This is a genomic window from Corynebacterium sp. UMB8791 (assembly GCF_054166365.1).
The window spans coordinates 1-57,518 of the sequence record NZ_JBSZCG010000136.1; the positions used below are offsets into that span (position 1 = coordinate 1).

A 57,518-nucleotide genomic window follows, 5' to 3' on the forward strand; every position below is an offset into this window, starting at 1 on the left:
ATGACCCCTGCAAAGATCATGGTTGTCTACGGTACACGCCCGGAGGCCATCAAGCTTGCACCGGTCATCAAGGAACTGCGCGCCCGTGATGAGTTTGAAACGCTGGTCGTCTCCACTGGGCAGCACCGCGAAATGCTCGCCCAAGTGACTGAGCTATTCGGCTTTCAGCCAGACATTGATCTCGGTCTCATGCACAGAAAGCAACCACTGAACCGAATTATGTCGCGAGCACTCAAGCGTCTCGATAAGGTTTTGAAAGAGTTCAAACCTGATGCACTTATCGTTCAGGGAGACACCTCAACCGCAGCATCTGCCGCCATCGCTGGTTTTACCCGCGAAGCCAAGATTGTTCATATCGAAGCAGGTCTCCGCTCATTCGACTTGAGCTCTCCGTTCCCGGAGGAGGCGAATCGCAAAATCATTTCCGCGATCGCATCGCTGCATCTCACCCCGACCAACCGCGCAAAAAACAATCTCATCGCCGAGGGTATTTCGGAAGATGCAATTGTTGTCACCGGGAACACCGTTATTGACGCTTTACTTGAGACTGCAGCGAAAGAAAGCCACTTTTCTAATGCTTCCGTTGAAAACGCACTTCAGAGCTTCGACCGCCGAGTCATCTTTACTTCCCACAGGCGAGAGAATCTTGACTCCCTCGCAAAAATCGGAGTTGCCCTCGGGACCCTCGCAGAGCGGTACAGCGACACAGCGTTCTTTGTACCCATGCATTTGAATCCTCGTATTCGGGAACGCCTCCTACCGGGTGTTGAGCACTTCCCAAATGTGGTGGCCACCGGCCCACTCCCCTACGACGAATTCATCCACCTAATGAAACAGTCTGACCTCATCATCACCGATTCTGGCGGAGTGCAGGAAGAGGCACCCGCGCTGGGACTACCAGCACTGCTAATCCGGGACACAACAGAGCGCCCAGAGGCCATTGAAGCCGGCGTTGTGAAGATGATTGGCCCGGACCCGAATACCATCATCTCGGAAGCCGCGGAACTTCTCGACAACCCGGATGCCCACGCTGCGATGAGAAACGCAGTGAATCCCTACGGTGACGGCCACGCTGCTGAGCGCACCGTGAAGGCTCTCGGTGGCCTTTTCAATCTTGGAATCGATACTCAGGCACCAGCGCTTCATCCAAGGTTCTAGCCCGTTGTAGGGTCGGCAGTCGAACGCGCTAGACTGTCAACGGCATTACCCCACAATTCCGCTGAGGAGCACCATGACCGCTAATCGACGCCACCAATTCGACATTGCCGTGATTGGCCTCGGCTATATCGGGCTCCCGACTGCAGCGTTCTTCGCGTCCACGGGACTGCAAGTCTTCGGGTACGACATCAACGCGGACCGAGTAGCGACAATCGCTAGAGGCGAGGTTCCCTTTGTGGAACCCGGTTTCGACGAATTGCTCAAGAACGTAGTCGAGGCTCGATCTTTGTCCGTGGGAACGGAACTTGAGCCTGCGGATGTCTACATTATTTCGGTCCCTACTCCGCTCTCCTCAGACAAATCTGTCGACCCTTCCTACGTTTTCGAGGCAGCAAAGTCGATTGCTCCCCGGCTCCACGGTGAAGAGCTCATCATCCTTGAGTCGACGAGCCCTCCCGGGCTAACCGAAAAGGTGGCAGATCTTGTAGTTTCTGAGCGTGCAGATCTTACGTTGACGCCAGATCAGGCGAACAGCATCTATGTTGCGCATGCGCCAGAACGGGTACTCCCGGGCAAAATCATGGAAGAAATGACGACCAACGCTCGAATTGTGGGCGGTATCAACGAAACATCTTCAGAGCAGGCAAAAAAACTCTACGAGCGGTTCTGCCAAAACGACGTACTTACCACCGATGCGCGCACTGCAGAGATGGCGAAACTCACGGAGAACGCTTTCCGCGATGTCAACATTGCATTCGCAAATGAGCTTTCGTTGATCTGCGATGAACTGGATATCGATGTCTGGGAGCTTGTCTCTCTAGCGAATCGACATCCCCGTGTTAATATCCTGCAACCAGGCCCGGGGGTAGGCGGCCACTGCATCGCAGTTGACCCATGGTTTATCGTGCATTCTACACCACATCAAGCCAAGCTGATCAAAACAAGTAGGCTAGTCAACGATTCCAAACCTGAATTTGTGCTTTCCAAAATTGACGACGCACTAGCTGAATTCGAATATGGATCCAAGCACCCTCGTATTGGTATACTTGGAATTACGTTCAAGCCAGATATTGATGATGTCCGTGAGTCTCCAGCACTTCGCATCACTGAACGAATTGCTCTCGAGCACCCACAAATACGAGTTGACGTTGTAGAGCCGAACCTGAGCCGTTTACCTAAACCGTTGAGTGATTTGGATAATATTCGCCTAAGCGACCTCGAGCCCACCGTGGAACAGTCAGACATTATCGTAGTGCTGGTCGACCACTATCAATTCCGCCTTAGCGCGAAAGATATTACTCAGCATCCCTGTCTAATCGACAGTCGCGGATTAACTGCTGATCGCCGATAGGCGGATAATGAAAATTGGCCTATCCGAAATAAGCCGGTTCCTGGCACGCCTGCTGGTTGCACACGCATGCAGATTAAACTATATTCACATCACAATCGGGTAAGGGATCATATATTGGACCGCATCTTTTACCAGCACAACAAATCTTCAAATGCTAGAAGTTTCCCCAGTTTTGCGCACCACCACCTATTGGCCCATGTCGAGTTTCCGATGAACTCCTTTACGTTTTGGCAAAGTAAGTAGACGCCTCGTTTCGGACTAGCTAGGTATCAACTCCCTGCTCGGGAACTGGTTTCCGGAGCATAAACACATGCAGGCCGAGGCACACCATATTCCCAGGATCAGGAACGCACGTAAGTAGCCACCGATAGAGCGAATAAGCTGTCGATCAACACGGTCAATTGGATCATCCGCCTGATCTCTTCACTCCCTATTTCTTTAGCCGACAGCTGCTAATCGCCGAAACCAACTTGCTCAAGATTAGGAACTGTCTATAGGTACCTCCGCACCCGAGAAATCAGATACGCTAAATCATCGGCAATTTGCTCGAAAGCCTCTGGCCCCTCTCCCCAGATCCAAGGAACTTGCGCTAACTGATATCGGTTTCCCCCCATAGACATATGACCGCGTTCGGTAAAACCGTGATCGACATTGCTAATGACCCAGCATTCGACACGTGGACATTTTCACAATAGGTGCTCTACGCACTAGATAAGGAAGTCGCGGCCAGGCGTGAACGACGCATCAACAAACTTTTGAAAGCATCCCGATCGCCAAACCTTGATGCTTGCCTTGAAAACGTGGTGTGCACACCTGCCCGCAACATCAACCCGGAGCAAATCAGCCGACTCGCTCATGGTCAATGGTGCCATTTGGGACAAAACATTGTCATCCTGGGTTCTACCGCACGGACATGCTTGCAGCACAACTTGCAGTCTTACAGCCCGATGACAGCCAACAACGCAATATCGCCAAAGCGATCAGCCAGGCGAAGTTTCGCTACCCCAACGCCAGTCTGGATGAAATTACCAGGGCGGAAGAGCGAGGCATCAACCTGCGGCAGTTGAAGAGAATCGCGGCAACGAACTGGCGGGAAAACCCGACCAACATTCATATCCTCGCCCCGACTGGGACCGGCAAAACATATATTGCCTGTGCTCTTGGTGTTGCGGCTTGCCAGGCTGGGTACTCGGTGGCCTACTACCGACTAGATCAGCTTGTCGACATGTTGGCGGTCTTCTCGCCGACTGACGAAACCTATCTGACTATGATGCGCAAACTGATCAACATCGATGTCTTGATCATCGATGATTTTATGACCATGAGCATCAATCAGCGTGGGCAAGAAGACCTTGCCAAGATCATATTCGACCGTGAGGGCCGACTGCCAACAATTATTTCGTCGCAGTCAGCGGCTGCCTACTGGGTTGCCGAGCTTCCGGACAGAGTTGGGGCGGATTCGTTGGTCAGCCGACTCAACAACGGTTACCGAATCCGGATCGGAGACTTTGATATGCGCAAGGCTACCGCCCCGGTAGACCCCGACGCGTAAGCGCACAACACTTAGTCTGGGTTGGGCATCGCATGCTTGATGCTTGACCCGGACCAGTACCAACTACCCGGAATAGGCCAGTACCGCGTTCCTGGAATGCGTTCCTGGAACACCGGTACCAACAAACCGCATCCGACACTCGCCGCGCGCGAACATACCGGCTCGACGATTGTGACCTCCCAGTTCACCCCGAAAGACTGGTATGCGTCGATTCCTGACGCGGTCATTGCAGAGTCGATTCTCAACCGGCTTGTCGTTGGTGCTGAGATCATCACACTGGAAGGGGACCGAATATGCGCTTAGAAGCCAACGAGTAACCCTCCAACGTCTCCGTGACACCTGGGTGATCCCTGCGCTACCGGGTATTCACTCAGGTGCTACCGGATACTCACCGGATACTCACGACGCCGCTACCATTTCAGCATTCTAAAAACGTGAACTAGGAGGTGACAATCGTTGAACTCCGGTGTTCACGCTCACCAAGAATATTGAGCCTGGTGTGCTGTGGCAGCACCAATCGGCGTTGTTAAGAAGTCATCAAAAACGAGTACATCTGCCAGGTGTAAGTCTTGAAGAAACTCCAACCGCGCGGTGCCATCATGGCGTAGCACCACCAGCTGGTTGGCGAGGGTGTCTGTGCGGAAGAAACGGGCAGAGTAGTCGTTTCTACACGCAGCGGTAAGCAGTGCTTAGGCCAGGTAGATTCTTCTGACGAATGATGTGTCGAGAATGACGATGCTTTGTGCTTTTGCCACCATCGGCAGCGAGCGAGTCTCACGATTTGCTCTTTGGTAAGGTTGCGGGCGAGTGAAGCTCCTTGAGCACATGCGCATTAGACACAGCATGCATCAGGTTAGACTCTGGGCAAAAACCTCGTCTTGACAATTAAAGATCAAGCAATACCTTATCAATGAGAGCTGACTTAAACGCGTCTTGCCCAAAACGCTCAGCAACCTCCCTGGCCCTGACAGACAGATTCTTCCTCAATTCGGGCGAGCCAAGAATGGAGATGATTGCCTTTGCCAGACCTTCGACGTCATGCTTAGGAACTAGGATTCCATCTATCCCATCACGAATTACATCACGAGGGCCGTAGTTTACGTCATATGCTACAACAGGGACTCCCATCACCATAGACTCAGTCAAAACGAGCGGCTGGCCTTCATACTGGCTGGATAGAACTGTCAAACAAGAATTTCGGTAAATGGACTCAGTGTCAGATGAGAATCCTCGTAATTCGACAGCATGTCCAATACCTAATTCATCGATCAGTTTTTGGAGTGAATCTTCCTCTGGCCCGTAACCATACAAATCGTAAGTGGCCCCAGGAAACTCTTTCAGCACCAAAGAGAATGCACGAATTGCATCACCAAGGTTTTTCGCATTGTGATATCGCGCGACGGATGAAATCTTGTAGCTAAAGAAGTCTTCCGGTTGCTGCTTCTCCTTGGAAACTGGTTTTTGGGGATGCGAGATAGTCACTACGTCTTCTTCATCCAAGCCCAACGTACTCCGCAAATCCTGAGTCTGACTCGGAGTCAAGCAAATTATCTTAGAGAACAAATGTAGATTGTCTTTGAGTGGCTTCAGCGAGGGGTGGAAACTCGATCGATCTTCGCTGGGATAGACTAGGTGGGTACTGTGCAAGCAAAAAATACGACGCTCAGCTGGAACTTTCGACAACGGCTCCACAAGCTCTCGCTTGTCGACAAAGAGAATTACTCCAGGAACTTGTCGAAGTCTAACCTTGAGCCATTCCCCTACAAGCTCTTCAATGCTGCTGACTTCAACGCCCTCCACACCATCGAAGAGAAAGAAAGACGATGGCTTCCCTGTCGATTCATTAACCTTCACCGAATAGCATGGTTTTCCATGTGCACCGGTATAGACACTGTATGAGATCTTGTTGTTGACCTCAGACATGTAATGTGTTACAGCAAGCTGCCCGGAAGCTGAATAAACATCCTTCCTGGTACGATTCCATGGAGTTTTAAAGTGATCTACAAAATCAAGCCGACCAGCGGAATCACGTTTCTCATACCTAGCGTAAACCCCTTCACAAAAAACTCGGCGACCTTCGGGATTTGATGAATCCGCAATGGCAACCTCATTGGGGCGTATATCGGGAGTATGCGTAGGCGAAAAGCCTTCACCCTCCATTAAATTTAAAAAATGAATCCTATGCGAGCTGTTCAGCCGATCCCGCCAGTAGTTAACACAACCTTCAAAATCGCGGTGAAACCCATAAGTTACAACTATCACTTTTGCACACACTTCTGCGAGAGCTTCTGCTCTCTTCAAAACGGAAAACGTCATTCCTCCGTTTACGGTATTGATGTTATGCAAAACCATCACCGGCGTTTTATCCATTATCACTTCTGAATTCAACTTAGGCTCCCTCTGCAATTTCAGTACGTGTTAATGAGATTAATGGTTCGAATTGCCACTTCAAAGCAAAACTCACTCTAAAAATTATATCTACAGTTTATGTAACAAGATTTCACGTTCTTTCGGATAACGATTTCCCGGGCGAAACAATGTGTCAACATCGCGGTGGCCCTTCAGTTAAACTCTCGACACTTGATGATGCTATTCCACTTAGTCAGCCAATTACACGCCTGTTCTCTTATATACGTGGTTGAAGTCACTCACAAACGCATTACTTACGATCCCGATTTGGTGGTGGCAGCTGTGGCTACTTGACCGCACCTTATCAGTTTCCTTTCTTACGATGCGCCCTTTCACCGCCTCACTGATCTCAATCTGTACCGAACTACCTGGGCAAGAAAGGCAGCCACTCACGAGCCAAAGGCTAATTCATCTGCTGAGTTCTAACCTGGCTGACTACGATTGGAGACAACGTTTTCTCGGGCTAACTGCCCCTCGACCTGCGAACATCAATTATTAACCGAAGTGTTTTTATTAATATCGTGCCAATTATCTTTGACAACTCTACTTTGGTAAGTCAAGCCGATCCATTAATGACGCATGGCTGAGAAACAAGTTTCAAACAATCTTGCCTAATCTGTAATCGCTCTTAAATTTTCTCCCAATGCCATGTCACAGTACGCTTTTGCGTCAAAGACACCAGATGCAGCGGTTCGATCACCCAAAAACTCCCGCATCGCATTGGCGACAGAACTCTGATCAGTTTCGGTTAGCTTTCCGTACCCTAAACCAACGACCTCAATGCACCCCGGCAGGGTGGTCGTGATGACTGGCATGCCAAGTGCCATGGCTTCCAGAAGGGTAACTGGCTGCCCTTCATGCTTTGACGGCAGTATGAAACAATCTGCATGACGGATTGCTGGATAGGGGTTACTAAGCTGCCCCGTCAATAAGACTTGATTTTCCAGGCCAAGTCGATTGATCTCTTGCTTGAGCTGTTCTTCCAGAATTCCTGAGCCTACAATCACTAAACCTACTCGGTTGCCCTCACCTACCAGCTCAGCAAACGCTTTAATCAGTGTTTCTTGATTCTTTTCTGTAGAGAGCCGTCCGACGGAAATGAACGTCGTTTCAAACCGGTCCATGAACTCAATAACCGGTGTCACGTCCTCAACTCGATCCGCCAGTTCAATAATCGAATCAACATTAATTAAATTACGAGCAAACGTCTGCACTACAGGTGTTTCTTCAATGTACGATGAGAGCGAGCGTTCATTGTGCTCAGCAAGTGCAGCACTTACAGCGATCAACCGAGTGAACATTGGGTACAATGCAAAGGTTCTGTTTAACGAAGGGTCCTTCCGGATCATTTCTTCATACATTTGGTTGTGTTGATAACAAACCGTAGGAACACCAAGCTCTCCCCAAGATGCCAGGAGCGAAAGCCAGAAATCTGCGTAGCCGTCATACTCTACGACATAGTCCGGCAGAAAATCGCTGAAGAGTCTGCGGCGCTCGAGATGAAAAGCGCTGAAATACGCTTCCTTAAACGACTGATTTGGAAACGCTTCGATCTTCTTGAAAGTTGCAACGTCTCGCATCATTGCTATAGACCTCGGCAACAGCACGGTCCGACAAATGATACGCACATTATCGGGAAGCTTCTTGAACTGCTCCAATCTTTCAGGATTCGCCCGCAACGTCCGTGGCTCAACAATAAAGTTGATGACAAACTCATCTGAAGGAATTTTTTCAAGTAAGGCAATACCGGCACTAGCAATGCCGTTCGGAATGAGGCTGGCATGCCAGACAATACTCTTAGTCTTCTTTCTCGCCTGGACCTCTTTATAATCAATGACTTTATCGTCCCCTAAATCCACTCCAGCAAAGAAGCTGGAGTTGACCCTTGCAGACGCATGGCCGTCTTCAAAAGGACAAAACCGGCTCAAGTGGTCTGGATTTGGAGCAAACTTTCCGTCAAGGGCCTTTAGAACCGCTGCGGGAAGATCTTCTCTCTCGTATACTTTCGCACCGGGGACTTCCTTTGAATCTAAGTACACACCACGCTGGCTTTTGTACTCGTCCAAATCATGCTGATACAAAACCACAGGCTTCTTTTGTGGCAAGAAATCGAATAGAATCGACGAGTAGTCCGTAACGAGCACGTCGATCGCAGCTAAGAGTTCGTTTGTGTCTATCTCAGCGGGTACGACGGTTACAGGTATATTTACATTTTCTAACAGTTTTTCGCTTAACCTATGGGCCCGAAAAACGATTTTTGCAGCCCCTGCACTATCTAGCGCTTTAAGGTCCGCTACTAACTCCTCAACATCTAGCTCTCTTTCGGAGACCCCTCCCCTCCACGTCGGAGCAAACAACACGATCTTCTCTTGATCGCTCTTAACGCCGAGTTTCGCACGCAACGCGCATCGCTCGGCTTGACTCATGTTGAGTGAAGTGTCAAGTCGAGGAGAACCAGCTAGGACAACCTTTCCAGCATAGATATCGTCGATTCCGTGGTCATCTATTAACGCCCACCTAGTTAGCTCATTTGGAGCCAACAGATGAGTCGATTGAATGAAGTTCCTCTGGATATTTTCATACTCCAGTACGCCCTGCCGCATTGACTTCCCCAAAGTCTTGTACGGCGTTCCGTGCCAGGTGTTGAGATAAAGCTGCCCGACCCTACGTACAAAATAAGGTGCGAATGTGACATTGTTTACCAAGTATTTGGCAGTTGCCAAAGCGTAAAGGTAATCATCTGAATGTAGTGGGACCAACACCACATCAGGGTTATCTTTCACATCTTGGGGTACAGCGGCGAGGTCATTAATCGCCCAAACGTGCGTGAATTCCCCGACAGCATATTTCGACACAAATTCCCGGAACTGCGCAAGCGGATGACATCCGACTGAGGAGCCATGATTCGATTCCCAGAGAATAAGTTGCGGGTTGATTTCACACTGCTCTAAGCACTCAACATAGTAGGTGTTCCGCTTGTTGCCAACGCTCTTTCTATAGCTTTCTGGTCGCATACCATCTTTGTGCGAGAAAAGCTCTCCAAGCCGCAAAATGTTCGAAGCGATTTCAAAAGATCCACGCTGCATGGCAATTTCTGCCAGCCTCAATCGAATACTCGTCTGCCCCAGCGGAATCAATCGGTAGTTATTCTCGATGCTCGCATTGCTATAGCCCTCAAATGCGGTCCGGTAACGCACAAGTTCCTGTAGAGAGCGATGGGATCCACTTCGGAACAAAGTCGTTATCGCGCGTTCGAAGCCCCATTTTTCTTTCTTTTCCTCCGGTTGGAGTTTAAAGTAACTCGCAAATGCTTCAGCCGCTAACTGATATTTCCGCTCACGCCAGAATACATAGCCCAAACGGTAAGAATACCAGTTACCTAGCTGATTGGGGTTCTTATCTAGAGCGTCAGCATAAGCCAGTGCAGCCAGTCCGTACTCGCCGCTTCGCTCTGCGTTTAGCCCCACCTTATAGCTCATTCGCGGTTCATCGCGCTTGAGAAACGCAAGCTCCGAATAGAGCCGTTTGGCTTCCGCATATGCGTGCAAGCGCTCCTCTATTTCCGCTTTTTCAGCTATAACAGCGCCGGAGTTATTCGAATCAAGGAGCCCGCTTGAGAGAATTTCAAGCGCCGCAAAATCCCCTTCTGACTTTCTGACTTCCTTAATCGCGGTCTTAAACTGTTTCCCTTTAGGAAGGGACGACTGATACTCACGGTAATAAGCTTTTGCATCATCCACATTTCCAAGACGACGGTTCGACTCGGCTAAGAGGTATTTAAACCTCGTGCTCGCTATTTCTTGTGGTTCAAGACGCTGCAACGAGTCAATAACTAAATTATAATCTCTAAGATTCCAAGCTACGTCAGCAATCAGCTTGTGCCACGAGTAGTCAAGGGGCTGCTTGTCGCGCTGTGCGATCAAAACTTCAAGCCGATGCCACGCAGGATCACCCCTATGGATCATAGAAAAGAGTTCTGGAGTTAACCCTCCAGTAGCAGCCACCTTCTCTCTGAGACGCTGCGAAATTGACTCCTGCAGCTCTGCCTCACGATGCTTCTTGGCTACTCCAATCCCAACGACCAGTTCTTCGACTAAACGGTAGTCTGCAACGAAGCCTGCGCAGATTGATTCCTTGTCTTGGCTGAGATCCAACTTGTTCACCAAAACAAGCAATCGCTCTAGGACGGCAACAGAACGCTGCTCTTCAGGAATTGCACTATAGAGTTTATAGGCGGATGCCCATTTCTTATTAGCCCATTCGCGCGCAGCGGCATACTGCACGAGTTTTACACCACGATGACTTGTGGTTTTTCCAGCTATAGTTTTCCCAGCAGTCTCAAAAATGCGAGCAGAGTAGTCGAATTTAGCCACGGTTCATCGTCTCCTTATAAATTCTTGTTGAGCTCTTGTTTAATCTGAGTAGTGGAAATATCTGGAGTGCGTGGCAGATAAATCACTTCACATTTACCCTCTAATTCTGAATCAAACTTTCCGACCCAGTCGTCGCCCATCACAAAAACATCAATTTTAAGGTTCTCGACGTCGCGTGCTTTTTGCCCCCATTCCTCCTCTGGCACAACGAGGTCGACGTAACGGATCGCCTCTAACATCCTGCGCCGTCTCTCATACGAAAAATAGGATTTCTTCCCTTTCAGTGCATTAAACTCGTCAGTGGATAAGGCAACTACGAGATAATCACCCAACGCTTTTGCTCGGTGTAAAAGTTCGATGTGCCCATAATGCAGGAGATCAAATGTTCCGTACGTTATAACGCGACGCATACAAGTCCTCAATCAGTGTCATGCTTGCAAACCGAAAACTAACGCAATCAGATTACCACGCCCCCTGTTAAAAGGTTTACAGGCTGAGCCTCCAATGCACGCTTCATTAAACTCTCTAACGTTGCACGTCAATGGACAAAAATACGTATCTATACACGTAGGCTTGGGTAGTAGACTGCTAAGGCAATCGAAGACCAGCGCATCGCGATCTTTTATAGCCCTATTAGTTACGGCGCAATCACAATTAAGGAACTGTTTGTATGACCTCTCATTTTCCCCGAACAATTCAACGTGGAGCCACGATGGTTCGCCAACTCAAGCACGGAAACATCAACTACGTACTAGCAAGAATTAGCAGTGAAGGTCACCAGTTAGTCGATCAAATACTTCCGATGAAGCGCAGTAGGTTCCAGAGAATCACGCATTTTCTATGGCCAGATTCATCTCGCTTCGATCCGCTTAGCTCAATTATTTTCAAAGCAAATCCTTATATCCGTCCAACACGGCAAATTACGGGCGCCGTGATCCTCGATGATTTTTCGATGTTCTGCTGGCGAAATGAATTTCAGGTAGTTAGTCCTTCTCCAAACGATTGGATACAAGTATTTGAAGGTACCCGTATCGATTTCTTATTTGTAGAATCTGCTCACGCCGGCAATGGGGGCCTGTGGCGAAGCCGACTAAACAGGACTGACTCAGTGGACCCAGCACTCCGTGAATTGTTGGACTGGTGCAAAGAACATAACATTCCCACAGTCTTTTGGAACAAAGAAGACCCAGCCCATTTTGATGACTTCATCACTACAGCCTCAGGCTTCGATTACATCTTCACCACCGATTCGGACATGGTTGAACGATACCGCGAAATCGCACCGGACACTGTTGTTGGGGTCATGCCGTTTGCGGCTCAACCTGCAATTCATAACCCCGCTCGTAACCAACCAAATATGCCAGGTATACGAGATCAACGGTGGCAACGTGGGGACATCGCGTTTGCGGGCACTTATTTCAACCACAAGTATCCGGAGCGCCGCCAACAGCTGGACCTCCTCCTCGAGGCAGCCGCTGCCTCAGCGTCGAAGAACGGGTTCAATTTCTGTATTTTCTCTCGACTAGGAAATACCGACAAGCGGTACCAATTCCCGAAACAAATGCGCCGATACATCGTTGGGAGTCTACCGCCAGAACGAATGCTTTCTGCGAACAAGGAACATAAGGTATTCCTCAACGTGAACTCAGTGGTGACTAGCCCTTCGATGTGCGCACGCCGCCTATTTGAGCTTCCAGCGAGCGGGGCAGCAGTAGTCACCACCCCAAGTCCAGCGACAAAAAATTTTTTCTCCCTTGATGCTTTAGCAGAAGTGGAATCTGTGGAAGAGGCTACTGCGACTCTCACTACACTGATTAATTCTCCCGAATATCGCGAGAAAATGGTACACCGCGCTCAACGAACCATTTGGAATGAGCACTGCTACAGTCACCGAGCAAGGCAGCTTTTCACTGCTATTGGGCTTGAACCCCTTTCTCAGTCTTCCGGTCTCGTATCAGTCATTTGTTCATCTAACCGACCAGACAAGGTCCCTCACTTATTGGGCCAGTTCGCAAGGCAGTCGATCGAAGAGTGTGAGCTCATTCTCGTAACGCATGGCTACGAGGTGAAGCAAAAGCGTTTACACGAGCTTTGCCTCGACCTTGACATCGATCCTGCCACAGTAAAACTACTGGCCGCCCCTCAAAATTGGTCACTCGGTACTTGCTTAAATACGGCAGTTTCTCAATCGAGTGGCAACTTCATAGCGAAGTTCGACGACGACGATTATTATCTGCCTCACTACCTCGAGGACATGCGCAATGCCGTTATGTACAGCGGTGCTGATCTAGTTGGGAAACAAGCTGCATACGCCTACGTAGAAAGTTCCAACGCACTTGTTTTACGTAAGCCTGACCAAGAACACCTGTGGACTAATTTTGTCGCAGGGCCAACTCTATTCGGTCCACGTTCGACTTTTGAGCAACACCAATTCGAGGATAGAACCACGGGCGAAGACACTGCTTTCCTCAAGTCGATTTTAGCTGCAAGGGGCCACATTTATTCCACCGACCGATTTAATTTCATCCAGGTGCGTGGCACAAACCACACCTGGAAACTCTCCGACGCAGAGTTCATCGCCCAAGGTGAAGTTCGATCATTTGGATTGAATGAAGCGCATGTAGAAGCCTAGGATTTCAATTTCTGAATAATCCAGGCTTCTATCTGTGCAAGGTTCTCAAGAACAGATTTTTGAACTTTCTCTTGCCGATCTAATTCATTAGCACTGAGCGATGTCGTTTCCCCCAACACCGTTGTAATTTCTGATTCAAGCGCTTCGGTGGTGAGCGCAACTGGTCGTCCAGAGTCATTAGGCCAGTCGCTATAGAACCCTCGCTCTTGAGTCTTATATATTTCCAAGTCGGGCGCGTACACAATCGATGGCTTGCCAGTGAGCGCGTAGTCAAAGAAAATCGAGGAGTAGTCAGAAATCAACAAATCTGCAATGGCGAGAAGCTCCTCTACGCATGGATAGGAGCTAACGTTTTTTACGTTCTTGCCCTTCCTGTGCACTGCTCTCATATGATGGCCACGAACAAGCACTACCGCATCATTTTCTCTCGCGATCTTCTCCGCGGGGAAAATTAGTTCGTCAGCTGAATAACGCCATGTAGGCGCCCACAGAATCACGCGCTTTCCCGTAGGGATCCCTAGATTTGCTTTGACGCTTGCTACATCCTGCATCGCCTGCTCTAGAGCAAGGTTTCTTGGGTACTCTCCTTCCAGTACTGGACCGGTGTAATGTGCAGAACCTGCAATTCGTTGAGCGGCTTCACCGGACTGTGCAAGTAACAAGTCCCAGTCACTTGCCTGGCGTGCCATCAACCGCCGATATGAAAGACCAACAAAGTTCGGGTGTGCATCAAAGAGCAATCGTTTAATTGGCCAACCATGCCATGTTTGCAACCAGTATTGGCCCGGTCGCTTCCGAAACCACAGCGGGAAATTGTCGTTTCCGACAATGACTTTTGCTCGAGTAAGTTTGTCGTACCAAGCGTCACTGCCAGTGATCACAGGAATGGCGCCATCAGGGACCTCTGTGTTTTCATCGCGGACAGATACCCAGAGCGGGACGCCAATACTTCGCTCTAAAAGATATTGGCAAACCGCACCAGGGTTATCAGCTGCGTTCTTGCCGCTAAATGACTCGAAGAAAACTCCATCGATTAGTTCCTTTTCTTGAGCCGGAATGCCGTGGTACGTCTCCCATCGAGTGGCTTTCGATACCTGGTCTGCAGGCAGAATATATACAGCAGTGGTCCCATTCTCTCGTGGCTCAATACGAACTGACCTCACAGATCCTGCAACATAAACATTGCTAACTAGTTCTCCAGGTTCGACTGATGCCCGAGAAATGCGATTCGAGCTGAAGATGGACCACCGTAGAAAATACGAGGCGGCTTGGGTAAGGGGAAGATCAAAACATGCTCGAAAAACACCATTCTTCCATGTGACTTCTGCTTTTAACGTATGTTGTGAGGACCGCAACCATATCGTGGGGCGCACGGTTTCGGAGCTGCAGCGCCCTGTAAGAACCATTCGGCTGCCTTCGATTTTTGCAGAATCCAACACTACCCGTACTGCTTTTTGATCTATATAGGCAACGCCCTTGATGTCTGGACGAACCTTCACAGCTGCAGAGGAATAGAGCGACTGCTCGCCTACAACGCCGTACTCTACACGTGTGCCGTTTGACTCTAGCGGAATTCTCTTTGGCTGTCCTAGCAGTGCTCGGTACCCAGTCGGCTGCAATGTGTAATGCAATTCCGAGGTATCCGTTTCACCGTCAACACGCCGACTATTAGTAGTCCAATTCTTCAGCACGGGAGCTGTCAAGGCGACTTCACGCAGTTGCAGAACGAACCGTTCGCCGCCTGTGTCTCGCTCAGACGAGACTGTCCAGCGTTCACCACAGCTGAGAGGCCCTGGTTGATTCGTCGCTGGCTCCCCACTGTATTTAACGAATCCAGTAGAAGTGAGTCCATTCCAGCGTGCTTCGACAGCGAAGGATACGCGCTTCCTCTTATTGAGGTCGACGGATAATACGAACGAGTCTTCATTCCTGTCGAACCATGGATCCTGTACCGCAGCATTATTTCGCGAGTCCCAGAATTTCCTCGCCCGAAGTAGTACCCGGGGTGCTTCACTTTCATTCTCCACAGCGAAGAATGAAAGCTCGACGTCATCGCTGTTCACTCCTGCCATGAATGCTCTGACTTGAAGCTCCACGCTGTTCGCATCGTTCCACCGAACTTCTTGGATCATGGCGTGGACCGGTAGGTCAACCGCCTGTGCTCGCTCATAATCTTCGGGAATTCCTGCAACAGTTGAGCGGCAACTAACTTTCAACACACCGCTAGGCGCGAACGCATAGGAGTGCTTTAATTCCAGGCGGAACCCAATTTCTTCGTCAATATCGTGATCGTTACCGTGCGCAAGCACCCAAAACAACAGTCTCTGTTCAAGTGGTATGCGCTGCATAACCTCAGGAAGTTTGCGAGTCCATCCCGCGATATCCCTCGCGAGTGCTCGCATGGTTTCGCGGTACGGATCCCCGTGTGGTCTATGAGGCAAGTGAACTGCAAACAGGTTCAAATCTCGCGCGATAAACCGTTCAAGCATGCATTCCAAGAGCTCACACGGTACACCGTTCTCTTTTGCTTCCTTCCACATCATCCGTGTGATGGCCGCTCGATCTCGAACGTCTCGCAGCGAAGCCTTCACGGTCGAACGCGAAGTACCAACCGAGGCCAACCGCCACGAATACACATCCCGCTTCAAAACATCAAATGACCCTGCGGCACAGATCGCCCGCAGCACTGGAGGTTGGTCCTCATAATTCACGCCCTCGGGAATTGGACCAACGTGTGCATTCCAAAAATCAGTGCGGAATATCTTGTTCCACAGCACGGGTTCTTCGAACGCCTGAGGAAACGTTTTCGCAGTCATTCTTGCTAGATTTTCTCGGTGCGTCGCCTCAACTATCTGTGGGCGCGATACCGAACTCCCCTTATGGCGAACGTACCCCCCAAAGACAAAATCGCTTCCCGTTGCCTTCAGTGAATCCAGCATTGACAAGTACGCACCCGGAAGCACGATGTCATCCGCATCGGCGAAAGTGAGGAATTCTCCCTGTGCCTGCCGTATCGCTAGATTGCGAGCTGCACCAGGTCCTCGCCCTTCACCGTCGATGATTTTGATGCGTTTGTCTAACAACGCAAGCGAATTCAATATAGCTCTGGAAGCATCGGTTGATGCATCATCGACCACTAGAATTTCGAGCTCATCGATGCCTTGTGATTGAACAGAGTGCACCAAGGTTGCTATCCAACGGGCAGCGTTATGACACGGGATAACAACGCTAAGAATCGGAGCAGTTGATGATTTCGCGTGCACCCAAGCACTCGCGTGGCGGGCCTGTTTCAGCCACGCACGAACATCATGCGCATACGAAATCGCTGTCCGGATGTTTCCCAATCCCACTCGTGTTCTCCGCTACTTGAAAACAATATTGGGGCTAGAATATCCCAACCGGACTTGCTCGATAACTTCATCCGCCGCAGCGAAGTCATTCGCCCCTTTCAACTCGACCCATTCTTGGTATTTTGTCGAAACTTCCTCCACGTCATCATCAGCGATGATCTTGCCTTCGTGGATCCACACCCCCCGGTCACACATCGTCTCCAGCTGCTTCGGTGAATGCGACACAAGCAAGACCGTACCGGCGCTATCGATCAGTGACTGCATCTTCGCCTCTGCACGTTGAGCGAATGCTGCGTCACCGGTAGAAAGCGTCTCATCAACGATAAGGATCTCGGGGTTCGTTGCTAACCCAATGGAGAACCCCAAACGCGCACCCTGTCCCGAAGAATATGTGTTCATCGGACGGTCGATCGCATCCCCGATGTCAGCAAGTTCAACAATCCCGGGGAAAGCAGCTTCAGTTTCTTGGGGCGTCATCCCCATGGCAAGACAACCAATCCTGATGTTCTTAGCGCCAGATAGTCGTGGTTGCAACGCAGCGCGTACGCCCATGAGCGTCGGTTGGGATTTCACGCGCGCTTCACCGCTCGATGGTCGCTCAGCCCCTGCAATAATCCTCATCATGGTCGACTTCCCAGAACCATTTTGGCCGAAGAAACCAACTGACTGGCCTTCATACAGCACAAGGTTGATGTCATCGAGCGCACGAACTGTGTCCCAGCCGAAACGCTTTTCCTCAGACTTCACTGGGTAGTCCATAGTGATGTTCCGAAGCACGATCGAAGGAACCATCCCGCTGTCATTGCTATTTGACTGTGACATAACGCTCTTCCGCCCTCCAGAAGAAAAGGAATCCGACCGCAAAGGTAGCAAAAGACCAAATGATGATCGGTCCCCAGAGGTCCATTGTTGGTACTTGACCGTACATGACGCAGTTACGGGCTGCCATAAGGAACTGGTACCCCGGGTTGTTTTCCATAACCTCTTTCAGCACCGGTTGGTGGACAAAGCGTTCCACGGAGAAGAACACGCCCGAACTGTAGAACCAAAAACGCTGCCCCAAGCGGAAAATGATCTCTGCGTCTGGGTAAAAGGCTGTGACACGCGCGACGATGAACATGATGCCTGTACCAAAAATATGGGCCAGGAAGAAAAGCGGAACGAGAAAGATAATCGTCCAATGCAGCGGCTCATTGAGCTGCGTTAGCAACGTGAAAACCGTTGCAACCCCGACAGGTAGCATCGTTGAATAGAACAACCGCAAGCTCTGCGATAGCACCAGCGCTGCACGCGGGAACATGAACGATTTAATCAGATTCTGCTGCTTCTTCACCAAGTCATTACCGTCAGTGATGTACTTCTGAAAAATCTGAAATATGGTAACCCCTAGCACCACGTATCCGGGGAAGTTCTGAATACCGTTACTCGTACGGATAATGAAGCCGAAAATGACGGCGTACATCATCGCGTCAATCAACGGTGAAATGACAAGCCAGACTTTGCCCATCCAGACGTCGCGTGGCGTGCGAAAGGCTTTTGCGGTCGCATCTGCGTGTAGGAAGTAGCGTCGCTGCCAGATCTCAGCAATGTACTGCCCGATAGGTGGCCGCGCCGAGAGTTTTTTCAACGACGCCGTATCCACAACAACCGTGTTGGAAGGCTGGTGACTTTCTTCGTCACTGTTCGTATCAAGACTCATCAACAATCCTTCCACTGGCGGTGCAAAAATCTCCGTCATTCAAAGCCTAACTGTTACAGCTTAGTAAGCACGCTGTTGCAATGCTATTTTGTTCGCTACTTGTATAGCGTGGAGTATTGTTGCGCCACGGCCGACCAGGCTCTGGTACGCGCCCAGGATGTACGTCTCTCATCGTGTGCACATCTTTCCGCGAAGCGAATTCCCTCTGCCAGCGACAAAGCATTCTCCGGCTCGACGTACGTTTCTAGACCACCTGTCACTTCGCGCAGCGCTGGCAGGTCAGAAGCAACTACAGGGATGTCGAGTGCCTGCGCCATAACCGACTTAATAGGGGTCACGTTCCTGCACACGACGGTGTCTTTGCGCGGTACTACAAAGATGTCGAGCGCCCCGTACCATTTGTGGATACCGCTCGGAGGCTGTCGGCCAACGAAGCACACACGCTGTTCAATACCGAGCGCAAGAGCCTGTTCTTTCAGTCCCTCCAGCGCTACCCCATCACCTACTATGACGCCAGCGAAAGACTCATCGAGTTTGGTGAGCGCTTCCAGGAAATACTCCAGGCCTTCGTAGTCGACAACCGCGGTGATGGCGCCCACAAGCGTCTTGTCCTCGGGAAGATGAAGCTCCCGGCGTAGTTCAAGCTTCGAATCAAGCTGCTGGAACGCGTCATCGGGCACACCATTCGGCGCGACGACAATCTTTTCGGCACTAATTCCGCGCTCAATCAAAGACCATTTTGTAATTTCGCTCAGCACAACCACTGCAGCGGCCTGGCGAGCAGCCTCTAGTTCCTGGCGGTGAGCCCCTTGGTAGTACTCAGATTCTTTCGCAGTCTCGCGCTTGTTCGATGGCTGCTTAGAAAGCCACGTCTGCTCAGGCACACCACGCATTTCGTACACCCACGGGATGCCAAGCCGTTTTGCGGCGCGACTGACAATCAATGCGTTCTCAAAGCCCGACGTAGTGTGCAGCGCTTCGGCACCAAACCTGGCTGCATACCGTACTAGCTGTTGTACGGCCTGGTCTTGTTGCTTCGCAAATGAGCCCGATGGCCACAACGGCAGGATCCGAAAATAATCAATGCCCTCAACACATTCATGTTCGTCTGCAGCCAGCTTCCCAACAATGTTGGGGTAGCCATACCTTGTTACAGCCGCTACCTGGATTCCCACGGACTGCATGCTCTGCAACACAGCGTGGCTGCGCAGCGAATACCCCGCACTTGTGTGAGGCAACGAATTTGTCAGGTAGTGAAAAACACGTTCCGCTCCGTGCAGCGGCAGAGACGGCTCAATGCCCTGGTGCAGTTTCGCTCGCTCAAACTCATAGCGTTGGCGGGTGAGCCGGTGACGTCGACTGCCCACGAGCAGATCGATGGCTTCCGAATAATTACCAGATTCGAAGGCGTGCCGAGCAACCTTCGCTGTATCCTGTTGATCACCGACTTGGTTTGAACGCACACGACGCTGCAACACAGGGCCGACGACCCGAGCGTGTTTAAGACGCTGCGCTACATTGCGCGCAAACGCATCAGCGTCAGTTCTGCACTGCTGTGCAATAAACCCCACAGTAAATACCGCTTGGCGTAGATACACGCCTTTGAGCAACGACTTCACGGTACTGCCTTAGTTCGAGAGGGCGTCGAGGAACTTCTGTAACGCAGCTGGACTAGCGACGTCGCGCTCGTGAACTACCCACTGCGCCGCATTACTCGGAACTTCCAGTTGTTCTCGGTTGTGGGCCAGCCGGACCCAAAGCTGCGCCAGCGCCTGTGGGTCTTCGGCAGGCACTGTATGACCCGCGTGCAGCTGTTCAATCAAGCGCGCAGTTTCGCCCTCCACTGCCCCACTGATATGAATCCCAGCCTCCATGAGCTCGTACGTTTTCGAAGGCACTGCGCGCTGCAGTGGCGCCCAATCAGCAAGATGAACCAAAGCAGTGTCGGCCCAGGAGTAATACTGCTCAAGCGCATCTGCGGAAGTCCTGGGCAGGATTTGGATATCGGCGTCGAGTTCCCGTGCTTGATTTTGCAAAGCTTCCTTGGTGACGCCAGCACCGATGAGCTTCAAGTGCACATCAACGCCTTGTTGGTGAGCCAGCTCTGCCGCCGCGATCGCATTCCCGAGCTTCTGCGCCCGCCCCAACGTACCGGCGTACAACACGTTGAGATACGGGCGTTCACTCTCCACATGGTGTACGGGAGCTGCCTGATCTCTAGAGTATGCACTTTCAACTGGGAACACATTACGCAAAGTGCAAACGTTCACCCGAGCGCTTGAATTTCGGTGAGAAAGTTTTACCTGAAGCTGTTCCCCCAAGTCATCAGCGGTGACAATCACACCAGCAGCGTTTCGCAACGACTTCTTCAACAAGTGAGAAACGATGGCAATGACAACCTGCTTTGGCCCCTTGCCAAAGATTCGTTCCCGCCACGAAGATTCACCCAGTCCAGAGTTCCAGTCATTCGAGTACTTCAACAAGTCCGGCCAGGCATCCCGCAAATCAATCACGTACAGCACCCCAAGCAACTTCGCAGCAAGCGGAGTAATAAAAGCAGTAGGCAGCGCCGGAACCGTGCCGATGACGAGATCAGGCGTCGCCTCCTCCGCCTTATAGCGCTGTTTGGCGACTTTCAGCAGCGTCGAGAGCGCAACAAATCCTTGGTTCAAAGCCTTCGCTGTCAGCCCGGAGCCACCAGTTAGATACTGTGTCCGAAAGATCCGCTCCCCCGATGGACCCCACTCGACTTTGTTCACCCCCCGAATGCGGCGCCGAGTGCGCACTCTTGCATCCTTGGCGCGTTCCGCCCAATCATTCACGCGATTGTAATGCGGCGGTGGCGCGATGACACTGACGGAATGCCCCTGCTCGTGCAGCATCTCAGTGAGCCACGTCCACCTCCGCTGTGGGACCCCATTTTCTGGCGCCCAATAATGCGATAGCACCAAAATACGAGCCAACTTCATTCCCTTCTCACAGAGTGCACCAACAGTCATCGCAATATCGGCGTGTGCCTTGGCATCCAGGATAACGGTTAGCTTTCTTAAAACCTTAATTGTGGCAGTACTGAAGCAAGATCGTAATCCTCTGTACTATGGCACCCATGATTCAATTCGTTGTCGGAGCAGCCGCCGGGTACGTGTTCGGCACGAAAGCCGGGCGCAAGCGCTATCACCAGATTGTCAACGCCACACAGAAGGCAGTGAACTCGCCGGTGGCCAAACAGGTGGTGACCTCCACCCGTAAGGCCATTGCGAACAAGATCGATCCGGAACCCCGCATGCGTGAGATCAAAGACTTACGCGGCAAGCGGGGGCACCAGGACCAAATCCTGGAGCCGGACGAGGACTAGCGTTTACTTGAGTTAAAGTTACTATTCGTGGCTTGCCAACGAGGCCACGATGCCGTCGAGGATGTCTTTCTCACTGATCACAATCGAGTCAAGACCAGTGAAATCCTCGGCGGCTTTCATTATTTCCTCGACGACGGCAGCGCCGGCGGGGATGACGTCGGCACGCCCGGGGTGGATCACCGGGTGATCTTTGCGCTCCTGCACGCTCAGCGCCTGGATCTCCGCGATGGTGGCTCGCAGGTCGTCGAAGGTGAGGCGTGAGAGGTGGATGCGGGTTGGGTCGTACTCGGGAAGGCGCTGGGTGAGGGCGGAGAGGGTCGTAAAGGTGCCGGCGCAGCCGACCACAGTGCGGGCCTTCGCCATGTTGACCAACGCTGCCGCGTGCTGGACCTGCTCGCGCGCGTAGTCGCGGGCTGCGCGCAGCTCCTCGGGAGCTGGCGGGTCCGAACGCAAGAAACGCTCGGTAAGGCGCACACACCCCATTTGGGTGGAGATGCGGCCCTCGATGGTGTCGCCGCTGCCTACTACGAACTCGGTCGAGCCACCGCCTAAGTCGATGACGCAGAACGGGCCAGCGTCGGTGGGAAGGTCCATCGTGGCGCCAATGAAGGAGAGCTGGGCTTCCTCCTCCCCCGTAATCACCTCCGCCTGTGCGCCAGGCTGGATCTGGCTGAGCAGCTCGCGGGTCATGTCGAAGAAGACGTCGCGGTTGGAAGCGTCGCGCGTCGCAGAGGTGGCGACCATTCGCACGCGCTGGACGCCCTCGGCAAGCATGCGCTCAGTGTAGGTGGTCAGCGCCTTGCGGGTGCGCTCAATGGCCTCCGGGTTCAACGCGCCGGTCTCGTCCACGCCCTGGCCCAAACGCACGATGATGTTCTCGCGGCAGACCTCCTCGAACGTATTCGTTGCGGGGTCGAAACGGGTGATCAGGAGGCGGATGGAGTTCGTGCCGCAGTCAACCGCGGCGAGTGTTAGCGGCTGGCTCATGCGAGGTGCTCCCCCGCCTCAGCGAGCGTGATACCAAGCTGTTCCAGCGTCGGCCAATCAGCCGGGATCGCGGTGCCGCGCAGATTACCGTGCTCGGCAGCGAGCGCCACAGCCTCCGTACCGAAACGGAAATGCTCCGGCCCCTCCGCAAGCGCGTAGGCAATCAGCACGTGTAGGCACTTCACCCGGTCCGGCATGCCGCCGCCAGAGAAGTCCGTACCCAGATCCTCAATCTCGTTGCGCTTCGCCAAAAAGTACTCGTGGGCGCGGCGATAATCCTCTTGCAAGCCCTCGTCCTCTGCCAGGCGGGCTTCCATCCACTTCATCACCTGAGCGCCCTCCAAACGCGAAGCCTCGGCGGTGAGGCGGCGGTCCGTCAGGTAGTAAAGCGTGGGGAACGGAGTGCCGTCGTCAAGCTTGGGTGCAGTCTTGACCACCGCAGGCTGACCATCGGGCGTGCGGTAGGAAATTTCCAGCACACCGCGCGGCGGGCGGCCGAGCTGCTCCTGAATGATATTGAGATCCTCTTGAGTCGGTTGCATGAGCAACATTGTTCCACACGGGGTGGGCGGTGGTGGAACGGTGCAGCGGTGAGCTACACCGTGATGCGCCGGGCCCGTAAAAACTCAAGAAGTGTTTTGCACTCAACATTGAATGCGGCAGCCGCATCTGGGATCTTGATCCTCTTTATCGCATTTGGGGCTGGAGTCTCATTCGAGACAATTGTGTATTCATGGCGAGCGCCCGATGCCACGAGCCACGAGTCAGCCACATTCAGAAAATCATCTACTGCCGCTTGCTTGTATGCGGGATCTTGCTTCTCTTCAGCCCACAAAGTTACCCGTTCATATGCTTCGAGCTCAGCCTCATCTGTCTGCAGAATTTGCTTTGGCTGCACATGATCCAAATACCACTGCAGCTTCGGGTGCCCCCATTTTCTCAGCTCAGCGTCCACTTCCGCATGGAAGAACACATCATCAGTGAAAAGCGTGTTCTCAAGTTCATTCCACAAGGTTGGGAACACATCATCGGGATACAGATTGGTGATTGTTCCTAGGAAGTTCGTATCAATTAGGTACACCGGCTACCCCACCTCCCGGCTAGCCCAATGACTTTTCTTCACCAGGTTCTCAAAGGACTTGTACGAGGAAGCACCAAGGAGCCGCGCGGCATCCCTCTCCGGTATTTGTCCGGATTTTGCGGCAAACGTGATCGTCTCAAAGAATCGCTCGCCGACGCGAGACCGAACGAGGACATGGAACGAAGGACCGCCGCTGCCTTCTTGTGTAGCTTTCTTTTCATTCCTGACACGGACCAATCGCATAACTTCGTCGAACTCTTGTTGCTCGATCGAGAAGATACCTTTCAGGCGCAACAGCGTCGCTTCCCTACTGATGCCAAACGCGTTTGCCAGAGACGCGACGTTGTCGAGCAAAGAACGCTTCTTGTTGTACCGTTCCCTCACTGCAGTCTCTGGAGCGAGGAATGCTGCTGCAAATTCGTTACACCAGCGCTCTACCTTCAGGTGGTCGCTGTGGTCAGAAATACCAGCCTCCCCCAAAGCAACATGTCCCAGCTCGTGAGCGAGGCTGAAGAGCTGCGCAGTTTTGGCGTCACTTGTATTCACAAACACCAGGCAGAATTCCCCATCAATCAGGGTAAATCCGCGGAACTCATCAACACTGAGATGACGTTGCGTAGAGTTTCCGACAATGGAATTTCGGGATACTAAAATCCCTGCATCTTCCATATGATGCGTTAGTGTCGTCACTCTCTCTGGCCCAGGAATTGCAGAAGCCTCGTCAAACCCCAGCGCGATGCGAGCCTGGCGAGCAGCCAGGATGGGACTGGTGGAATCTTGGGCAGAGCGCAGAATTTCAGGACCAGGAATTCCAACTTCCTCCGCGTAATCCGCGTACCACCCCAAGCGCCCCTCGGCGGAGTGAATAACTTCCTGCAGATCAGGACTCAGCCCATCGAGACGCTCATTTCTGACAGTACGAAAATCAGGTACATCAGCCTCTTCGCCAGAAGGCGCCTGAAGAAGGAGCCGTCCAAATGGGATTCGTGCCTTCTTCGCTAGTTCCTTCGCTTGGTTGAGCGTCGGACGCTCCTCCCCTGAGCGCCAATCGTTTACCTTGGGAAACGTGGCACGGAGCTTTTCGTCACTGAGTCCTGTACGTCGCAGCGCCCAGTCCAGTACAGACGGCTCGATATCAATACGCAGAACCCCCATCGCTTCCCTCCTTTCAATCTTGGTAATGAAAACGGCGCAACAGAATTGAGAATACTTTAACTTGCCTGGTTAAACGTTAAAACCCAAGGACCCAGCCGAAGAACTCAGTGAGCTTCGAGCGCTTCTTTCTCTTCGGGAGCGTGAGGTAATCAATCAGCCACTGCTGGTCGATGGGTTGCTGTTTGGGGCGGGTGTTCTTAGGCGGGAGTTGATCCGGTGTGTTGGAATTCATCGGTCGTGCTCCTCTCATTGTCGCAGGCCGTTGTGTTTGTTTCAGACTACATGGTTCTGGTACTCGGTTGTGCTCGTTGGGATCCGGCGTGAGCGTTAAAATAGCGTGATATTCGCTATCGTTAGCGGGCGTTAGCCCCGAGGCAACTTGCTTCAAAAGGGCTGTAGATGCGACTAGGCCCCTCGGGACGCATGTTTTACCTCGTCGGTGGAGAACGAACTTTGCTCAATGTGTGTTCGTCTGGATAGGAATAGCTTCCTGATCTGAATAGGATCAACGTTAATCATTTCGGGAAGTCATTGGGAGGTCGAGCCGATGAGACTATCTCTAGAGCAGATTGCCAGCGGGTTCAGAACTGACCACTGTGCACTGCAACGGGCCATCGATGAAGGGGTAGTTCAAGTTGATGCTGCGGGAACCTTGAGCCTGATGCTTGCCCAAGCACTATCCCGATTTGTTTCAGACGAATTCAAGAACATGTTTGGCTCTGAAGCTTCCTTCTTGGGAAGCCAACTTGTTTATTCAGAAGCGATCAGTTTCAGCCGTGACAACATTGCGCTGGCAGGCTGGAGTCTCCTGGGTCCGAGTGACCTTGGCATCGTTGCTGGTGGAAGGGAGTTGTTCCAAATAGAGAGCCTCGAACAGCTCCAGGGCGCGGGTGTGACCGAATTCTCTGATGAGATTTCCGACTATGGTTTCGTGATCCGCAAGAAAAATCTCAGCGAGATCCAAGCGCTGGCCGACGCCTACATGTTGGGTGACGCACGAGTACAGCAGGCAGTGAGAGATCATCTGCTGGTAGGTAGGCACTCGCGTGGCGGCACCGGAACTTAAAAGCGTGCGCTAAATGTCGTGCGATGCAGGTCGCGCTGTTTGGGCCGGGCTTGGCGGTTTTCGGCGACCAGCGTCGCACTCCTTTAAACCCACGCTGTGAATAACACGCTCTTAATCGGTCGACGGGAGCGCCGCGAGGGTCGGCATGGAGCTGGCAGCCTGGTGGTTTTGCAGATGGGAGTATAAGGATTGGAATAATCCAGGTGGGAGCACGGAAAAAGTGGATTGCAGTAGTCCTGTTGCTACCTTTTAGCTTCGGGCTACTGCGCTTCAGGCGCTTCAGGCGCCTCAGGTGCTTCCGCGGGCGCTTCGGGCGCAGGCGCTTCCGCGGGGGCAGGCGATTCTTCAGGAGCGTCGGCGGGAACGTCCTCGGGGACCTCGCGTAGCGAGTCCCAGAGGAAGACGGCCCAGCCGCGGTCGTCGGGGGTTTCGTCGGAGGTGATGGTGGTGCCGTGGGTCATGCGGGGGTCGATGACTCGCCAGGCGGACTCGCCGGGCTCCATCACGCCGAGGCGGCGGCGGGCCACCTGGTTCAGGTACTCGGGGTCCTCGTACATCGCGATCTCGCGTTCAAGGTCAGCCTGGCGGCGCTCCAAGTGCTCAATGTTTGCCTGGGCACGCGCGATCTCGTTGCGGCCCTCGTAGAAATTACGAAGTGGGGCTGCTACTGCCACGAGTACGGCGATGAGCACGATGATGAGCAGGGCGAGCGTCGCTAAGTTGGGGGCGGCGAAGCGCGACTCCCTGTTTGCCTTCTGCTCGGCGAGCTGCTGCTTGCGCTGCTCGCGGGACGCCACGGGCACAGTGCGAGCCAGCCGCTTCCTGCGGCGCTTCGCTGTGTGCTTGTCTCGGGGCGTGCCAGTGCTCATAGTGCTCATTAGTGTACAGCAGGGAAAAACGCGACACCCCCTGCCACGCGCGAGCGCGCGATGGGCAGGGGGTGCGTACGAATCAAGCGATTACTTGAAGCGTGGGAATGCGGAACGACCAGCGTAAACAGCGGCGTCGCCGAGCTCCTGCTCGATGCGCAGCAGCTGGTTGTACTTCGCAACGCGCTCGGAACGAGCCGGTGCACCAGTCTTGATCTGGCCGCAGCCCAGAGCCACTGCGAGATCCGCAATGGTGGTGTCCTCGGTCTCGCCGGAGCGGTGGGACATCATGGTGCGGTAGCCAGCGCGGTGAGCCATGTCCACAGCGTCGAAGGTCTCGGTCAGGGTACCGATCTGGTTGACCTTCACCAGCAGGGCGTTCGCAGCGTGCTCCTTGATGCCGCGTGCGAGGCGCTCAGGGTTGGTGACGAAGAAGTCGTCGCCAACAATCTGGACCTTGTCGCCGATGGTCTTGGTCAGGTTTGCGTAGCCCTCCCAGTCATCTTCCTGCAGTGGGTCCTCGATGGAGACGATCGGGTACTCAGCGATGAGCTCCTCGTAGACCTTGGCCATCTCCTCAGCGGTGTGCTCGCCGCCCTCGAACTTGTATACGCCGTCCTCGAAGAACTCGGAGGAAGCAACGTCAAGAGCAAGTGCGACGTCCTCGCCTGGCTTGAAGCCAGCCTTCTCGATTGCCTCAACGATCAGGTCAAGCGCTGCGCGGGTGGAGTCGACGGAAGGAGCGAAGCCGCCCTCGTCGCCAAGGCCGGTGGAGAGGCCCTTTGCGTTAATAACGGACTTCAGGGAGTGGTAGACCTCTGCACCCATGCGCAGAGCCTCAGCGAAGGACTCAGCGCTCAGCGGAGCAATCATGAACTCCTGGACATCAACGCCGGAGTCAGCGTGCTCGCCACCGTTGACGATGTTCATCATCGGAACAGGCAGGATGTGAGCGTTCGGGCCGCCAATGTAGCGGTACAGCGGCAGACCAGCGGATTCAGCAGCAGCCTTCGCCGCAGCGATGGACACGCCCAGGATCGCGTTCGCGCCGAGGCGGGACTTGTTGTCCGTGCCGTCGAGCTCAATCATTGCCTTGTCGAGCAGACGCTGATCGTCAGCCTCGATGCCAGCCAGTGCGTCAGCGATCTCCTCGTTGACGTTCTTGACAGCCTTCTGGACACCCTTGCCGCCGTAGCGATCGCCACCGTCACGCAGCTCGTGCGCCTCGTGTGCGCCAGTGGACGCACCGGAAGGAACACCCGCAATGCCGTGCGCACCATCGTCGAGGAAAACCTCAGCCTCAACGGTTGGGTTACCGCGAGAGTCCAAAATTTCACGAGCAAAGACGTGCATAATATCAGCCACTACAGTTCATCTCCTTGAGATTGGCCAAACCAAATTTCCGTTACCGATTGTTCCAGATCGCAACAAAAAATGCTTGTTGGTGTTCGTCACACTCGCGCTTTCCCTGAGTTTCCGTGCAGCGATAGGCTCACAACCACGCAATTTAAGGTCACACCATTCGAAATGTGATCTTGGTCAAACTTTTTGCCCATGCCCGGTTTCGCCCACTTTTGTGGCTTTTATCGGCTTGCCGCTTCCCGCTACCGGGTGGCGCGCTGGGTGAGCGCGTAGTTCGCGGCGGCATCGCGAACGTTGTGGAGGTACTCGCGCGAGCGGTTATACGTCAGCACCGCATCCGACCACCCCTCCGCCGTGGACAGGTCACGCCCGTTCGCACAGAGGAGGTTCGCGGCGCTCAGGGCGGCGTCGTCAATTTGCTGGGGGTTTGCCACCCCATCGCCGTCGGCGTCGCGGCCGTAGATCGCCCACGAGCCGGGAATGAACTGCATCGGCCCTACCGCGCGGTCGAACTCGGTGTCGCCGTCGAGGGTGCCGCCGTCCGTGTCCGTAATGAGCGCAAAGTTGCCCGTGCCGTCGAGCGCCGGGCCAACGATCGGCGGTTGCGCCACCCCATTGCCGTCGAGGCGACTGGCATCAAACTTCTTGCCCGTATAGGTGCCGTGGCGGGTCTCCACCCAACCGATGCCAGCGAGCGTATTCCACTGCAGATTGCAGGCCGGCCAGGCTTCCGCCGCGATCAGCGCGGCGTTACCGTAGGCACGCACCGCCTGCGGGTCTACCCCGATCTCCTTCGCGATGGGGGCGGCCCACGCATGGAGCTCGTTGGCGGTTCGGCCGGGCGCGTGGACGTCGATAGTTGGCGGTGGCATGGCAGCGGCAGGGGGTACGTCTTCCGGGACCGGCTCGCGCCGCACGAACTGCTCCGGGTCGCCGAGCGCGCTGAGTAGGAAGGCCACAAGCGCGACAACCATCACCACCGCGCCGACAACGACAAGCAGCGCCACACACCCACACCCGCGCGCACGCCTGCCGGGACGGCCAGAAAACGTCATGGCAGAAGATCCTACACTACCCCCGGAATCCCCAATTTTCACTCCAGTCACTCCAGTAACAGGTATGGTGTATTCCGTTCCATTCTCAAGCACCTACATACAACCGAAAGTGAGCACTCCATGCGTCTTTCCACCCGCATCGCAACCGTCGGCCTCGCAGCCCTGACCAGCCTGGCAGGCCTCGTCGCACCGGCAGCACAAGCACAGGATGCAACTTCGCTGCTGCAGCTGGTCAACGGCAACGTCAAAACCATGAACTGCAGCACCCTCCGCGTCACCCTCAACGGCACCGGCGTCGCAGACAAGGACACCACCCGCCAGCAGCTGGTCAACAACCTCAACGGCAAGATCGGCGACTCCATCGCCCTTCGCGTCATGTCCGGCAGCACCGTCCAGGCAGTTGCGGACCGTGCGCTTGAGTGCGGCATCGTGAAGCCGGACCCGGTTCAGGACTGGGCGAAGCTCCTCGGCAGCTCCCAGAACTCCATCCCGCCACAGCTGCAGCAGCTGTCCTCCAACCTGGACCTGGGCCAGCTCCTGGCACGCTAGGTATTAGGCGCTCGCCCCGTGGCTTGCGCACCAAATTCCCGTTTTTCTTCGCCGACTTTTGCGTTTCCCCAGGTCACGCAAAGCCCGGGAGGGAATTTGGTGTCAGTTCAAGCAGCACGCGCACCACATTCCACGATTCCGACCGGCGAGCGCGGCAAAAGCCCAGGTCGGACAAAACCTGTGAGGGAATGTTGTGAGGGAATGTGGTGCGCACCCCGCTATCGCACAATCCCCAAAGAAGCCCCTACTCCACCACCAACTTGATCACGTCGGTCGGGCCTTCGTCGCCCGCGAACTCAACGGGCTCGACGGTGGGGGCAATCGGGGCGTTCACATCGAGCTCATCGCCGGTGGTGGCGCCGGGGCAGGCGTCGATAATTGAGGGGTCGAACCACTCGATGGCGGGTGTGCGATCATCGCTGAAGATGACGCCTATGCCACTCCAGGTCTCCCAGCGCTGCGAGTTGTCGTTGATGCTGTAGACATCGTCGGGGTCGAAGCCCAGGGCCTCAGCCTGCGCCTTGTCCGTGTACGGGCAGAAGAGGTAGGCGCGCTCGGCCTGCTCGCCGACAACCTGCGACACCGTAAACGGTGCGCCCTCCTGCGCGGCGGCTGCGAAGCCCAGGTCCGTCGACTTCCCTGTCGAACACCCGGCTAGCGCCACGCAGCTCAGTGTAAGTCCAGCAAGAACCGTTGTACGCGCCTTCATGATGGTCTCCTATCCTTGGCGGGCGTGCTCACGTAACGCGAATTCTACCGCGTCGAGTGGCAGCTCGGGGGCGTGCTCATCGCGCCCGGCCTTGATGGCTGCCAGGTAGGTGCCGTATTCATCGGCGGACCAGTCGCTGGTTACGTCCAGGCCAGCACCTTTCGCGCGGTTGGAGCAGATGATGAGCGGCTTCTCGTCGGCCGCTTCCTGTGGGCCGGCCAGGAAATAGATCAGGCCGGAGGCGAACTTCGCAGGCAGGCCGGTAGCCACGACGGTCTCGTACTGCTGGACCGGCGTGAGCTCCCCGGAGCCGACCTTACGCAGCGCCTGCAGCAGTGCGTTCGCCTTGCCCTTGTTGCGCAGGAACTGCTGCAGCTTCAACTGCGCCTGCGCGTTCTTGCCGCCCTGGAACGCGAAGGACGCGCCCAAAAAGTCGATGATCTGGTCGCGGGCGAACTCGGAATCCGCCACATCCTGCGCGAAAGCGAAGACTTCGCGGCGGGTCAGCGTCGCGGTGGCGTCGTCGCGGAAGGGTGGGACGCGGCGCAGGTTGTGCGGCCAGCCGGTCTTCCAGCGGATCGGGGAAAAGCTGACGGTTTCTTGCGCGACGGCTTCCGCGGTTGGGGAAACGGCCTTGATGGCTTCTGCAATCTGGTTTGTCATGCGGACTATTGTTACACACTATGACCATCCTCGTGCTTGACCCTCGCTGGCCCGACATGCTGCCCGTTTCGGTAGCGCAGCGCATCCGCGGACCAGTGGAGTTCACCATGGAAGTGCCCGTCTCCGTGCGGTGGGACCTTGCCGACGCCCCCGACGGCCCCTCCCCCTGGCTCCTCACCACGAACGAGGACGACGAGGTGGTGCGCGACCGCATCGCGAAGGGTGAGCACGTCGAGCGGGTGCCCTCGCTCGAGGACCCCGTCCACCAGGCAGTATCCGTCATGCACGCGGCGCGCACGCGCGGGCAGTGGGAGCGCTCCATGACGCACGAAACGCTGCTGCCCTACCTCCACGAGGAAACCGAGGAGCTCGCCGCCGCCATCACCGACAACGAGGGCGACGAAGCCCTGCGCAAAGAGCTTTCCGACGTCCTTTTGCAGGTCCTCTTCCACGCCGAAATCGCGGCAGAGCGCGGCGCGTTCGGGTTCGCGGAGGTGGCGCAGGGGTTCGTCGATAAGATGAAGGCGCGCTCCCCCTACCTTTTCGACGGCAGCACCGGCACCATCGACGCCGAAACCCAAGACCGCCTGTGGCAGGAGGCCAAAGCCAAGGGCAACTAGCCTTGCGGCCCGTACGCTCCGCCGCGTAAGGCGCGGTCGTTGAGCTCCCGACGCGCCTGCTCCAACGCCACCAAGTCGGAAAACAGTGCGTTGTAGGCGGCCTCGTCGTCGGAAGGACGCATGCGCTGCAGCTGCGCTTTCAGCAGCGCAATCTGATCCCCCACGCGGGTCTCCTGCAGGCGAGACAGCACCGAGTCCACGTAGCGGTCAATGTCGTCCGGGTGCATCGGCTCAACCGCCAACTCTGAAACGAAATTGCGGCCCACCAGGTCCAGCATCTCCTGCGCCACCTTCGCCAAAAACTGCGGGCCCACGTGCGCGCCCGTCACCCCGCCAGCCTTCTCGATCGCGTCACGCACCTGGCGATACGCCGGGTTGGTAAACGCCTCCGGCGAAATGCCCTCAAAATAGCTGCCGGCCTTCTCCGGGTACTGCAGCGCAATCTTGAGCGCCTCGCGCTGCGGCCACAGCAGCGGATCCTGCGGGTTCGGCGGCACCAACGCGGGCGGCTGGCCCGGCGCGGCCTGCTGCTGGCGCTGTGGTTTCTGCCAGGTGCGCTGCTGCTTCTTCGGCCGACGGGCCTCCTCGCGGACCTGCTGGAGCACCTCGTCCGGGTTCGGCCAGCCCACCCAGCCGGCGAGCCTGCGTGCGTACTCCGTCTGCAGCACCTTGTCTCTGATACCGGCGACGACGGGGACGGTGCGTCGCAACGCCTGCAAGCGCCCCTCCGCCGTGTCCAGCGAATAGTCCTTCAGCAGGGACTCAATCACGAACTCAAAAATCGGGATTCTCGACGCCACCAAGTCCCGCAACGCGGAATCCCCACGCTCAAGGCGCAGGTCGCAAGGATCCAGCCCCTCGGGGGCGACTGCCACAAACGACTGCCCTGAAAACTGCTGGTCCCCCTGGAACGCACGCATCGCCGCTTTCTGGCCAGCCTCGTCGCCGTCGAACGTGTAAATCAGCTCGCCGCGGAAATAGTTGTCATCCAGCATGAGGCGGCGAATCACCGCCATGTGGTCCTTCCCGAACGCCGTACCACACGACGCCACCGCCGTCTTCACCCCAGCGGCGTGCATCGCCATCACGTCCGTGTAGCCCTCCACCACCACCGTCTGGTGATCCGTAGCGATGTGCTTCTTCGCCAAATCCAGCCCGAAAAGCACCTTGGACTTGTGGTACAACATCGTGTCCGCGGTGTTCATGTACTTACCCATCGGGTCATCCTCGAAGAGCTTACGAGCCCCGAACCCGATCACGTTGCCGGCCACGTCCTTAATCGGCCAAATCAGGCGGCGCCGAAACTTATCAATCGGCCCACGACGCCCCATACTCGAAATCCCGGCATCCTGGAGCTCCTGGGCGTCGAAACCCTTGCGAAGCAAGTGCTTCGTCAACGTATCCCAACCATCCGGGGCGTACCCGCACTCGAAGTGATAAATCAGCTCCTTCGAAAACCCGCGCTCCAGCAAGAAATTCCTACCGACTTCCGCCTCCGGGGTCTCCAACTGCTCACGGTAAAACTCGTGCGCCGCCTTATTCACCGCCAACAGGCGCGCGCGAGTCCCCGGCTTCACATCACGCCCACCAGTCGTCCCGCCCTGGTAATTGATGTGGTAGCCGATCTCCTGAGCAACCGCCTCCACCGCCTCCGGGAAGGACATCTGCTCCATCTCCATCAAGAAGGAAAAGACATCCCCGCCCTTGCCCGTAGAAAAGCAGTGGTAGTAGCCACGCGCCGGACGCACGTGGAAGGACGGCGTCTTCTCATCCTTAAACGGGCTCAAGCCCTTCAACGAGTCGTACCCAGCCGGTTTGAGCTGCACGTACTCGCCAACGATGTCCTCGATCGCCGCCCGCTCACGAATAGCCTCAATGTCACTATCCGGAATTCTGCCCCTAGCCATACGCACATCCTAACCCCCGGCTCCGACATTCAGGATGTGCGTACCGCTCCTAGAACAATTTCTCCACACGCGGCGTACCGACCGGCACAAGCCGCTGGCCGTCAACACGGTACGTGCCCTCGATGATCAGCGACGGTGCGGCCATCGCGTCGCGCTCATCGGCCGCGCCGTACTTGAGCATGACCTTGTCGCCTTCCGTTTCGAAGACGTAGAACGGCCTGCGCGCCTCTGGTCGCTGTGGCTCAATGGTGAGGCCATTCCCGTAAGGTCCGGTTTCTACAAAATTGAGGTTTTCGTCCAGCAGGAAGAGGCTCTGTGGCCAAGCAGTGCCTCCTGCATAGCACTGCGCTACCAGCAGAATGCGATCCTTCCCATCGACGTTGAGCCACTTCGCATTGACGCCTAATGGCTCGTCGAATGATTCCCCGATGCGGGTATTAATGTCTACAAACCCATACTTATACCGGACAGCAGACTCCTCCAGGCGCCCGTTAATAAGGCGTCCACCATAATGTCCGCACACCGCCGGAATTTTCATGTTTAGCATCTTGTGCTTTAGGTCGGCCGAAATATCGGGTGTGTGCTGGGGTTGATCCTTACCCTTGTCCTGATCCTTGTTCTTGCCTGGGTCCTTGCCCGTGTCTGGGTCTTTACCGCAGCCAAGGTCCCACTCCTTCTTCACCAATTCACTAGTCAGTTCCAGGCTCAAGAACTCCATCTTGGACCAACCGCCGAGTACTCCACCGAGTGGCGATTCCACAGTGATCTCACCCTTTGGCGCGTTCAGGGCCAACGACCCAGTGCATGTGTCGTTCTTTCGGTCGGCCTGACCCGCCAGACTTGCGCCAAGCGCGCCATTAAATGTCTTCCACAAAGCTGCGGTAGCCTGCACACCGGGCTCAAGCCGTGCGGTTAACGTGCTCTCAACCTCGCTAAATTCTGGTTTGAACGTCCCCGGGGAAGCTTCACGGGAGATTTGTTTCAAACTCCGACTATCTGCGTCATACTTAAACCCGATAACGCCCTCCTTCGAAGCTTCTAATGAGAAGCTCCTGGCCCGCTCAGCTGACAGTTCAAGTTCAAACGTTGGCTCAACACCAGTGTCCATATACACCCACACCGGTCCCACTGGGAACAGCCAAGGTCGCTTCTTGCCAAACCGCTTCTGCAAGTACTCCTCCGCCGCCTTACCCAAGTCTTCGCCCACGTCAATCTTTGACCCAGTCTTTACCTCGAACTTGGTGTAAATCTTCGTCTTGAGCTCAAAGCTCTTATCTGCCTCTTTCTCGACAGCTTCCTTATTGATGCCCAACTCTGGGCTCACGCTGACACCACCAGTGAGTTCCGCTTTCGACAAGGCATCCTTCTTCACCAGCCTCTTCGATTCCGCAAGCTTCTTCAGATCAGCTGTAAGCTCAAGCTTTGCTTCCTTTTCGGAATCCGCGGTCGGCATCGCATTGATCTGCGCGCCAGTCACTGGGTCGATGATCGTCATCGGCTCGGCAGTCATCAGGCGGCCCTGGAACTTCACATCACCCTTCGTGTACTCAATGATGTCATCCAGGATCGCAGGCTTCGTCTCCACCGTGACGGCGGTCGCCCCTTCTTCAACCTTGACGATCTTCGCCATCGCCGCCCCCGGGAACTTCGCGCTCGGCGGGATCGAAAGCACGTCGCCCTCGCGGAGGTGCAACTGCTCGAATGCCTGCTTGCTCAGTTCGAGAGTCGAACCGATCTGCCCGGCGCCTCTCGGGAACAGTGCTGTGGCTTGCTGCGTCGAAAAGTTCCGGGCCTGCGAATTCACCTTATAGACGGCCCCGTTATCCGCCCGGTACTCATCCGGCTTCAACCCCAACCGCGAGCTCCCCTCACCACTCGAGGATCCGCCCTGCCCGCCCTGGGCCTTCGTCACCGTTGCTGCAATCGTCGCGATAATCGCCAACAACCCAAGCACTGAGGCAACACCGACCAGCTCCCCAGGCAAGACGACATTCCCAATCCGCAACGGCTGCATCTTCGGCAGCTGCACACCTGCCGCATACGGATCCTCCACACTCGAACCAAACTCAGGCTCACTTGGCGCAGCCTGAACCGGAGCGGTCATCGAGCCCGCCCCCAATGCCAACGACACACCCACCGCAACGGTCGCGCGACGCCAGCCCCTCACATTTCTTCTCATGAGTTCCCCTTTACAGCGAATAGCTCCGCAACCAGCGCAAAGCCAAAGTCTTTTCAATTGTTGAAAGCAGCCTACAACAAATACACAGCTTCCACTACGACTTCTGCAAGGCAGTTCCTAACTGTTCTGCGGAGCCTGTGCCACAATGACTCAGCGTGAGCCGAAAATCGAAGAACACCGCCGTCGGCGCCGTCGTTGTCGCCGCGGCGCTCCTGATCAACACGTTCCTGCCCAACAAGGACGAGGGCGCCGCGTCGGGAGACCCCACCTCCTGCCCGAACCTCCCTGCAGAGGCCTGGGACACCATCAACCTCATCGAATCCGGCGGACCCTACCCACACCCGGAGGACGACTCGCGCTTCGGCAATTACGAGCGCACCCTCCCCGAGGAGCCACTCGGCTACTACCGCGAATACACCGTGGACACGCCGGGCGTCCACCACCGCGGACTTCGGCGCATCGTGACCGGCGGCGGAGCCGACGGCGTCGTCGACGAGTGGTACTACACCGACAACCACTACGACACCTTCTGCGAGGTGCAGTCGAGGTAACCAACTGGGGGAAGGTGGCGTCTCGAGCACACTCGGGGAATTGTGAACAAAATTGCTACACTGCCAACGCATGGGGGAATTCGCAGCGCTCAACGCACACATTCACAGCCTTCGGGGACGCACAGTACTAGCTCAGCGGCACAAACAGGCCGTCGCGAGCGGGACTATGGTGCAGATTGGGAGGTATGGGGCCGTCGAAAAGCGGTGGTGGGGCACGCTTGACCCCGACACCCGCCGCATCGCACGAGCTCTCATCCACGGCCGCGAAAACCGCAAAGCCGCCATCGTTGGGCGCACCGCCGCGCGCCTCCACCGCCTCCCCGTGCCGCACCTCGGCCGACAGCCCGAACTCACCGAAGTCGCGCTGCCCAACGGCACCTCCATCACCCGCAGCAAATGGCGCCCCGGCCTCCACTATCGACGCCAAATCCTCCACACCACCGACACCATCGCCGGAATCCGCGTCGCACCCCTGCCCGAAACCATCGCGGGCATCTTCAAATGGGAGCCACGCGCGCAGCTCTACCCCGTCCTCAACCACCTCAAACACATCGGCGGCCACGAGGACACCATCACCGCAGCCATCTGGGCCCTGCCCCGCCAACGCGACCGCAACACCCTCCAACTCTGCTGGGAGCGCGCCACCCACCACCCAATCGCGCCCGAGCTCAGCTATCTCGCCACCGCCCTCCTCTCCCACCACGCACTCCCCGCGCACTACTGGCACACCCAACCGCACCGCGTCATGTACGGCACCCACTTCGCCCTCGCACTCACCGACGCCCCACTTTTCGACGACCACTGCGCCCCCACCGAAACCAGCTGGGTCCGCACATTGCACGTCCCCGTGGAAGCACTCCACCGAGACCTCCGCGGCACGATCAACCTCATCGCCGACACCGTGCGCGCCACCTACCGAGGCCGCCCGCATTGCGACATCTGCCGGGGCCCGCGAGAACCACTGCAATATGCTGACAGCTCCCCACGCGACGCAAGCATTGAAGCCTACATCGCAAGGATTAGCAGATTCCCCGACGATGAGCGGCCCGAAGGCCTTCTTCCTGCGTGGTGATTTTGGGGTGGCATGTGTGCTCTCGAGCGGAGTCGGGAATTTGTGAACAAAATTGCGTGTGGTTGGAGTCACAAAATGCGCAATTCTATTCACGATTTTCCGAACAATCTCGCGAGGCATATCCCCACCCCACGCGAGCCGTCGCCGACGAGAACCTCCAGGAGAGTTCAGAAAACGCCGGAAATGAGCTGTGAGGTGTGGCATACTTTCCGCAGTTGTGACTCAAGACACTGACAGAAAGGCGACCGCATGAACTCGCTCTTCCTCGTACTCATCGGGCTGGCGATGCTGCTCACCGGGTACCTGCTCTATTCAAAGTTCCTGGGCCAGCGGGTCTATAAGCTCTCTGAGAGCTACGAGACCCCGGCGCACACTATGGAAGACGGTGTGGACTACGTGCCCACCAACAAGTACGTGCTGTGGGGCCACCACTTCACTTCCGTGGCGGGCGCCGCGCCGATTATCGGCCCGGCAGTCGCTGTGATTTGGGGTTGGCTGCCCGCATTCCTGTGGGTGACCTTGGGAACGGTGTTCTTTGCGGGGATGCACGACTTGGGGGCGTTGTGGGCGTCGCAAAGGCATAAAGGGCAGTCGATTGGCACGTTGTCTGGGCGCTACATCGGCGCGCGTGGGCGCAATCTCTTCCTCGTGGTGATTTTCCTGCTGCTGCTGATGGTGAATACTGCGTTCGCGGTGGTGATTTCGAACCTGCTGATTGCGACGCCGTCGGCGGTGATTCCGACGTGGGGCGCGATCCTGGTGGCGGTGTTGATTGGGCAGGCGATTTACCGCCTGAAGTGGAATCTGCCGCTGGTGTCGGTGGTTGGTGTTGTGGCGCTGTACGCGCTGATGGTGATTGGTGACCGCGTGCCGCTCGCGCTGCCGGAGACGGTGATGGGTATTCCGGACCGCGGTATCTGGATCATTTTGCTGTTCGTGTACGCGTTCATTGCGTCGATGCTGCCGGTGTGGGTGCTGTTGCAGCCGCGTGATTACATCAATGGGCTGCAGCTGTTTGTTGGTCTGATTATTCTGTACGCTTCGTTCTTTATTGTGCGTCCGGAGATTGTGGCGCCGTCGATTAATGAGGCGGTGCCGGAGGGCACGCCGAGTATCTTCCCGCTGCTCTTCGTGACGATTGCGTGTGGTGCGGTGTCTGGCTTCCACGGCATTGTTGCTTCGGGTACGTCGGCGAAGCAGTTGGATAAGGAGACGGACACACGCTTCGTCGGGTACTTCGGTGCGGTTGGTGAGGGCCTGCTGGCCCTCGGCACGATTGTGGCGACGACGGGCGGCTACAAGACGATCGCGGATTGGGAGAACGTGTACAACGAGTGGAACGCCGGTGGCGTCAACGCCTTCGTCGAAGGCGGCGGTGCGTTGATGAACCAGGGCCTGGGCATCCCGACGTCCCTGTCGGCCACCATCCTGGCCACCATGGCTGTCCTCTTCGCTGCGACCACGATGGACTCTGGTGTGCGTCTGCAGCGCATGGTCGTCGGCGAGATCGGCCAGATTATGGGAGTGAAGCTCTCCGGCCTGGCAGCCACGATCATCGCGGTTGGTGCTGCGCTTGGCCTGACGTTCTCGACGGGCCTGGACGGCTCCGGCGGCATGATCATCTGGCCGCTGTTCGGCACCACGAACCAGCTGATGGCCGGGCTGACCCTGGCAGTCCTGGTGGTCATCCTGACCAGGCTGCGTCGCCCGACGCTGCCACTGCTGATCCCGCTGGCGTTCGTGACGCTCATGTCACTGTGGGCGGCGGTGCTGCAGCTGCGCACCCTCTTCGAGGCAGGCAACTGGCTGCTGCTGGCGATCGACGTCGTCATTATTATCTGCGCGATCTGGGTCATCGTTGAGGCGATCACCGCGATCAGCAAGGCGCGCCGCGAGCCAGCCGTCGACTGGGAGGACACGCCGGTCCATGAGCCTGCGCAGTAAGCTGGCCGCGCTCGGCGCGGGCCTCAGCGAGTTCTACCAGGCGCCCTACCGCCGCGAATTCGCCCGCGCCGCACGCGAGGAGGACGACCTGTTCACCCTGCTGGTCGCCTCCGAAATGCTCGGCATCCCGAACCCCGCCAGCTACTACACACTCGAACTCCTCCCCCTGCTTTACGACGACTTCCACGCCTGGCACACCCGCATGGGCATGGAACACTCACCACTCGACGGAATCTCATGTTGCTAGACGCCCCAGTCATGTTCTTCGGCGGGAAAGGTGGCGTCGGCAAAACGACCATCTCCGCCGCCACAGCCGTGCGCCTCGCCGCGCACGGCCGCCGCGTCCTCTTAGTTTCGACGGACCCCGCACACAACCTCGGGCACATTTGGAACACCTCGCTTCACGACGCCCCCACCGCCCTCGAACCGAACCTCCACGCCATCGAGCTCGACCCGGCAACCATTACTTCACAGCACCTGCGCGCGGTCGGCGAATCGATGCGCGCCATGATGCCCGAACGCCTCCACCGCGAAGTGGACCGCCACCTGGAGATGTCACGGCACTCCCCCGGCATGCACGAGGCCGCACTCCTCGAGCGCATCGCGGACCTTGTCGCAGAGCGCGGCGACTACGACCACATTATCTTCGACACCGCCCCCTCCGGCCACACCTCCCGCCTCATGGCACTCCCCGAGGTCATGGCCGCCTACACCGACGGCCTCTTGGCCCGGCGCGACAAGTCAGACAAGTTCAGCGAGCTCGTCCGCGGGATGGGCGGCACTTCCGGGAACAGCGGCTCCCCCGTCGACCGCCGCAATCAGCAGATCCGCTCCACGCTACTGAAGCGCCGCCGCAAGTTCGAGCGCCTGCGCACTGTCCTCACCGATCCCGCCCAGTGCGTCTTCCACATCGTGCTGACCGCGGAGCGCCTGCCGGTCATGGAGTCGATGGAGTTCTACGAGGAGCTCACGTCCCACGGCGTGCACGTCGGCGGGGCCGTGGTGAACCGCTGCACGCCAGATGAGGCCGGCTCTTTTTTGGCGGGACGCCGCGAGGTGGAAGCGCGAGCGCTGGAGCTGCTGGACCTGCCAGTGCCGATCCTTGAGCTTCCGTGGCTTCCTGGCGAAATTGGCACGCGGGATGCGCTCGAGCAGATCGCTGGTTTCCTCTCCGCGTAGAGGTAGAAGGTGTTGTCTCGAGCGGAGTCGGGATTTTGTGAACAGATTTGCTTGTGCCCTGAGTCACAAAAATTGCAATTTTGTTCACGATTTCCCGAATAATCTCGTGAGGCATACCTCTAGTAGAAGCCGTCGAAGGCGGCGGCCTTCTTCGCCGTGCGCTCCAGGCGCGACTCCGTCATCGAAGCGATCTGGTCCACGATGACGCGCTCGCGCTCCAAATCCGTCTCGGCGGCCTCGAACCACTGCTGGAACATTGTGTCCAGGGTGCCCGGCGCGCCGGCGCGCAGGTACTCGTGGACGTGGAAGATGCGGTCGCGCTGCCGATCCTGGCGAGCGAGGTGCGCGGGCTCGTCCATCACGTAGAGCACGGCCACCGTTTTGAGGAGACGGACCTCTGCCTCCACGTCGGGCGGGACCACGAGGTTGCCGTGCTGTCTGCCCAGCACGTTGTTTGCTTCGTCGGTGAGCGTGGCCTGCGTGACCCCGCCGACGTAGCGCCCCACCAGCTGTGAGGTCAGCGCTTTGAGTTGGGTCCAGGACTGGAGGGTGAAGTCGAAGTCGGCGGCTGCGGCGATGGCTGGCAGGGCGCGGAGGCGGTCAGCGGCGTCGATGAGGGAGTCGGCCGTGCCGCCGAACGCGGCGGCACCTTTCTCGGCGAGGGCGGCGAGCTCGACGAAGTCCCAAAGGACTTGGAGGGACACGCGGGAGGAGACGATGCCGTCCTCGACGTCGTGGACGGAGTAGGCGATGTCGTCGGAAAAGTCCATGACTTGGGCTTCCATGGGTGGGCGGTTGTCGGTGTGTCCGGCGCGTGCCCAGGCGAGTATGGCGGCGTCTTCGTCGTAGGCGGAGTATTTACGGTTGGTGGAGCCGTCGGGGTTGGTGCGGGTCCACGGGTATTTGGTGGCGGCGTCGAGGCTGGCGCGGGTGAGGTTGAGGCCGTAGGTGGTGGCGTCGATAATTATTTTTGGTTCAAGGCGCGCGAGGATGCGCAGGGTTTGCGCGTTGCCTTCGAAGCCGCAGGGCGCGGCTTCGTTGAGGGCGTTTTCGCCGTTGTGGCCGTAGGGCGGGTGGCCGATGTCGTGGGTGAGGCCGGCCATTTCGCACAAGTCGGGGTGGAGGCCGAGTCCGGTGCCGATACCGCGTGCGATCTGCGCGACTTCCAGCGAGTGGGTCAGGCGTGTGCGTGGTGTGTCGCCGTCGCGGGGTCCGACGACTTGGGTTTTGTCGGCGAGGCGTCGTAGCGCGGCGGAGTGGAGAACGCGGGCGCGGTCGCGGGCGAAGGCGTCGCGGGTGTCTGCGTGGGGCGCGGTTTGGGCCCCTTTGGGGGCTTCGGGGGCGCGGCGTTCGACGTCTGCGGCGTTATAGGTGTACACGCCTTCTGAGCGTAAACGTTTCCGGCACGTTTCTGTATGAGCGACTACCCTCATTGGCATGACTAAGCGCAATTACCGTCTCTTGGCCGCTGCCCCGCTGTTTGTTGGGGGCGCGTTGCTGGCCGTCGCTCCGGTGGCGCAGGCTGCAGCGCCGTCCGTGTCTGTGCTGGCACTTCAGCCCAGCTTGTTGACGACGCCAGTCACCGACGAAGCTGGCGTCCTGACCGCTGGGGAGGTCTCCCAGGTTGAGGACGCTATCGCGCAGGTCAGCGCGCAGAAGGGTCGCTCGGTGCGGGTGGTGTTCCTCGATTCTTTTGCGGGCACGCCGCCGTCGCAGTGGACGGAGGACGCTGTGCGGGCCAATGGGCCTAACACGGCAGTCATCGCGATTTCTCCGAATGAGCGCGCGTACAGCGTGACCACTGGCGAGCAGTGGTCGTCAGCGGAGGCGGACGCGATTGACCAGGCTGCGTACGCGAGGTTGGTGCAAAGCGATTGGTCGGGGGCGGCGTTGGCCGCGGTTGAGGCGGCCGGCAGCTCAGGCGCGGGCTCGAGTGGCACTGGTTCGGGTTCAGGTGGTGGCGAGGCAACCGGCCTGATTGCTGGCGGTGCCGGGCTCGCCGCGGTTGCTGGTGGCGGGTACTGGGCTGTGTCGCGTCGTAAGAACAAGCAGCACCGGGAGGCACAGGTGGCGTCGGCACGCGAGCTGGCACCCGGCGATGCGGATTCGTTGAACCGCCTGCCTACCGCCACCCTGGACGCGGTGGCGCAGGAGACGCTCGTCACCGCTGACGAATCCGTACAGCAGGGTCAGGAGGAGCTGCGCCTGGCTACCTCCGAGTTCGGCGCGGACCGCGTGCGGCCGTTTACTGCCGCGATGAACTCGGCGACCACCGCCTTGCAGCGCGCGTTTCGCACCCAGCAGGCGCTGCACGACGCCATCCCGGAGACCGAGCCGGAACGCCGCGCCATGCTCATCGACATCATTACGTCTGCCCGCACCGCTGAGGCGTCGCTTCGTGCGAAGACGGAGGAGTTCAACTCGATGCGCGGTGTACTGATGCGCGCGCCGGAGGAGATCGAGAAGGTCATGCAGCGCACCGTCGATCTGCGTTCCCGCCTGGAGCCTGCGAAGCAGCAGCTCGCCGCGCTGCGCGAGCAGTACCCCGCACAAATGCTGCACTCCATCGACGGCAACGTTGAGCTCGCCGCCGAGTCCCTCGACGAGGCCGAGGCCCAGCTTGACAAGGCCCGCGGGCTCGCCGCACGCCCGGCCGGTGAGCAAGGTCCGCTTCTCGACGTCCTCTCCGCCGCCACCCGCGCCGTCGAGCTTTCCGACCACAACCTGTCAGCCATCGAGCACGCCGACGCGAACATCCGGACAGCGAAGGAGAACCTCTCGTCGCTGATCCAGGAAATCCGCGACGAGATCGAGCAGATCGCCCAGCTCAAGGGTGCACGCGCGCAGGGTGCCGACATCGACGTGGCTGCCCTCGACCGCGTCACCGCGACCGCCCGCAAAGCGATCGCAAACATCGGCGACCGCGACACCACCGACCCACTGAGCCTGTACGCCGACTTGAGCGACGTGGACGCCCAGCTCGACGCCGAAATCGAACGCGCCGAGGGCGCCGCCCACGACCAGTCACGGGCCCTGACCATGTTCGACCAGCAGATGCAGGTGGCCACCACCCAGATCCAGTCCGCGGAGGACATGATTCGTTCCCGCGGCAGGATTATCAGCTCGCAGCCGCGCACCCTGCTGGCCCAGGCGCAGCGCGAGTACGCGGAGGCCCAGCAGCGCCGCACCAGCAACACTCGTGAGGCCATCGAGTACGCCCGCCAAGCAACGACCACCGCGCGCCGCGCAATCCAGGCTGCAAAGGACGATCTGGATCAGTACCGCCGCGCCCAAGCCCGCGATACCGCGAACTCCATGGCGCAGGCCGTGCTGTGGGGCTCGATCCTGTCCGGCGGCGGCAACCGCGGGGGCGGCTTCGGGGGCGGAGGATTCGGTGGAGGCGGCGGCTTCTCCGGTGGCGGCGGTGGCGGCGGGATGAACACCCGCGGCGGCACTTTCTAACCGGCTAGTAGCCCTAGTAACGCAGCCTACGCGTGGGCGTATCCACGTACGTGAGCGCCCACGTTATAAACAGCAGGTCCCCCACAAGCGCCTCGGAAGCGCAGTCCCCCAGCACGGTCACCTCTAACTCCCCGTTGAGGTGGCCGTTTGTTGTCGCGACGGTGATGCCGCGGGCGTCGATAATGTCGCGGCGGCGCCCCCGGGTTCTGCGCACCGTGTACGGCCTGCCGCCGCATTCGGCGGTGTAGCGCGCCACGGTCAGACTGGTCTTGCGCAGCAGGTAGCGCTGGCCGCGCTCGTCGACTGCGCGCAGCGACGCGGGGGACGTCGACACCATGGTGATGCGGTGGCCGTCCGCGGTGATCGTGGCGCCCTCCACGGTTGCCACCGCCGCATCGGTTCCTTCGAGCGCCGCACCGCGCCACCACAACGTGGTCATTAGAGGAACATCACCAGCACGATAACTGCCGAGAACAGCAACAGCGTGCCGATCAGCGCATTCGAAATCCCGAGCTTCTTCGCCTCCAAGACCTCGCGGCTTACCCACGCCAACCCCGCCACGTCAGTGTCAGGCAGGGTGGTCTCGCCCTCGAACTCGAGGATTGCCTTGCGCACCCCGTTGTGGTCCTGGGTGAACTGCGCGACCTTCTCGCCGGCGGCGTCGTTGACCACCCAGTTCTTGCCCCACTCGTTGACCAGCACGTAGGAGCGCTCCCCGATATGCACAGGGATCTCCTTCGCGCGCGCCAAGGAAGCGGTGGCTTCCACCACTGTCTCACCGTTACACTTCGCCACCGCGCCGGACTCAGGGGCGACCAGCAGGTCCCACTGCTGCCCGCCCACCGTTGCGGACTCGTGTGTGAACTCGCCGAGTACCTCCGGGCCGGCCTCAGCCAACAGCTTCGGGGCGTCGCGCTGCGAGCGGTCCCAGCTTACGTAATGCATGGCGAGTGCCTCCTAGCAGCCGATTAGGCGGGTAGCCAGGTATGCCTCGAGCTCGTCGATCTTGACGCGCTCCTGCTCCATCGTGTCACGCTCGCGGACGGTCACGGCGCCATCCTCAAGCGAGTCGAAGTCGAAGGTCACGCAGAACGGCGTACCGGTCTCGTCCTGGCGGCGGTAGCGACGGCCAATCGCGCCAGAGGTGTCGTAGTCTACGTTCCAGTGCTGGCGCAGCTTCGCGGCAAGCTCCTCAGCGGGCTCGGCAAGCTCGGACTTCTTGGACAGCGGCAGCACAGCAACCTTCACCGGCGCCAGGCGGCGATCCAGCTTCAGCACCACGCGGGTATCCGTGCCACCCTTGGCGTTCGGGGCCTCTTCCTCATGGTAGGCGTCGACAAGGAAGGCCATCATCGCACGGCCAAGGCCAGCGGCTGGCTCGATGCAGTACGGCGTCCAGCGTTCGTTGGCGGCCTGGTCGAAGTAGGACAGGTCCTCGCCGGACTTCTCGGAGTGCGTGCGCAGGTCGTAGTCCGTGCGGTTCGCGATGCCTTCGAGCTCGCCCCACTTGGAGCCTGTGAAGTTGTAGGCGTACTCGATGTCGACGGTGCGCTTCGAGTAGTGCGACAGCTTCTCCTTCGGGTGCTCGTACAGACGCAGGTTTTCCGGGTTAATGCCCAGGTCGATGTACCACTGCAGGCGGTTATCAATCCAGTACTGGTGCCACTCTTCGTCCTCACCCGGCTTGACGAAGAACTCCATCTCCATCTGCTCAAACTCGCGGGTACGGAAAATGAAGTTGCCCGGCGTGATCTCGTTGCGGAAGGACTTACCAATGTTGGCGATGCCGAACGGCGGCTTCAGACGCGCGGACGTCATCACATTCTTGAAGTTCACGAAGATGCCCTGCGCCGTCTCCGGGCGCATGTAGTGCAGGCCCTCCTTGTCGTCGACCGGGCCGAGGTACGTCTTCATCAGGCCCGAGAACTCACGTGGCTCAGTCCAGTTGCCCGGCTGGCCCGTCTCCGGGTCCTTGATGTCAGCCAAGCCGTTTACTGGTGGGTGGCCGTGCTTCTCCTCGTAGGCCTCCAGCAGGTGGTCAGCGCGGTAGCGCTTGTTGGTGTACAGCGACTCCACCAGCGGGTCCGTGAACACCTCCACGTGGCCCGAAGCCTCCCACACCTGACGCGGCAGGATAATCGACGTATCCACGCCGACCGTGTCCTTCCTGGACTGCACCATGTGCTTCCACCACTGGCGCTTAATGTTTTCCTTCAGCTCGACACCGAGCGGACCGTAGTCCCATGCAGAACGCGTACCGCCGTAAATTTCACCGGCCGGGTACACAAGGCCACGGCGCTTGCAAAGGTTAACAACGGTATCGATCTTGCTGGCTGACATGAACACTCCTCATATATGGGTGATGCAAAAACTACCCGCTTAGTGTAGCCAATCCCCCAGACACTTAGCATCTACCCCACCACATTGGCGCCGTCCGCTACTCTGGGACGCACTATGCCAAGCTCGAATAACCCCGTCAGGAAACTCGGCCCGCGCATGACCCGCCAGCGCCAGGCCGTCGTGGACGCGCTGAAAGACATTGACAAGTTCAGCCCCGCCAAAGACATCCACGCGGCGCTGCTCGACCGCAACGAGCAAGTCGGGCTCACCACCGTCTACCGCACGTTGCAGGGGCTCGCGGAGATCGGCGCCGTCGACGTTATCCAAAGCCCAGATGGCGAAACCCTCTACCGGCACTGCCTCACTGAGCACCACCACCATCACCTCGTGTGCGTCAAGTGCGGCACCAGCGAGGAGATCGAGGGTGGCCCCGTCGAGTCCTGGGCTGAGGCCACCGCCAAAGAGCACGGTTTCACGCTCGTCGCCCACGAGGCCGAAATCTACGGCGTCTGCAGCGACTGCCAGGCCTAATCAAACTTATCGACGGCCCCTCCGAACCTCCTGTCACGCTTCGCATACTCGTAGACGGCGTCAAACATGTCGTCTTTAGTGAAGTCAGGGAAAAGCTTATCCTGGTAGACCATCTCCGCGTACGCCGACTGCCACAACAAGAAGTTCGACGTCCGCTTCTCCCCACTCGGGCGCAAGAACAGGTCCACGTCCGGCATATCCGGGCGATACATATACTTCGCGAACGTCTTCTCCGTAATATCCCCAGGCGTAATCTTGCCGTCCCGGGCGTCCTTGGCAAGCTGGCGGGCACCGTCGATAATTTCGGCGCGACCACCGTAATTAATGCACATCGCCAGCGTCAGCCCCGTGTTGTCCTGCGTGAGTTCCTCAGCGGCCTCGAGCTCGCGAAGCACCGAGCGCCACAGGCGCGGGCGGCGACCCGCCCACACAATGCGCACATTCTTCTCGTGCAGCTCCTCGCGCTGGCGGTGCAACACATCGCGCGAAAAGCCCATGATGAACCGCACCTCCGAGGCCGCGCGGCGCCAGTTCTCCGTCGAGAACGCGTACGCCGACAGCCACTCCACCGACCCCATCTCAATGCAGGCATCCACGCAGTCCAGCAGCACCGCCTCACCACGCTTGTGGCCTTCCGTGCGCTTCATGCCGCGCTCCTGTGCCCACCTACCATTACCGTCCATCACCAACGCAATATGACGAGGAATAAACTCCGGGGAAATCTGCGGTCTGCTCATGGGAAACATTATGCCTGCTTCATCACTCGCAAACTTGTTAACCCCGCCCCCAAATAAAACTGCAGGTGAGCAGACGTCGCCCGGTGCACCTGCTCCGCGAACTCCTCCGAACACACATGATCGTGCTCCAACAGCCACATCGAATGCAGCACCTCCGGGTCCACATCCATCGCCCCCGGCGGCCTGCACAGCGTGCACACCGCGCCACCCGCCGCCGCGTGAAACGCCTTATGCGGCCCCGGCGCCTGACAGTTCGCGCAGTTAAACAGGCTCATCTTCCAGCCCGCGTGCGCCGCCGCCTTCAACAAGAACGCGTCCAACACCAAGGTCGGGTGCGTCGGCGACTGCAGACGCTCGAAGCCCTCCTGCAGCAGCACAAATAACTCCGGATCCCCCTGATCAAAGGACAGCTTCTCCGCAGCCTCCAACATCGCGCAACCCGCCGCGTACCTATCGAAGTCATCAATGATCGCGTGACCATAAAACGCGACGGTATCGGCGCTAGTGATCGTCGATAAGCCTCTGCCCGGATAAACCTGCACATCCACCTCGACGAACGGCTGCAAGCGCGACCCGAACCGCGACCGCGCCTTGCGCACCCCCTTCGCCACACCCCGCACCAAGCCATGATCGCGCGTCAACAACACAACAACGCGATCCGCCTCCCCGAAATCGTACGTGCGCACCACAAACGCACGATCACGCCACGACGGCCTCCCCGCCCCGCGACCTCTCCTAGAAGCCAAGACGCCCCAACGCCTTCGGGTCCTCCTGCCAGTTCTTCAACACCTTCAGGCGCACATCCAAGTAGACGTTCTGGCCCACAAGCTCCATAATCTGCTTCCGCGAACGGTGCACAATCCCACTCAAACGACGCCCACCAGGCCCCTCAATAATCCGCTTCTGGCCAGGCCGCTCCAAAAACATCACCGCATAAATCATCATCCGATCCGGGCGCTCCGGATCCGGATGCATCTCATCAATCTGCACCGCCACCGAGTGCGGCAACTCCTCACGCAAACCACTCAGCGCCTCCTCACGAATCAACTCCTCAATCCGCGCCTCGACGCCCTCATCCGTCACCTGATCAACCGGATAAAACCGCGGCCCCTCCGGAAGCTTGCTCACCAGCACATCCAACAGCACGTCCAGCTGCACCCGGTCCTTCGCAGACACCGGCACCAACTCCACGTCCTTACCCAAGTACTCGTGCATCTCCAACAGACGCTCCCCCACCACGTCCTTCGGCACCTTGTCCAACTTCGTCACGATGCCCACAATCGGCGTCTTCGGCTTCGCCGCCCGAATCTCCTCCAAAATGTAGCGATCCCCCGGCCCCAACTTCTCATCCGCAGGCACCGTAAACCCAATCACGTCCACATCCTGGTACGTATCCTTCACGATCTCATTCAGCCGCTGCCCCAACAACGTCCTCGGCCGGTGCACCCCCGGCGTATCCACCACAATCACCTGCGCATCCTCCCGATTCACCACCCCACGAATCGGACGACGCGTCGTCTCCGGCTGATCCGCCATAATCGCAATCTTCTCCCCCACCAACGCATTCATCAGCGTCGACTTGCCCGTATTCGGCCTGCCCACAAAACTCACAAAGCCGGACCGGAACCCCTCCGGGGTCTTTGTGAAGCCCGCGTAGTCGGTGGTGCTTGGCACTGGGTTCGCGTCGGTGTTCGCGTTTGCGTCTGCTGGTGCGTTGGACAAGTCCGGGAACTCCGGGAAGTTTTCGCTCATAGTGCAGAAGTCTACCCTGTGCGCTTGCAGGTGCTGCGTTGCTGCTGTTCGCGTTGTCGCTGTTTGCGTTCCGGTCGAGGTATTAAAAGCGCGCGATGCCGGTCAGTGAAAATCGGCCGGGCTGGGCGAAAATGCGCGACCGAGCGATGACCCTGTCATGCGGTGAATACACCACGGGCTAATAGTTCTTCCATCATTGCACGCGGACGCCGACCACCCAACACCACCCGCGGTGTGTCATTGAGCTCATCTTCCACGCATGGCTAGGCGTGTACGTGGCTATGTAACACATGCCAAGGCTTCAAATGGTGAGTCGTGGAGTGCGCAGCGTGCGACGACAACCGAACGCAAGGCCTTGGCAATCATGGGCCGTCGAGGCGGGAAAACTGCTGAACGCTGGAAAACAGACCCCAACGGTGAATACGCACAAGTACAACGAGAAAAGCTTGAGAAGACACACAAGCGAAAGAAAATGCAGCGCCTAAACAACCGGCAACGGGTTGGACAGTTCGTTACCTCATATTGGATTGAAACAGACCTGTTTCCGTCCTGGAAAGAGATACAGGACGAAACTGGACTACCGCGGGCTACCGTGGCTCGCCACATGGCGGTGCTTAAAGAGTCTGGGGAACTACCAACCGTTTAGGGGTCTCATACTGTAAGCAATATACGGTTCCCCGGCCGTTAGGCCGTGAAGTCTTTTAGGGCTTTTTCTTTCACGAAGACTTTTATATCAGTATCAGAGCTTCAAAGCGACGCTGGAGACTTAACAGAGGAAGGATCAAGTCATGGTTAACCCGCAGGTGTTTAAGCAGTGGCAAAGCACCATAATGCAAAGAGAGGCTCACATCGACGCTAGATCCGAAAAGACAGGCCAGAGCAGGTACATAAAGGCAATGCTGCCCCTCTGCTCGTGAGTGATCCCGTGATCGCGCCCATCGTAAACAGCAAAGCGATAAACAGTTCTATAATGTGATGCAAATAACAAAATAGAATATTGACAATCTGCTTGTGATGCGTTAGATTAGTTCATGTGCAAAGCAACCAGGCTTCGCATCTCGATAAACGGGACTAGCCCGGATGGGCTGGTGGATACCTTGGCTGGAAAGTCTTGTGGATTTCCTATATCGGACGACAACGTTCGGTCCCCCTTGTGTAAACACACGATCGAGCCAACTACGTCCGAAAGGAAAATTCATATGTCTTTTGACAATTTCAACACCTCTGGCCGCACCGCAGTTCTGCGCATTGAAAACGTCAACGACGCCAATATTGGCCCACTTCGTCGCCTGCAGGGCACCGTCAAAACGCAAGCTCTGATCGACCTGATCGCCCAAGAAGAGCTACTTGCCAACCCACGACGTCCCAAGCAGACATCTATCACGAAAGAGATTCTCGAGACGCTCCAGACGTCCCCAGAGATGATGCCGTACTTCTCCAAAGGCCTGCTGATTGGCTGCTCAGAGGTCGAGGAGCGTGACCGCAGCCGCTACCAGTTGCACTTTAACGATGAGGAACGTGAAGGTGTTCTTGATGGTGGCCATAACCTCATGGCTATTGCACTAGCTGTACTTTCCGCTATCGGCATCTCCGAGACCACGTTGCGAAAGCTTAAGTACTGGGATCAGCTCAAGGAATGCTGGCAGAAGCACCTACGCGACATTGAGGCGTTCAAGCGCGACGGAGACGACCCCCTGCTTGAAACGCGCATCCCAGTCGAGATCGTTTCACCTCGTACAGACAGTCAGGAAGATACAGGGGTTAATGAATTTAACAACCTGATCTTGAGCATCTGTGCTAACCGTAACCAAAATGCCCAATTGGCCGCCGATGCTATTGCGAACCAAAGTGGTGTCTTTGACTACCTCAAGGCCTCATTGCCGCAAGCTTTTGCAGAGGAAGTTACATGGAGTACGAATGACAACAAGCGTGTTGATCCGCGCTTATTAGTGTCGCTGACGTGGGTAGCACTATCCGAAGTGCCTACGCTCGAGGACTATAACGTACAACCACTGCCAGCTACGTCCGCCTACTCCAGCAAGGCCGAAGCATTATCACGTTTCACAAAGCTTCTTGAAGCGCCTGGCGCTGCCGAGAAGACAGATGACGGAAAGAGCTACGTTGTCCTTGACACCTACATCGATTCCGCTTTCGCCATGACTACCCAGGTTCTAGAATGCCATGACATTATCTACAAGGGCTACAAGGACGCTTATAACGCGACGGGTGGCGCTTTTGGGCGCATCGGAGCTGTCAAAAAGGCGTCAAAGGGCAAAACAGCGACGCTGTACTCTAATGAAGTCATTGAGCATGAAGTTCCACCGACAGGTTTCCTCAACCCTGTTGTATTCAGTCTTCGCGCCCTCATTAGAGCAGACAAGGAAAGCAAAGCGCTCACCTGGCTCGTTGATCCAGTCGAATTCTTCGCCAACAAGAGCAACCTTGAGAGCATCATTGCTGCGGTGAGGCCAATCATCGAGATGGCCAATTGGAATCCAACTACTGTGGGAAAAAACACTGCTGCATACAATGCGGCTTACGATAAAGCGCGCAACCTGGTGCTTGAGAGGATGCTCGGCTAAGCCCGGCTGCTAAAAGATTGTTGAAGCGCGGACACTCACAGGTGTCCGCGCTTTCGCTACATGGCAGAAAACTGTTGGTGGGCGACTTGAATCACGTCTATGTTTCGCGAACACCTTGACGTGGAACACCTTCCCCGTTCCAAGCCTGGACGATGAAACCAAGCAACGGATTATCGACGCAGCCAATAAAGCCCTCGCAGCACGCAACCTCCACCCTGAATGTTTTCTAGCTGAGTACTACAACCTCTTGGTGTTGGGCCCAGCGCTTGCTAGAGCTCATGATGCGTTGGACCGTGAAGTAGATAGGGTCTTTCAGGTGTTAGGACCACAGATTTAGTAACGCCGTGGTGAGCAACCAGTAACGCCCGGGTGAGTATCGAGTAACACCCGGGCGTCAACCATGAACAACTACCGCGAATTGGCTTCTAGGCGCGTGTTCGGACCTTCCAATGTGATGATTTCAGCGCCAACGACAAGCCGATTGAGTATCGACTCGGCGATGACAGCATCTGGGATGGACTTGTACCACTCATCGGGCGTGAACTGGGAGGTGACAATGGTTGATCCCCGGTGTTCACGCTCAGCAAGAATGTTGAGCAGCTGGTGTGCTGTGGCAGCATCAATCGGCGTTGTTAAGAAGTCATCAAGCACGAGTACGTCTGCCAGGTGTAAGTCTTGAAGAAACTCCATGCGTGCTGTGTCATCATGGCGTAGCACCATGAGCTGGTTGGCCAGGGTGTCTGTGCGGAAGAAACGGGCAGAGTAGTCGTTTCTGCACGCAGCGGTAAGCAATGCTTGGGCCAGGTAGGTTTTGCCGACGGATGATTTGCCGAGGATGACAATGCTTTGCGTTTTTTGACACCATTGTGGCAGTGAGCGAGTCTGGTGATTTGCTCTTTGTTGAGGTTGCGGCCGGGTGTGTAGGTGATGTCTTCGATACATGCATCGAGATTTGGCGATCGGGATGCTTTGAGTATTTTGTTGACTCGTCGTTCACGCTTGGCCACGACTTCTTTATCAAGTGCGTAGAGCACCTTGTCAGAAAAGCTCCACGAGTCGAAGATGGGATCTGCTGCAATATCAATGATGGTTCGGCCGAAGACCGTCATACGCAGATCGGTAAAGACAGGCAGGATCGATTCATTGGGGTTGGTCGCTTGCCGCTTCCAATGGACAGATATTTCACCAGCAATCTTCGGCAGCCTCTTCCAGATGGTGAAGCCCAAGGAAGCACTCCGTAGCGACGGTGAACACTACACCTCAGAGACCAACATCTTAAAGACGCTGGAACCTCTCTTCCTTAACGAGCTACGAGCGGAAGCTAAGCGCCTCATCGAGACCAAAACCGGAAGTGTGAAGAAGCAGCTAGAAAACCTACGCGCATTCCGCGACTCGCTGGCTACACACGTATTCATGGACCCGGATGGGCTTTTAATCGCACGCTTTGAGCAAAACGGGCGCAAAAAAGGCACGAAAACGGCGCGAAAAGAGCGCGAAAACGCCGGCGGAACTGCCGACGCAAACGGCTAGAGCGCCTCGACCTCGAACTGCAGCTGAGGGTTGGCGTAGGCGTCCTGGGACTCGACGAGCAGGAGCTCGGCGGAGTCGGCGTCGTAGGTGCGCTTGAGCAGGTCGTAGACGGAGCTGGCGGTCTTGGCCAAGGCGTCGGCGGCGTTGCCGCCGCGCAGGTAGTGGCCGGTGAAGAGGGCTGCGGTGACGTCGCCGGAGCCGTTGCGCTTGAATGGCAGGCGTGGGGTGCGCACGATCCACTTGCCGTGGTCGTCGACGGCAATCATTTCGATGGTGTCGTCGGGCGCGTCGGCGCGCTCAACGGAGGTGACCAGGACGGTGGAGGGGCCCATCTCGCGGGCGGCGTCGACAGCGCGGAGGGTGGAGTCCAGGTCGGTGACGTCTTGTTCTACGAGGTAGCCGAGTTCGAACTGGTTGGGGGTGATGAGGTCGGCGACGGGGACGACGCGGTCGCGCAGGAGGGGTGGGATGTTGTCGGAGACGAAGCAGCCGGATTTGGCGCTGCCCATGACTGGGTCGCAGGCGTAGATGGCGTCCGGGTTGACGGCTTTGACGCGGGCGACGGTGTCGATGATGACGTCGGCGATGTCGTCGCCGCCTTGGTAGCCGGAGAGGATGGCGTCGACACGCGGGAGGGCCCCGCGCTCCTCGATGCCGTCGATGATGGCCGCAACCTCCGTGGCTGGGATCATTGAGCCTTTCCAGGAGCCGTACCCGGTGTGGTTGGAGTAGTTGACGGTGTAGACGGGCCACACTTCGTGGCCGATGCGCTGCAGTGGGAAGACGGCGGCGGAGTTGCCTACGTGGCCGTAGGAGACGGCGGACTGGATCGACAAGATATTGCTCATGGGGATAAGCGTACAAACCTGACGGCTACTTGTCTTCAGAACCCCCGTCTGAATCTTCCATGGGTGCTTCGGCGGGTTCGGGGACCTCGATGAGCACGCTACGGGTCTTAATGCGTCCGCGCCGGTCGCGGCCGCCTTCCGCGGTATAGCGTAGGCCGTCGTGGACGATGGCGGACCCCGGCAGCGGCACGCGGCCCAGCTCGTAGGACAGCAGGCCTGCCACGGTGTCGACGGAGTCGGTGACGTCCTCTTCGAAGGCGAGCTCGTAGTCGAGGTTGTCGGCGAGGAAGTCGACGAGGTCGTCGAGAGGCAGGCGTGCCTGGGCTCGCAGGGTGCGCGCGGCGACGAACTCGATTGGGGCGTCTTCGTCGTCGTCGTATTCGTCGGTGATTTCGCCGACGATTTCCTCGAGGAGATCCTCCATCGTGAGCAGGCCGGCGACGTTGCCGAACTCGTCGATCACGATGGCGATGTGCGTGTTCACCCGCTGCATGTCTTGCAGCAGCACGTCGAGCGGCTTGGAGTCCGGGATGAACAGCGGGTCGCGCATCAGGGTGGACAGGACGGTGTCCGGCGCCACTGGGGTACCGCTGGGCCCGAACATGTCCTTCAAGTATGCGACGCCCACAATCTCATCGACGTTCTCCCCGATGACGGGCACGCGGGAGTGCCCGGAGCGCACCATCAGCGTGGTTGCCTGGCGGGCGGTCTTCGCCCCTTCAATCCAGATCATTTCGGGGCGCGGCACCATGATTTGGCGGGCGTGGGTGGAGGCGAGGTCGAAGATGTTTTGGATCATGCGCCCCTCGGTGGTTTCCACCACGCCTTTCTCCTGGGCGATGTCGACCATCTCGCGCAGCTCCACTTCGGTGGAGTACGGGCCGTCGCGGAAGTCCTCGCCGGGGTGGAACAGGTTGCCCACCCAGATGAGCAGGCGTGAAACTGGACCGAGGACCCGGTTGACAATGATCAGCCACGGCGCGGCCTTCAGCGAGATCGTGTAGGGGTTGCGGCGCCCCGCGGTGCGCGCAAATACGCCGATGATGCTGAACTGCAACAGTGTCACCGACGCGACGGCGGCGATGATCGCCCACGCGTCGGAGGGGATCAGATCCATCGCCAGCATGGCGGCGAAGACGGCTGCAACGGCGTCGAGGACGGTGCGCAGCATAACCAGCATGTTGATTTGGTTGGCGCGGGCGTCGACAACTCGGGCGAGCGCCTTGGCACCGGAGACGTCGTCCTTGACCATGGTTTCTACGCGGGCGCGCGAAATCGGGGTCAGCGCCGATTCGACCGATCCGAATAGGCCGGAAAGCAGCAGCGCAATCACGGCGACGACGCCGTAGGCAACGGTGAACTCCATTTAGTCGCGGCCCTTCATCATGCGGTCGAGCTCCTCGCGGTCGGCGGCTGAGGGAAATGCATGGGCGCCGGTCGGCTTGGGCTGGTACTCGATGCCGCGTGCCGCCAGCGAATCGTACCAGTCCGCGAGCAGCTCGTTTTGCAGCGAGAACATCTCGCGTTCCTCGTCCGGCATGACGTGGTCGTAGCCGAGTAGGTGCAGCACACCGTGGACGGTGAGCAGGGCGAGCTCGTGGCCGAGGTCGTGGCCTGCCATCTCCGCCTGCTTGCGGTCGAAGGCCGGGCACAGGATGATGTCGCCGAGCATCGCCGCGCCGAACGGGGACGCGTCCGGGCGTCCGCCGCCTGGAGTGAGCTCGTCCATCGGGAAGCTCATGACGTCCGTGGGCCCTTCCAGATCCATCCACCGGACGTGGAGGTCAGCCATGGTGGCTTCGTCGACAAGCGTGATGGTTGCCTCCGTGTCTGGGTGCACATCCATGGCTTGCAGGGCGAAGGAGCAGACATCGACGAGCATTTCCTCGTTGACGTCCGCCTCCCCCGATTCGTTGAGGACTTCAATACTCACTGTCTTGCCTCTTCTTCGCGTTGTTTTCGTTCGTAGCGTGCGGCGTTGCGCGCGTCGTGCTCGTCGTAGGCCGCGACGATCCGGGAGATCAGGTGGTGGCGCACGACGTCTTCTGCGCGCAGGTCCTGGAAGGAAATGCCCTCGATGTCGCCGAGGATGCGGCGGGCGACGCGCAGGCCGGAGACCGTGCCTCGTGGAAGGTCAACCTGGGAAATATCGCCAGTGACCACCATCTTCGAGCCGAAGCCCAAGCGGGTGAGGAACATCTTCATCTGGGAGCCGGAGGTGTTCTGGGCCTCGTCGAGGATGACGAACGCGTCCGAGAGTGTGCGCCCGCGCATGTACGCCAGCGGGGCGACCTCAATGATGCCGGCCTCGATAAGCTTCGGGATGGCTTCCGGGTCCATCATGTCGCGCAGCGCGTCGTAGAGCGGCCGCAGGTAAGGGTCGATCTTGTCGCTGAGCGTGCCCGGCAGGAAGCCGAGCTTCTCCCCTGCCTCGACGGCGGGGCGGGTCAAAATGATGCGCTTGACCTCTTTATTGTGCAGCGCCTGCACGGCCTTCGCCACGGCCAGGTACGTCTTGCCGGAGCCGGCCGGGCCGATGCCGAACGTGATGGTGTTGTCGTCGATCGCGTCGACGTAGGCCCGCTGGCCTGCCGTCTTCGGCCGGATGACCTTGCCTCGGCGCGAGATGATCTCCGCGCCGAGCAGCTCCGCCACCGACTCCGGCGACTCCACCTCCATCAGCGAAATCGCGTGCGTGACGGTATCCGCGGTAATGGGGACGCCGCGTCGCGCCATCGACTCGAGCTCGTCGAGCACCCGCAGCGCGTGCGCGACCACCACGGCCGGGCCCCGCACGGTCACCGCGTTGCCGCGCGCGTGCACGTCGGCGCCGAGGTGTTGGTTGAGCACCCGCAGGTTCGTGTCATTAATACCGAGCACGTCCTGGGTGTATACAGAGTCAAGCTCAA

50 protein-coding genes and 3 pseudogenes (1 of these 53 running past the window's edge) are annotated in these 57,518 nt (G+C 57.3%); 21 read left to right on the forward strand and 32 right to left on the reverse strand.

Going from position 1 to position 57,518, the window contains the following annotated elements:
* The 5 genes and pseudogenes from wecB to ACXIUA_RS08855 all read left to right on the forward strand — a co-directional run.
* Nucleotides 1-1,158, forward strand: a 1,158-nt coding sequence (wecB, locus tag ACXIUA_RS08835) for a non-hydrolyzing UDP-N-acetylglucosamine 2-epimerase (protein WP_457976596.1), incomplete at its 5' end; no start/stop codon positions are given.
* Nucleotides 1,159-1,231: 73 nt separating this feature from the next.
* Entirely contained in the window at nt 1,232-2,509 is a 1,278-nt protein-coding gene (gene wecC, locus ACXIUA_RS08840; RefSeq protein ID WP_457976597.1) for a UDP-N-acetyl-D-mannosamine dehydrogenase, read from the forward strand.
* Nucleotides 2,510-3,204: 695 nt separating this feature from the next.
* Nucleotides 3,205-3,576 carry an ATP-binding protein gene (locus ACXIUA_RS08845; protein WP_457976598.1) on the forward strand — a complete coding sequence of 124 codons (372 nt, stop codon included), beginning with the start codon at nt 3,205-3,207 and terminating at the stop codon, nt 3,574-3,576.
* A pseudogene (locus ACXIUA_RS08850) lies at nt 3,465-4,061 on the forward strand (ATP-binding protein); the annotation flags it as partial. The gene ACXIUA_RS08845 and the pseudogene ACXIUA_RS08850, both read left to right, overlap by 112 nt.
* A gap of 21 nt (nt 4,062-4,082) precedes the next feature.
* Nucleotides 4,083-4,364 (forward strand): ATP-binding protein, encoded by a 282-nt coding sequence (locus ACXIUA_RS08855; protein ID WP_457976600.1) that lies wholly within the window; start codon nt 4,083-4,085, stop codon nt 4,362-4,364.
* Nucleotides 4,365-4,946: 582 nt separating this feature from the next.
* Here ACXIUA_RS08855 and ACXIUA_RS08860 read toward each other — a convergent pair.
* The 3 genes from ACXIUA_RS08860 to tagD form a co-directional block, all read right to left on the reverse strand.
* On the reverse strand, nt 4,947-6,449 hold the full coding sequence (locus ACXIUA_RS08860) for a glycosyltransferase (protein WP_457976601.1): 1,503 nt from the start codon (nt 6,447-6,449) through the stop codon (nt 4,947-4,949).
* Between the two features lie 632 nt (nt 6,450-7,081).
* Nucleotides 7,082-10,843 (reverse strand): CDP-glycerol glycerophosphotransferase family protein, encoded by a 3,762-nt coding sequence (locus tag ACXIUA_RS08865; protein WP_457976602.1) that lies wholly within the window; start codon nt 10,841-10,843, stop codon nt 7,082-7,084.
* A gap of 14 nt (nt 10,844-10,857) precedes the next feature.
* On the reverse strand, nt 10,858-11,253 hold the full coding sequence (tagD, locus tag ACXIUA_RS08870) for a glycerol-3-phosphate cytidylyltransferase (protein ID WP_457976603.1): 396 nt from the start codon (nt 11,251-11,253) through the stop codon (nt 10,858-10,860).
* Nucleotides 11,254-11,555: 302 nt separating this feature from the next.
* On the opposite strand from tagD, the gene ACXIUA_RS08875 reads away from it, so the two are divergent.
* Nucleotides 11,556-13,475: a glycosyltransferase family protein gene (locus ACXIUA_RS08875; RefSeq protein ID WP_457976604.1), complete on the forward strand. Its 1,920-nt coding sequence runs from the start codon at nt 11,556-11,558 to the stop codon at nt 13,473-13,475.
* Here ACXIUA_RS08875 and ACXIUA_RS08880 read toward each other — a convergent pair.
* The 5 genes from ACXIUA_RS08880 to ACXIUA_RS08900 are packed head-to-tail and all read right to left on the reverse strand — an operon-like array spanning nt 13,472 to nt 21,523.
* Nucleotides 13,472-16,825 (reverse strand): bifunctional glycosyltransferase/CDP-glycerol:glycerophosphate glycerophosphotransferase, encoded by a 3,354-nt coding sequence (locus ACXIUA_RS08880; RefSeq protein WP_457976605.1) that lies wholly within the window; start codon nt 16,823-16,825, stop codon nt 13,472-13,474. The genes ACXIUA_RS08875 and ACXIUA_RS08880 overlap by 4 nt on opposite strands.
* Before the next feature lie 12 nt (nt 16,826-16,837).
* A complete protein-coding gene (locus tag ACXIUA_RS08885; RefSeq protein ID WP_457976606.1) occupies nt 16,838-17,647 on the reverse strand; it encodes an ABC transporter ATP-binding protein in 810 nt (269 codons plus the stop codon).
* Entirely contained in the window at nt 17,631-18,563 is a 933-nt protein-coding gene (locus tag ACXIUA_RS08890) for an ABC transporter permease (protein ID WP_457976607.1), read from the reverse strand. The genes ACXIUA_RS08885 and ACXIUA_RS08890 overlap by 17 nt, the downstream gene beginning before the upstream one ends.
* Nucleotides 18,564-18,619: 56 nt before the next feature.
* Complete coding sequence (locus tag ACXIUA_RS08895) at nt 18,620-20,143, reverse strand: glycosyltransferase (protein WP_457976608.1); 1,524 nt, start codon at nt 20,141-20,143, stop codon at nt 18,620-18,622.
* 9 nt (nt 20,144-20,152) lie between these two features.
* The gene (locus ACXIUA_RS08900; RefSeq protein ID WP_457976609.1) at nt 20,153-21,523 is read right to left on the reverse strand and encodes a glycosyltransferase family 4 protein; all 1,371 of its coding nucleotides are present in this window, start codon (nt 21,521-21,523) and stop codon (nt 20,153-20,155) included.
* 107 nt (nt 21,524-21,630) lie between these two features.
* On the opposite strand from ACXIUA_RS08900, the gene ACXIUA_RS08905 reads away from it, so the two are divergent.
* A complete protein-coding gene (locus ACXIUA_RS08905) occupies nt 21,631-21,879 on the forward strand; it encodes a hypothetical protein (protein ID WP_070363455.1) in 249 nt (82 codons plus the stop codon).
* 21 nt (nt 21,880-21,900) lie between these two features.
* On the opposite strand, the gene ACXIUA_RS08910 is transcribed toward ACXIUA_RS08905, so the two are convergent.
* The 5 genes from ACXIUA_RS08910 to ACXIUA_RS08930 all read right to left on the reverse strand — a co-directional run bounded on the left by ACXIUA_RS08910 (nt 21,901) and on the right by ACXIUA_RS08930 (nt 25,334).
* Nucleotides 21,901-22,866 carry a Ppx/GppA phosphatase family protein gene (locus ACXIUA_RS08910; protein WP_457976610.1) on the reverse strand — a complete coding sequence of 322 codons (966 nt, stop codon included), beginning with the start codon at nt 22,864-22,866 and terminating at the stop codon, nt 21,901-21,903.
* Entirely contained in the window at nt 22,863-23,408 is a 546-nt protein-coding gene (locus ACXIUA_RS08915) for a DUF501 domain-containing protein (protein ID WP_457976611.1), read from the reverse strand. The genes ACXIUA_RS08910 and ACXIUA_RS08915 overlap by 4 nt, the downstream gene beginning before the upstream one ends.
* A gap of 53 nt (nt 23,409-23,461) precedes the next feature.
* On the reverse strand, nt 23,462-23,947 hold the full coding sequence (locus tag ACXIUA_RS08920; protein WP_457976612.1) for a DUF4411 family protein: 486 nt from the start codon (nt 23,945-23,947) through the stop codon (nt 23,462-23,464).
* A gap of 3 nt (nt 23,948-23,950) precedes the next feature.
* A complete protein-coding gene (locus tag ACXIUA_RS08925) occupies nt 23,951-25,102 on the reverse strand; it encodes an ImmA/IrrE family metallo-endopeptidase (protein WP_457976614.1) in 1,152 nt (383 codons plus the stop codon).
* Nucleotides 25,103-25,178: 76 nt separating this feature from the next.
* A complete protein-coding gene (locus ACXIUA_RS08930) occupies nt 25,179-25,334 on the reverse strand; it encodes a hypothetical protein (protein WP_256005320.1) in 156 nt (51 codons plus the stop codon).
* A gap of 315 nt (nt 25,335-25,649) precedes the next feature.
* Here ACXIUA_RS08930 and ACXIUA_RS08935 point away from each other — a divergent pair, with 315 nt between their 5' ends.
* On the forward strand, nt 25,650-26,168 hold the full coding sequence (locus tag ACXIUA_RS08935) for a hypothetical protein (RefSeq protein WP_457976616.1): 519 nt from the start codon (nt 25,650-25,652) through the stop codon (nt 26,166-26,168).
* 260 nt (nt 26,169-26,428) lie between these two features.
* Here ACXIUA_RS08935 and ACXIUA_RS08940 read toward each other — a convergent pair whose 3' ends face one another.
* From ACXIUA_RS08940 to ACXIUA_RS08950, 3 genes are all read right to left on the reverse strand, one after another.
* Nucleotides 26,429-27,037 carry an FtsB family cell division protein gene (locus ACXIUA_RS08940; RefSeq protein WP_457976617.1) on the reverse strand — a complete coding sequence of 203 codons (609 nt, stop codon included), beginning with the start codon at nt 27,035-27,037 and terminating at the stop codon, nt 26,429-26,431.
* A 90-nt stretch (nt 27,038-27,127) separates the two neighbouring features.
* The gene (eno, locus tag ACXIUA_RS08945) at nt 27,128-28,402 is read right to left on the reverse strand and encodes a phosphopyruvate hydratase (protein ID WP_457976618.1); all 1,275 of its coding nucleotides are present in this window, start codon (nt 28,400-28,402) and stop codon (nt 27,128-27,130) included.
* Nucleotides 28,403-28,641: 239 nt separating this feature from the next.
* A complete protein-coding gene (locus ACXIUA_RS08950) occupies nt 28,642-29,454 on the reverse strand; it encodes a lytic transglycosylase domain-containing protein (RefSeq protein WP_457976619.1) in 813 nt (270 codons plus the stop codon).
* A gap of 120 nt (nt 29,455-29,574) precedes the next feature.
* Here ACXIUA_RS08950 and ACXIUA_RS08955 point away from each other — a divergent pair, with 120 nt between their 5' ends.
* Complete coding sequence (locus tag ACXIUA_RS08955) at nt 29,575-30,003, forward strand: hypothetical protein (protein WP_457976620.1); 429 nt, start codon at nt 29,575-29,577, stop codon at nt 30,001-30,003.
* A 244-nt stretch (nt 30,004-30,247) separates the two neighbouring features.
* Here the strand turns inward: ACXIUA_RS08955 and ACXIUA_RS08960 are convergent, their stop codons facing one another.
* Complete coding sequence (locus ACXIUA_RS08960) at nt 30,248-30,712, reverse strand: hypothetical protein (protein WP_457976621.1); 465 nt, start codon at nt 30,710-30,712, stop codon at nt 30,248-30,250.
* A gap of 9 nt (nt 30,713-30,721) precedes the next feature.
* The gene (locus ACXIUA_RS08965) at nt 30,722-31,375 is read right to left on the reverse strand and encodes an 8-oxoguanine DNA glycosylase OGG fold protein (RefSeq protein WP_457976622.1); all 654 of its coding nucleotides are present in this window, start codon (nt 31,373-31,375) and stop codon (nt 30,722-30,724) included.
* 20 nt (nt 31,376-31,395) lie between these two features.
* Here ACXIUA_RS08965 and ACXIUA_RS08970 point away from each other — a divergent pair, with 20 nt between their 5' ends.
* On the forward strand, nt 31,396-31,995 hold the full coding sequence (locus ACXIUA_RS08970; RefSeq protein WP_457976623.1) for a MazG nucleotide pyrophosphohydrolase domain-containing protein: 600 nt from the start codon (nt 31,396-31,398) through the stop codon (nt 31,993-31,995).
* On the opposite strand, the gene dnaG is transcribed toward ACXIUA_RS08970, so the two are convergent.
* Both dnaG and ACXIUA_RS08980 read right to left on the reverse strand, forming a co-directional pair.
* Nucleotides 31,992-33,902 carry a DNA primase gene (dnaG, locus tag ACXIUA_RS08975; protein WP_457976624.1) on the reverse strand — a complete coding sequence of 637 codons (1,911 nt, stop codon included), beginning with the start codon at nt 33,900-33,902 and terminating at the stop codon, nt 31,992-31,994. The genes ACXIUA_RS08970 and dnaG overlap by 4 nt on opposite strands.
* Before the next feature lie 49 nt (nt 33,903-33,951).
* Entirely contained in the window at nt 33,952-36,081 is a 2,130-nt protein-coding gene (locus ACXIUA_RS08980) for a hypothetical protein (RefSeq protein WP_457976625.1), read from the reverse strand.
* 155 nt (nt 36,082-36,236) lie between these two features.
* Between ACXIUA_RS08980 and ACXIUA_RS08985 the strand changes: the two genes are divergently transcribed.
* The 5 genes from ACXIUA_RS08985 (at nt 36,237) to ACXIUA_RS09005 (ending at nt 40,827) form a co-directional block, all read left to right on the forward strand.
* Complete coding sequence (locus tag ACXIUA_RS08985; RefSeq protein ID WP_457976626.1) at nt 36,237-36,632, forward strand: ribonuclease domain-containing protein; 396 nt, start codon at nt 36,237-36,239, stop codon at nt 36,630-36,632.
* Between the two features lie 70 nt (nt 36,633-36,702).
* Nucleotides 36,703-37,704, forward strand: coding sequence for a hypothetical protein (locus ACXIUA_RS08990; protein ID WP_457976627.1), 1,002 nt, complete (start codon nt 36,703-36,705; stop codon nt 37,702-37,704).
* A 249-nt stretch (nt 37,705-37,953) separates the two neighbouring features.
* Nucleotides 37,954-39,648 (forward strand): carbon starvation CstA family protein, encoded by a 1,695-nt coding sequence (locus ACXIUA_RS08995; RefSeq protein WP_457976628.1) that lies wholly within the window; start codon nt 37,954-37,956, stop codon nt 39,646-39,648.
* Complete coding sequence (locus ACXIUA_RS09000; protein WP_252931288.1) at nt 39,632-39,895, forward strand: cory-CC-star protein; 264 nt, start codon at nt 39,632-39,634, stop codon at nt 39,893-39,895. Before ACXIUA_RS08995 ends, ACXIUA_RS09000 begins: the two co-directional genes overlap by 17 nt.
* A complete protein-coding gene (locus ACXIUA_RS09005) occupies nt 39,886-40,827 on the forward strand; it encodes an ArsA family ATPase (RefSeq protein ID WP_457976629.1) in 942 nt (313 codons plus the stop codon). Before ACXIUA_RS09000 ends, ACXIUA_RS09005 begins: the two co-directional genes overlap by 10 nt.
* A gap of 119 nt (nt 40,828-40,946) precedes the next feature.
* On the opposite strand, the gene ACXIUA_RS09010 is transcribed toward ACXIUA_RS09005, so the two are convergent.
* Nucleotides 40,947-42,260 (reverse strand): deoxyguanosinetriphosphate triphosphohydrolase, encoded by a 1,314-nt coding sequence (locus ACXIUA_RS09010; protein ID WP_457976630.1) that lies wholly within the window; start codon nt 42,258-42,260, stop codon nt 40,947-40,949.
* 4 nt (nt 42,261-42,264) lie between these two features.
* Here ACXIUA_RS09010 and ACXIUA_RS09015 point away from each other — a divergent pair, with 4 nt between their 5' ends.
* Nucleotides 42,265-44,289, forward strand: a complete 2,025-nt coding sequence (locus ACXIUA_RS09015) for a TPM domain-containing protein (RefSeq protein WP_457976631.1) — start codon at nt 42,265-42,267, stop codon at nt 44,287-44,289.
* Between the two features lie 13 nt (nt 44,290-44,302).
* On the opposite strand, the gene ACXIUA_RS09020 is transcribed toward ACXIUA_RS09015, so the two are convergent.
* Genes ACXIUA_RS09020 through ACXIUA_RS09030 form a run of 3 tightly spaced genes read right to left on the reverse strand, consistent with a single transcriptional unit; the run spans nt 44,303 to nt 46,629 of the window.
* Nucleotides 44,303-44,728 carry a hypothetical protein gene (locus tag ACXIUA_RS09020; protein WP_457976632.1) on the reverse strand — a complete coding sequence of 142 codons (426 nt, stop codon included), beginning with the start codon at nt 44,726-44,728 and terminating at the stop codon, nt 44,303-44,305.
* On the reverse strand, nt 44,728-45,234 hold the full coding sequence (locus ACXIUA_RS09025; RefSeq protein ID WP_457976633.1) for a hypothetical protein: 507 nt from the start codon (nt 45,232-45,234) through the stop codon (nt 44,728-44,730). Before ACXIUA_RS09025 ends, ACXIUA_RS09020 begins: the two co-directional genes overlap by 1 nt.
* Nucleotides 45,235-45,246: 12 nt before the next feature.
* The gene (locus ACXIUA_RS09030; protein WP_457976634.1) at nt 45,247-46,629 is read right to left on the reverse strand and encodes a glycine--tRNA ligase; all 1,383 of its coding nucleotides are present in this window, start codon (nt 46,627-46,629) and stop codon (nt 45,247-45,249) included.
* Nucleotides 46,630-46,743: 114 nt separating this feature from the next.
* On the opposite strand from ACXIUA_RS09030, the gene ACXIUA_RS09035 reads away from it, so the two are divergent.
* Nucleotides 46,744-47,160 (forward strand): Fur family transcriptional regulator, encoded by a 417-nt coding sequence (locus tag ACXIUA_RS09035; RefSeq protein ID WP_457976635.1) that lies wholly within the window; start codon nt 46,744-46,746, stop codon nt 47,158-47,160.
* Here ACXIUA_RS09035 and ACXIUA_RS09040 read toward each other — a convergent pair.
* Genes ACXIUA_RS09040 through era form a run of 3 tightly spaced genes read right to left on the reverse strand, consistent with a single transcriptional unit; the run spans nt 47,157 to nt 49,649 of the window.
* The gene (locus ACXIUA_RS09040; protein ID WP_457976636.1) at nt 47,157-47,897 is read right to left on the reverse strand and encodes an isoprenyl transferase; all 741 of its coding nucleotides are present in this window, start codon (nt 47,895-47,897) and stop codon (nt 47,157-47,159) included. The two genes, ACXIUA_RS09035 and ACXIUA_RS09040, sit on opposite strands and share 4 nt — an antisense overlap.
* Nucleotides 47,898-47,905: 8 nt before the next feature.
* Nucleotides 47,906-48,643: a DNA repair protein RecO gene (gene recO, locus ACXIUA_RS09045; protein WP_457976637.1), complete on the reverse strand. Its 738-nt coding sequence runs from the start codon at nt 48,641-48,643 to the stop codon at nt 47,906-47,908.
* Nucleotides 48,633-49,649 carry a GTPase Era gene (gene era, locus ACXIUA_RS09050; protein ID WP_457976638.1) on the reverse strand — a complete coding sequence of 339 codons (1,017 nt, stop codon included), beginning with the start codon at nt 49,647-49,649 and terminating at the stop codon, nt 48,633-48,635. Before era ends, recO begins: the two co-directional genes overlap by 11 nt.
* A gap of 259 nt (nt 49,650-49,908) precedes the next feature.
* Between era and ACXIUA_RS09055 the strand changes: the two genes are divergently transcribed.
* The 3 genes from ACXIUA_RS09055 (at nt 49,909) to ACXIUA_RS09065 (ending at nt 52,568) form a co-directional block, all read left to right on the forward strand.
* On the forward strand, nt 49,909-50,295 hold the full coding sequence (locus ACXIUA_RS09055; protein ID WP_457976639.1) for a hypothetical protein: 387 nt from the start codon (nt 49,909-49,911) through the stop codon (nt 50,293-50,295).
* 553 nt (nt 50,296-50,848) lie between these two features.
* Nucleotides 50,849-52,231 carry an AIPR family protein gene (locus ACXIUA_RS09060; protein WP_457976640.1) on the forward strand — a complete coding sequence of 461 codons (1,383 nt, stop codon included), beginning with the start codon at nt 50,849-50,851 and terminating at the stop codon, nt 52,229-52,231.
* Between the two features lie 16 nt (nt 52,232-52,247).
* A complete protein-coding gene (locus tag ACXIUA_RS09065; protein ID WP_457976678.1) occupies nt 52,248-52,568 on the forward strand; it encodes a type IIL restriction-modification enzyme MmeI in 321 nt (106 codons plus the stop codon).
* Nucleotides 52,569-52,639: 71 nt separating this feature from the next.
* On the opposite strand, the pseudogene ACXIUA_RS09070 reads toward ACXIUA_RS09065, so the two are convergent.
* Nucleotides 52,640-53,340, reverse strand: a pseudogene (locus ACXIUA_RS09070) (ATP-binding protein).
* 40 nt (nt 53,341-53,380) lie between these two features.
* On the opposite strand from ACXIUA_RS09070, the pseudogene ACXIUA_RS09075 reads away from it, so the two are divergent.
* Nucleotides 53,381-53,636, forward strand: a pseudogene (locus tag ACXIUA_RS09075) (DNA methyltransferase); the annotation flags it as partial.
* A 121-nt stretch (nt 53,637-53,757) separates the two neighbouring features.
* Here the strand turns inward: ACXIUA_RS09075 and pdxY are convergent.
* The 4 genes in view from pdxY to ACXIUA_RS09095 are tightly spaced (at most 25 nt apart) and all read right to left on the reverse strand, a layout consistent with a single transcriptional unit that may run on beyond the window.
* Nucleotides 53,758-54,609, reverse strand: a complete 852-nt coding sequence (gene pdxY / locus ACXIUA_RS09080; RefSeq protein WP_457976642.1) for a pyridoxal kinase PdxY — start codon at nt 54,607-54,609, stop codon at nt 53,758-53,760.
* 25 nt (nt 54,610-54,634) lie between these two features.
* Entirely contained in the window at nt 54,635-55,975 is a 1,341-nt protein-coding gene (locus ACXIUA_RS09085; RefSeq protein ID WP_457976643.1) for a hemolysin family protein, read from the reverse strand.
* Complete coding sequence (ybeY, locus tag ACXIUA_RS09090) at nt 55,976-56,542, reverse strand: rRNA maturation RNase YbeY (RefSeq protein WP_070478011.1); 567 nt, start codon at nt 56,540-56,542, stop codon at nt 55,976-55,978.
* Nucleotides 56,539-57,518, reverse strand: partial view of a PhoH family protein gene (locus tag ACXIUA_RS09095; protein WP_070478049.1) — the 3' portion only. The gene runs 25 nt beyond the window's last position; only the last 980 of its 1,005 coding nucleotides appear in the window; the start codon falls outside the window, past its right edge — the gene reads right to left on this strand; its stop codon occupies nt 56,539-56,541. The genes ybeY and ACXIUA_RS09095 overlap by 4 nt, the downstream gene beginning before the upstream one ends.

Coding starts and splice junctions, on each gene's coding strand:
- dnaG (WP_457976624.1), bottom strand. CDS start 33,902: ATGGCTAGGGGCAGAATTCCGGATAGTGACATTGAGGCTATTCGTGAG.
- ACXIUA_RS08905 (WP_070363455.1), top strand. CDS start 21,631: ATGATTCAATTCGTTGTCGGAGCAGCCGCCGGGTACGTGTTCGGCACG.
- ACXIUA_RS08965 (WP_457976622.1), bottom strand. CDS start 31,375: ATGACAAACCAGATTGCAGAAGCCATCAAGGCCGTTTCCCCAACCGCG.
- ACXIUA_RS09000 (WP_252931288.1), top strand. CDS start 39,632: ATGAGCCTGCGCAGTAAGCTGGCCGCGCTCGGCGCGGGCCTCAGCGAG.
- wecC (WP_457976597.1), top strand. CDS start 1,232: ATGACCGCTAATCGACGCCACCAATTCGACATTGCCGTGATTGGCCTC.
- ACXIUA_RS08890 (WP_457976607.1), bottom strand. CDS start 18,563: ATGACGGAGATTTTTGCACCGCCAGTGGAAGGATTGTTGATGAGTCTT.
- ACXIUA_RS09025 (WP_457976633.1), bottom strand. CDS start 45,234: ATGCATTACGTAAGCTGGGACCGCTCGCAGCGCGACGCCCCGAAGCTG.
- ACXIUA_RS08915 (WP_457976611.1), bottom strand. CDS start 23,408: ATGCAACCGACTCAAGAGGATCTCAATATCATTCAGGAGCAGCTCGGC.
- ACXIUA_RS09015 (WP_457976631.1), top strand. CDS start 42,265: ATGACTAAGCGCAATTACCGTCTCTTGGCCGCTGCCCCGCTGTTTGTT.
- ACXIUA_RS08910 (WP_457976610.1), bottom strand. CDS start 22,866: ATGAGCCAGCCGCTAACACTCGCCGCGGTTGACTGCGGCACGAACTCC.
- ACXIUA_RS08925 (WP_457976614.1), bottom strand. CDS start 25,102: ATGGGGGTTCTGCGTATTGATATCGAGCCGTCTGTACTGGACTGGGCG.
- ACXIUA_RS09040 (WP_457976636.1), bottom strand. CDS start 47,897: ATGAGCAGACCGCAGATTTCCCCGGAGTTTATTCCTCGTCATATTGCG.
- ACXIUA_RS08930 (WP_256005320.1), bottom strand. CDS start 25,334: ATGAATTCCAACACACCGGATCAACTCCCGCCTAAGAACACCCGCCCC.
- tagD (WP_457976603.1), bottom strand. CDS start 11,253: ATGCGTCGCGTTATAACGTACGGAACATTTGATCTCCTGCATTATGGG.
- ACXIUA_RS09060 (WP_457976640.1), top strand. CDS start 50,849: ATGTCTTTTGACAATTTCAACACCTCTGGCCGCACCGCAGTTCTGCGC.
- ACXIUA_RS08995 (WP_457976628.1), top strand. CDS start 37,954: ATGAACTCGCTCTTCCTCGTACTCATCGGGCTGGCGATGCTGCTCACC.
- ACXIUA_RS08875 (WP_457976604.1), top strand. CDS start 11,556: ATGGTTCGCCAACTCAAGCACGGAAACATCAACTACGTACTAGCAAGA.
- ACXIUA_RS09005 (WP_457976629.1), top strand. CDS start 39,886: ATGTTGCTAGACGCCCCAGTCATGTTCTTCGGCGGGAAAGGTGGCGTC.
- ACXIUA_RS08950 (WP_457976619.1), bottom strand. CDS start 29,454: ATGACGTTTTCTGGCCGTCCCGGCAGGCGTGCGCGCGGGTGTGGGTGT.
- ACXIUA_RS08940 (WP_457976617.1), bottom strand. CDS start 27,037: ATGAGCACTGGCACGCCCCGAGACAAGCACACAGCGAAGCGCCGCAGG.
- ACXIUA_RS08885 (WP_457976606.1), bottom strand. CDS start 17,647: ATGTCACAGTCAAATAGCAATGACAGCGGGATGGTTCCTTCGATCGTG.
- ACXIUA_RS08990 (WP_457976627.1), top strand. CDS start 36,703: ATGGGGGAATTCGCAGCGCTCAACGCACACATTCACAGCCTTCGGGGA.
- ACXIUA_RS08935 (WP_457976616.1), top strand. CDS start 25,650: ATGAGACTATCTCTAGAGCAGATTGCCAGCGGGTTCAGAACTGACCAC.
- era (WP_457976638.1), bottom strand. CDS start 49,649: ATGAGCGAAAACTTCCCGGAGTTCCCGGACTTGTCCAACGCACCAGCA.
- ACXIUA_RS08970 (WP_457976623.1), top strand. CDS start 31,396: ATGACCATCCTCGTGCTTGACCCTCGCTGGCCCGACATGCTGCCCGTT.
- ACXIUA_RS09055 (WP_457976639.1), top strand. CDS start 49,909: ATGGCTAGGCGTGTACGTGGCTATGTAACACATGCCAAGGCTTCAAAT.
- ACXIUA_RS09030 (WP_457976634.1), bottom strand. CDS start 46,629: ATGTCAGCCAGCAAGATCGATACCGTTGTTAACCTTTGCAAGCGCCGT.
- ACXIUA_RS08900 (WP_457976609.1), bottom strand. CDS start 21,523: ATGACTGTTGGTGCACTCTGTGAGAAGGGAATGAAGTTGGCTCGTATT.
- ACXIUA_RS08980 (WP_457976625.1), bottom strand. CDS start 36,081: ATGAGAAGAAATGTGAGGGGCTGGCGTCGCGCGACCGTTGCGGTGGGT.
- ACXIUA_RS09020 (WP_457976632.1), bottom strand. CDS start 44,728: ATGACCACGTTGTGGTGGCGCGGTGCGGCGCTCGAAGGAACCGATGCG.
- ACXIUA_RS08960 (WP_457976621.1), bottom strand. CDS start 30,712: ATGAAGGCGCGTACAACGGTTCTTGCTGGACTTACACTGAGCTGCGTG.
- ACXIUA_RS08955 (WP_457976620.1), top strand. CDS start 29,575: ATGCGTCTTTCCACCCGCATCGCAACCGTCGGCCTCGCAGCCCTGACC.
- ACXIUA_RS09035 (WP_457976635.1), top strand. CDS start 46,744: ATGCCAAGCTCGAATAACCCCGTCAGGAAACTCGGCCCGCGCATGACC.
- ACXIUA_RS09085 (WP_457976643.1), bottom strand. CDS start 55,975: ATGGAGTTCACCGTTGCCTACGGCGTCGTCGCCGTGATTGCGCTGCTG.
- pdxY (WP_457976642.1), bottom strand. CDS start 54,609: ATGAGCAATATCTTGTCGATCCAGTCCGCCGTCTCCTACGGCCACGTA.
- ACXIUA_RS09010 (WP_457976630.1), bottom strand. CDS start 42,260: ATGAGGGTAGTCGCTCATACAGAAACGTGCCGGAAACGTTTACGCTCA.